We start from the raw sequence: 56,687 nt of genomic DNA, 5'->3' as shown, positions 1-56,687 counted from the left end.
TCGCCGATTGCGCCTTCACCGCGGTGCGCCTCAACTCGACCGGCAATGTCGCCGTCACCGGCAATGTGTGCCGCAACTCCGGCGAGGTCGCGATCTTCTCGGAGTTCGCCTTCACCGGCTCGGTGATCTCCAACAACATCGTCGACGGCGCCGCCGCCGGCATTTCGATCACCAATCTCGATTCCGGGGGCCGCCTCGCCGTCTGCTCGGGCAACATCGTGCGCAACATCCGCGCCCGCTCCGAGGTCAACCCGGACACCAAGCCCTTCGGCATCTACGCCGAAGCGGAAACCAGCATCTCGGGCAACAGCATCGACAACGTCCCCGGCATCGGCATCATGGCCGGCTACGGCACGTTCCTGCGCGACGTGATCATCGCCGACAACGTGCTCTACGCGACGAACACCGGCATCGGCGTCAGCGTCGTCCAGAACCCCGCTCCCGGCCCGGTCACCATCACCGGCAACATCGTCCACGCCCCCCAAGACCACGCCATCGTCGGCATGGAGTGGGACAAGGTCGTCACCGGGGATCTGGTCAAGGATGCCGCGAAGTACCCGCACGTGACGGTGGCGGACAATTCGGTGACGAGCCCCTAGCAGCCACGCTCTCAGTCAGTGCCTTCTCCCCTTGAGGGAGAAGGTGCCCGAAGGGCGGATGAGGGGTCCCGCATCGCTCGCGATGCGCGATCTGAGCGCAGCGAGGAGCGAACCGGCCTAAGCCGCCCGCATCTCACCCACATCGAACCCGCGCACGTTCCGCACCACCTGCCGGGCGAACTTCTCCAGCACTGCGCGCTGCGCCGCGTCCGGGTCGGCGAAGCGCAGCAGCAGGTTGGCGACGAGCGTCTGGCTCGCCAGCATGTTGCCGTCGTCGATCTTCAGCGCGTAGCCCCAACCCTTGTCGCGGATGGCGCCGCACTGCACGCCCTCGGCCCCGCCCTTCTGCATGACGCGGCCGCCGAACGCTTCCATCACCAACGTGTCGAGATGCCCCGTGCCTGCCACCAGCAGCGGATGCCGGGTCGCCGCGTCGAAAATGCGCCGAGCAGCGCTCCCCAGGTCGTCCGGCAGGCCCACGCCCGTCGCCATCTTGGCGAACCCACGCGCAAAGCCCGAAAGCGGCGCTGCCCAGGTCGGGATCGAGCAGCCATCGGTGCCGCAGCGATCCTCGCTCAGCGGCTCGCCAATCACCGTCTCGATCGCCTTGCGCACCGCCACCTGCACCGGATGCCCACGCGTCACGTAGTCATGCGTGTCGACACCCAGCGCGCGCGCCACGCTCAGCATCCCCGAATGCTTGCCGGAGCAATTGTTGTGCAGCTGGCTCGGCTCCAGCCCGGCTGCGCGCAAGGCCTCGCGTGCCTTGCTGTTCGTCGGCTGGTGCGCCCCGCATTCGAGATCGCCGGCGCCAAGCCCGATATGGTTGAGGAAATGCGTCACGCCGAACACGTGAACGTCTTCGCCGTGATGCGAGGCGCAGGACAGCGCCAGCTCCTCTTCGCTCAATCCGAAGCGGTCGATGGCGCCCGACGTCACCATGGCCAGCGCCTGCATCGACTTGATCGCCGAGCGCGGAAAGACCGGCCGCAAAATGTCGCCGGCCTCGGCGATGATGTTGCCGTCGGCATCGGAGATGACGAAGGCGCCACGGTGGCGGTTCTCGACGAAATTGCCGCGCGTCTGCTCGACAAGGATGGGGTTGGCGTCCACGACTGCACTCACAGAAAAAAGGCCCGGAAGGTTCCCTAGGGAACGCGTCCGGGCCGTGAAGTCAATGTTCGGAGGTCAGTCAAAGGCACGTGTGCATGGGAGGTCAGTCGGTAGAAGCCCGCCACGCGCCGTTTGGAGCAACGCGGGCGGGAAATCGGTGGGATCAGATATCCCAGTCGTAGGCCATCTTCAGGAACTTGGCGTTCACCCAGCCCTTGGTGTCCTGCTGCTCGACGAGGCACCAGTCCGAGCCGCCCTGCGGCGCGATGATGCAGCGCTCGACCCAGACACTGGTCTTGGGTTCGAACTCGCCGACCTTCTGGGAGTACGAAGCGGGCCACTTGCGGACGTTGAGCGTGTCCCACTTCTTGACACCCACGATGTGGGCGGGGCTCTCGACGTCATAACCGGCGGCCATGGCGGGCTGGATGGCGAAAGCGGCAGCGCTGGCGATGATCAGACCGGCGAGGGTCGCGACCAGCAGCTTCTCATGGTTCTTGTTCATTTGGGCGTCCTCACGGAGCGGGGTTCAATCTGTTGTCCCGAACATGCCCCACCCGGTTTGAACCCGCTCTGAGCCCGCTATTCAGAAAGCATTCATCGGCAAGGCAATGTCGCGGCCACAAAAAGGACAGGGCGGCTGCCCTGCGGCGCCGCCCCGTCGAAACGATGATCGATGCGTTCAGCGTTCGAAGTGGTGCACGTAGAGGCTGATGGTGTCGTCGCCCATCATCCTGACCGCGAACACGTCGTCGGCGTGGTAGCCCTTCTCGCCGAGCATTTCGACGAGCAGGTCGTTCCGGGCGATCGAGGTGCGGAGGTAGGCCGCGTTGCCATCCGCGCGCATCAGCTCGCCGCCCGGGCAAAGCTCGGTGACCCAGACGCGGTAGCCGTTGTCGATGCCGGTCACGTCGGCCGGGAACACGCGGCTCAGATGACCCAGTTGGTCGCCGCAGGAGTTGGATGATGAGCCGCCATCAGGGCAACTGGCCTGGCCGCACGGGGTGTCGAGCTGAACCTGGACGGCCCCGGCCGGCACGGCAGAGAACGAAGTCAGCACGGCGATGGCGAAGGTGGCGGCGAGAGCGAGCTTTGGCATTTTTGTCTCCTGGGTGCGGCGAGCGCCGCACGGCGTTTAGGGCGCGAAGCATTACTGCTCGTCCGATGGCCAGCAGTTGGGCTCATTGCCTTGAACCGCCTCTGACGACGCCGTTCAGGTTGGCTACAGGAATGACCCGGGCCAAATCAGCAGAGCCAGGGCGGTTCGGCGGTCGGGTTTTGCTTCTTCGCAAAAGAGGAGGGCGGGACCTCGCGGGTCCCGCCCTCAATATTCGATGCGTCGTGGATCAGAGTGCGTGGACGTAGAGCACCGCTGCCTTGCGGCCGACGACCACGCCGACCACGTCATCGGCGCCGTAGCCACCCTGACCGAGCGCCTTGTCCATCTTGTCGTTCTGGGCGATGGCATGGCGCAGGTTCTCGACGCCCAGCTGCTGCTCGATTAGGTTCTTATCGACGCAAACCGGCACGACATCCACGGCGTCCCTGCCGTTGACGCTGGTGATCTGCTTGGCCGTGACCTTGGCCAGGTCGCCGATCTTGGCATCGCAGCGCACGAGGCCCGCGGTATTGCCCGGGATTTCCGGATCGCCGCCCGGCTTGCCCGGCTGGCAGTTCTTCATGCAGCCCTCTTCAGCGATCTCCGGAATGTCCGGGCCGCCGCAGTTCAGCATGCACCCTTCTTCGGCAACGTCCGGTTCGTCGCACTCGACCACGTGGCAGAACGGATCGAAGGGTTCGCCCACTTCGGAATCGCCATCGTCGCAATCGATGGTACAGCCACCGCCGCCGCCAGGGATGGTAGAAGTCGGCTGGGCGTAAGCAGGCATCGCAAAGGCGGCAAGGCCGATGGCAGTCACCATGGCCAGCAGAATGAGTTTCAGGTTCATGATTTTTCTCAACAGGTTTGGTTGCCCGGCGGCACCCTCTGCCGCCGTTCGCCACGCTCTCGGCGCGTCGTTGGGGCGGAACTAGTGCTGGGCGTTTGAACTGCTGGTGAGAGCCGTATTCAGAGATCGTTCATCATCGGACCGCGGCGGAAGTGGCGCAGACTGTCATCGATCAGGGACAGGGACAGGCGCCGGCGGCGCCCGTCCGTGGCTAACGATCAGCGATGATCGTCGAAGCGGTGGACATAGAGGCTGATGGTGTCGTCGCCCATCATCTTCACGGCAAACACGTCGTCCGCGTGGTAGCCCTTCTCGCCGAGCATGTCGACGAGCACATCGTTCTGGGCGATGGAGGTGCGCAGGTAATCCGCATTGCCGTCCGAGCGCATCAGGTCGGAGGTGGGGCAGAACTCGGTGACCCAGACGCGATAGTTATTGTCGACGCCAAGCACTTCGGCGGGGAACACGCGCTTCAGGTGGCCGAGTTGTTCGCCACAGCTTTCGCCGTGTTTGCTATCCTGGCCCGGGCAACGCGGGCCAGCGGTACAGGGCTGCGGTTGGGCGAGGGCGGGGAGAATAGAGGCCGAACTCAGCGTAATGGCCGCAATTGCAGCCAGCATGACCTTGGACATTTCAGTCTCCTGTGGTGGTGCGGCAGCTTCGCCGCGGCAGTTCCTTTCCAGTTCGGGGCGCTGGTGCCCTGTGACGCTTTGAGCGTGATGCCAGATGGCATCGGACCCAACGCCGGCCGGCATCGCGTGCCGGTTCGGCGTCAGGGTTTATTGTAGCACTTCTGGGAGGTTAGCGGTCGAAGTGGTGGACGTAGAGGCTGATGGTGTCGTCACCCATCATCTTCACCGCGAACACGTCGTCGTAGTGGAAACCCTTTTCGCCGAGCATGTCGAGGAGCACGTCGTTCTGGGCGATGGAGGTGCGAAGGTAGGCCGCGTTACCGTCCGAGCGCATCAGTTCGGAGGCGGGGCACAACTCGGTGACCCAGACGCGGTAGTGATTGTCGACGCCAAGCACTTCGGCGGGGAACACGCGCTTCAGGTGGCCGAGCTGGTCGCTGCAGGACGGCTCGTTGTTTTCGTGTCCGCAGCGCTGACGCGGACAGTCTGTGCTCTGTGCAAGAGCGGGGAGGACGGAAGCAGAAGTCAAGGTAGCAACCGCGAGTGCGGCCATGGCAAGCTTGTTCATTTCAGTCTCCTGATGGGGGCGGCGGGGTGCTGGCCCGCACGTCGAGTCCTTTTTCAATGTTGAGGGGTCGCGATGAAGCGAACCGCCTCCTTGACGCTGGAGACGAGGCTGCGCCAACCGGCTTGAACCGGCCGTGACAAGTGCGTTCAGGCTCGTGACAGAATGGGTGCAACCCGTGCTAGGCTCAGGGCAAATCAGTTCGGGAGGATGAGGAAATGGCCAAGGTTCTGGTGACGGGCGGCAGCGGTAAGCTCGGGCGGGCGGTGCTCAAGGACCTGGTGACCAACGGCTACTCCGTCCTCAACATCGACCAGCAGATGCCCAAGGACCCGATCTGCCCTACCGTCCGCATCGACCTCACGGATTTCGGCCAGGTGGCACAGGCGATCATGGGCGGCGTCGATGAGCGCAAGGGCCCGTTCGACGCAGTGGTCCACCTCGCCGCCATCCCGGCGCCCGGCCTCTTCGCCAACAGCCGCACCGTCGCGAACAACGTGCCCACCAGCTACAACGTGTTCGAAGCCTGCCGCCTCGCCGGCATCAAGAACGTCGTCTTCGCCTCGAGCGAAACCGTGCTCGGCCTCCCCTTCGAAACCCCGCCTCCCTACGTGCCGGTCGATGAGGAGTATTTTCCGCGCCCCGAGAGCGCCTATTCGCTCGGCAAGCTCCTCGACGAGACCATGGCGGCGCAGTTCTGCCGCTGGGACCCCGAGCTCAAGATCGTCGGCCTGCGTTTTTCCAACGTCATGGATGTCGAGGACTACAAGGCGTTCCCCGGCTTCGACGCCGACCCGAAGCTGCGCAAGTGGAACCTCTGGGGCTATATCGACGCCCGCGACGGGGCACAGGCCGTGCGCCGCGGCATCGAGGCCGAGTTCAAGGGCTTCGAGCCCTTCATCATCGCCAACCACGATACGGTGATGAGCCGCTCCAACATGTCGCTGATGGCCGAAGTGTTCCCGAACGTGCCGCACAAGCGCGAGCTCAGCCAGAACGGCACGCTGCTCTCGATCGACAAGGCCCGCCGCTTGCTCGACTACAACCCGCAGCACAGCTGGCGGAACCACGTCTGATGATCCTGCTCGGGGGTCACGGCCTGCCCGTTGGCAGCGACGACCCACACGCCTTCGCCCACGCCCACCGCGAGTTCGGCTACGGCGCCGCCTACGTGCCGGAGGTGTCGATCAACGACACGGCCCGGCTCGTCGATATCGAGCAGGCCTTTGCCGAGGCCGATGTCGTCCTCGCCGAGATCGGCATCTGGCGCAACCTCGTCTCCCCCGACGAAGCAGTACGGAAGACCAACCTCGCCTACGCAGTCGAGCGCCTCGCCATCGCCGATGCGGTCGGCGCCGGCTGCGCGGTCAGCTACATTGGCTCGTTCAAGGCCGGCACCGATTATGCCCCGGCCGCCGAGAACATGGGCCGCGAGGCGTTCGACGCCTCAGTCGAGACCGTCCGCTACCTGCTCGACACCGTGAAGCCCACCCGCGCCAAATTCGCGCTCGAGATGATGCAGTATTCCCTGCCCGACAGTGTCGACAGCTATGTCGAGCTGATCCGCGCCATCGACCGGCCGATGTTCGGTGCGCATTTCGATCCGGTGAACCTTATCATGACGCCACGGGTGTATTTCGATAACGCCGCACTGATCCGCGAGTGCTTCGACAAGCTCGGGCAATGGGTGGTCTCGTGCCACGCCAAGGACATCAAGCTCCACCACCAGGCGGCGCTGCATCTCGACGAGGTGCAGATCGGCGAGGGCGTGCTCGACTACCGCACCTATCTCACTGAGCTCGACCGGCTGCCGCGCGAGGTGCCGCTGATGTTCGAACACCTCGAGGGCGAGGCCTACGCCGTGGCCCGCGACCGCATTTTCGCCGTCGGCGACGCGGTCGGCGTACGTTTCGCGGTGCGGCCCTGACATTCACTCCTTGGTGATTTGCCGCATTCCGGCCCACAGTACTGCGTTGCTAGCCTCAACCGACCACGACGACTGGAGCCGCCATTGGGCGCCTATATCCTGAGACGCTTGCTCCTGATGATCCCGACGCTGTTCGGCATCATGGTGGTCTCCTTCGTCATCGTGCAGTTTGCTCCCGGCGGACCGGTGGAGCAGGTCATCGCCCAGATGTCCGGACAGAATGTCAGCGCCACTGAGCGCGTCACCGGCAGCCAGCAGGGCGACTTCTCCGGCCAGCAGACCGCCGAGGCGAAGGATACGTCCGACGTCAACTCGACCTATCGCGGTGCCCGCGGCCTCAGGCCGGAAATCCTCGAGCGGATCAAGAAGCAGTTCGGCTTCGACAAGCCGCCGCTCGAGCGCTTCGTCACCATGATCTGGAACTATGCCCGCTTCGATTTCGGCAACAGCTACTTCCGCGATATCTCGGTCATCGACCTGATCAAGGAGAAGCTGCCCGTTTCCATCACGCTGGGCCTGTGGATGACGCTGCTCGGCTACGGCGTCTCGATTCCGCTCGGCATCGCCAAGGCCCTTCGCGACGGCTCGCGCTTCGACATCTGGACCTCGTCCATCGTCATCGTCGGCTACGCGCTGCCCGGCTTTCTCATCGCCGTGCTGCTGATCGTGCTGTTCGCCGGCGGCAGTTTCTGGAACATCTTTCCGCTGCGAGGGCTGGTATCCGAGAACTTCGCCGACCTCCCCTGGTACCGCCAGATCCTCGATTACTTTTGGCATGTCACCCTGCCGATCACCGCCATGGCGGTCGGTGGCTTCGCTACGGTGACGCTCCTCACCAAGAACTCCTTCCTCGAGGAAATCCGCAAGCAGTACGTCACCACCGCCCGCGCCAAGGGCCTGAACGACCGGCAGGTGCTGTACCGGCACGTGTTCCGCAACGCCATGCTGCTGGTCATCGCCAGCTTCCCGGCGGCGTTCATCTCGGCCTTCTTCGGCGGCTCGCTGCTGATCGAGACGATCTTCTCGCTCGATGGCCTTGGGCTCCTCGGCTTCCAGTCGGTGCTCAACCGCGATTACTCAGTGGTGTTCGCGACGCTCTACGTCTTCTCGTTGATGGGTCTCGTCATCGGGCTGGTCTCGGACCTGATGTACATGTGGATCGATCCGCGCATTGATTTCGAAAGCCGGGAAGTCTGATGCACGCCAGCCTAGCGGGCGCCCGCTCCCCCTTCCTCGTCTTTGCTCCGGCCGATCAGGCTCGTTCGGCGCCAGTGCTCTCGCCGATCAACGAGCGCCGGCTCAAGGTGTTCAACGCCAATCGCCGTGGCGTCTGGTCGCTGTGGATCTTCCTCGTCCTGTTCATCCTCACCATGTTCGCCGAGCTGATCGCCAACGATCGGCCGCTGGTGGTGAGCTACAAGGGCGAGCTGCTGTTCCCGGTGGTCGTCGCCTACCCCGAAACCAAGTTCGGTGGCTTCCTCGCAGAAACGATCTATCGCGACCCCTTCATCGCCGACGAGATCAACGCCAATGGCTGGATGTTCTGGCCGCCGATCCGCTACTCCTACGGCACGGTCGACGAATCCCTCACCGGCGCGGTGCCCTCGAAGCCATCCTGGCTGCAGACCGCCGAGGAGCGCTGCGCGTTCTACCCCGGCGGGGTGGACGACCCCTCCTGCAACATCGGCAACTTCCACTGGCTCGGCACCGACGACCAGGGCCGCGACGTGCTGGCCCGGCTGATCTACGGCTTCCGCATCTCGGTGCTGTTCGGGCTGATCCTGACCGTGCTCTCCTCGGTTGTCGGCATCGGCGCCGGCGCACTGCAGGGCTATCTCGGCGGCTGGGTCGATCTCATCGCGCAGCGCCTGATCGAGATCTGGACCTCGGTGCCCTCGCTTTATCTGCTGCTGATCATTTCCAGCATCATCGCCCCAAGCTTCTGGGTGCTGCTCGGCATCCTGCTGCTGTTCTCGTGGACGGCGCTGGTCGGCATCGTCCGGGCGGAATTCCTGCGCGCCCGCAACTTCGAATATGTCGCCGCCGCCCGCGCGCTCGGCGTTTCCAACCTCAAGATCATGGTCGGGCACCTGTTGCCCAACGCCATGGTCGCCACCCTCACCTTCATGCCGTTCATCCTCGCCGGCTCGGTCACCACCCTGACGGCCCTCGACTTCCTCGGCTTCGGCCTGCCCGTTGGCTCGCCGTCGCTGGGTGAGTTGCTGAGCCAGGGAAAGGACAACCTTTCGGCATGGTGGCTCGGCATCACCGGCTTCTTCACCGTCTCCCTGATCCTTACCCTCCTCGTCTTCATCGGCGAGGCGGTGCGCGATGCGTTCGATCCGCGCAAGACCTTCGCGGGGACACGTTGATGCAAGGGCCGCTGCTCCAGGTTGACGACCTGCACGTCGATTTCCAGACCGAGCACGGGCAGATGCACGCCGTGCGCGGCGTCTCCTTCGACATCCACGTCGGCCAGACCGTAGCGCTGGTCGGCGAGAGCGGCTCCGGCAAATCGGTCACGGCGCTATCGATCCTCCGCCTCCTGCCCTATCCGGCCGCGTCGCACCCAAAGGGCCGCGTCCTGTTCAACGGCGAGGACCTGCTGCACGCCGAAGACAAGGCCATCCGTGCCGTGCGCGGCAACGCCATCTCGATGATCTTCCAGGAGCCGATGAGTTCGCTCAACCCGCTCCACACCGTCGAGCGGCAGGTGAGCGAGGCGTTGATCCTCCATCGCGGCATGCGGAAGGCCGCAGCGCGCGCCCGCACCATCGAGTTGCTGACCGAGGTGGGCATCCCCGACCCGGTCTCGCGCCTCGACGATTTCCCGCACCAGCTCTCCGGCGGCCAGCGTCAGCGCGTCATGATCGCCATGGCGCTCGCCAATGAGCCGAAGCTGTTGATCGCCGACGAGCCGACCACCGCGCTCGACGTCACCGTGCAGGCGCAGATCCTCGAACTGCTGATGTCGCTGCAGCAGAAGCGCGAGATGGCGATCCTGTTCATCACCCACGACCTCGCCATTGTCCGCCGCATGGCCGAGATCACCCACGTGATGACCGAGGGCAAGATCGTCGAGTCGGGCCGCACCGAAACTATCTTCGCCGACCCGCAGCACGCCTACACCAGGAAGCTGCTGGCAGCCGAACCGAAGGGCGATCCCCCGACGCCAGCCGCCGATGCCGAACAGATCGTCGCCGCCGAAAAGCTGCGCGTCTGGTTCCCGATCAAGCGCGGTTTCTTCCGCCGCACCGTCGGCCACATCAAGGCGGTCGACGACGTCGACATCACCATCCGTCGCGGCGAGACGCTCGGCGTCGTCGGCGAATCCGGTTCAGGCAAGACCACGCTCGGCCGCGCCCTGCTCCGCCTCATCGGTTCGGAGGGCCGCATCGTCTATCTGGGCCGCGACATCGAGAAGCTCTCCTGGGGCGCCATGCGGCCGCTCCGCAAGGACCTGCAGATCGTCTTCCAGGATCCGTTCGGCTCGCTCAGCCCCCGCATGTCGGTGGCCGAGATCATTGCCGAGGGCCTCGCGGTCCACGCGCCGCAACTTCGCCCGGCCGAGCGCGACGCCCGCGTCGTCCGCGCCCTCACGGAAGTCGGGCTCGATCCGGAAGCCCGCTTTCGCTACCCGCACGAGTTCTCCGGTGGCCAGCGCCAGCGCATCGCCATCGCCCGCGCCATGGTGCTCGAACCGAAATTCGTCGTCCTCGACGAGCCCACTTCCGCGCTCGACATGAGTGTCCAGGCGCAGGTCGTCGACCTCCTGCGCGAGCTGCAGCATCGGCACGGCCTCACCTACCTGTTCATCTCGCATGACCTCCGCGTCGTACGCGCCCTCGCCAACCAGGTGATGGTGATGCGCAACGGCAAGGTGGTCGAGCACGGCCCGGCCGCCGAAATCTTCGCCGCCCCGAAATCCGACTACACCAAGGCCCTGATGGCCGCCGCCTTCGCCGTCGAAGCCGTGCCGACGCCCGAGGTGGCGCAGTGATTGCCCTGGGGTCCGGCGCAAACAGACCCCCACCCCTGTCCCCTCCCGCTAAGAATGGGGAGGGAGACCCACTCTCTGAGATCGAGGCTAGCGTCTCCCTCCCCCTGTTGAGGGGGAGGGGACAGGGGTGGGGGTCAGCCCGCACCGGCCGGAAGCGACCCACCTCGATTCCCGCCACAATCCCCCCTAAGCTCAGCCAACACGTTCTCCCCCGAATGGAGGCCTTCATGCACAAGCTAGCCGCCCTCACCCTCGCCGCGCTCCTCGCGTTCAGCCCGGCGATCGCCCAGGACAAGGTCTGGCACCACGCCGGCTCGCTGATCGGCGAACCCAAATATCCCGAAGGCTTCCAGAAGTTCGACTACGTGAACACCGATGCGCCAGTCGGCGGCGTCGTGCGGTTGAGCTCAATGGGCGGCTTCGACACCTTCAACCCGATCCTGCCCCAGGGCGAACCCGCCGACGGCATCGGCCTCGTCTTCGAGACACTGACCACCCCGTCGCTCGACGAGAACTCCACCCAGTACGGCAACCTCGCCGAAGCTTTCAGCTACCCCAACGATTTCTCCTCGGTCACCTTCCGGATGAACCCACGCGCCAAATGGGCCGACGGCGAGCCGGTCACCGCCGAGGACGTGGTGTGGACCTTCAACAAGGTCATCGAGCTGAATCCCAGCCAGGCCAACTACTTCGCCAACGTCAAGAAGGCCGAGGTCACCGCGCCGGGCGAAGTCACCTTCACCTTCGACCAGGGCGGCAACCGCGAACTGCCGCATATCATGGGCCAACTGATCGTCCTGCCGCAGCACTGGTGGGAGGGCACCGGCGCCGACGGCAAGCCGCGCGATATCGCCCACTCCACCCTGGAGCCGCCGATGGGCTCGGGCCCCTACAAGCTCGCCAGCTTCTCCCCCGGCGCCTCGATCACCTACGAGCGCGATCCCAACTACTGGGGCCTCAAAGAGCCGTTCAATATCGGCCAGAACAACTTCCAGGAGATCAAGTACGAGTATTTCCGCGACACCACTGCCGAGTTCGAAGGCTTCAAGGGCGACGAATTCGACTGGTGGGACGAGAACCTCGCCCTGCGCTGGCAGAATGATTACAACTTCCCGGCCGTCACCGACGGCAAGGTGATCAAGGAGCTGTTCGAGAACGCCTATCGCGGCTCCGGCATCCTCGTCGGGTTCGTGCCGAACCTGCGCAAACCCCTGTTCCAGAGCGAAGCACTGCGCGAAGCGATGCTCTACGCCTTCGACTTCGAGGAGCTCGACAAGCTCCGCTTCTTCGGCCAGTACGACCGCATCAACAGCTTCTTTTACGGCACCGAATTCGCCTCTTCCGGCCTGCCGCAGGGCGAGGAGCTCGAGATCCTCAATTCGGTCAAGGACCTCGTCCCCGCGACGGTGTTCACCACCGAGTACAAGAACCCGGTCAACGGCGACACCACCAAGCTCCGCAACAGCCTCCGCACGGCCAACGAGATCCTCACCAAGGCGGGCTACACGCTGAGCGGCAACCAGCTGATGACTCCCGACGGCCAGCCGGTGACGTTCGAGATCCTCCTCAACGGCCCAACCATCGAGCCCATCGCCACGGCGTTCCAGACCAACCTCAAGCGCCTCGGCATCAACGCGAGCATCCGCTCTGTGGATTCGCCGCAGTACATCGAGCGCGTGCAGAACCACGACTTCGACATGATCTACACAGGCTGGGCGCAGTCGCTCTCCCCCGGCAACGAGCAACGCGATTTCTGGGGCTCGGCCTCCGCCGCGCAGAACGACAGCCGCAACTATGGCGGCATTTCCGACAAGGGCGTCGACGCCCTGATCGACAAGATCGTCTTCGCCGACGACCGCGAAACCCTCATCGCCGCCACCCGCGCGCTAGACCGCGTCCTGCTCGCCCACCACTACGTGACGCCCACCTACACCCTCCGCAAATCCCGCATCGCCCGCTGGGACCGCTTCAGCCACCCGGCCGAGCTGCCGGAGTTCTCGATCGGCTTCCCGACAGTGTGGTGGTACGACGAAGCGAAGGCGGCAAAGACCGGGGCGGCGAAGAACTAGGGCGGCGCGCCCACCGGCCGTCATCCCGGCGAAAGCCGGGACCCACTGCTCGATGGTTGGATAGGCGCAGGCCCATCCGGTCCATCACAGCAAGGTCGGAGAGGTTGGTGCACGTGGAGCGGTCAGCGCACTGGGTCCCGGCTTTCGCCGGGATGACGTCCTATGGATGATGAGATGAGCTGCCTCACCCCCTCAAATCAAACCACCCAATCCCCTTCACCGCGGCCTCGTCCACGGCGTCCTCATACCCCGCATCCGCATACCGCATCACGCCGAGCCCCGTGTCATTGGTCAGCGCATGGCTCAACCGCGCATCCCCCGCTTCGGTCCCATCCGCTACCAGCGTCACGCCCGCCGAGGTCATGTACCCCGCATACCCGCCGCCGCCCGAGTGGATCACCACCAGGTCCGCCATCGACGAAGCGAGCAGCATCGCATCCAGCAGCGGCCAGTCGGCGATTGCGTCCGAGCCGTCCTTCATGTTCTCGGTCATGATGTTCGGATGCGCCATCGCCCCGGCATCGAGATGATCGCGCGAGAACGCCACTGGCCCCGCCAGTTCACCCGACCGCACCAGCGCATTCACCGCCAGCGCCAGCGCCGTCCGCTCGCCGTGCCCCAGCCACGCAATCCGCGCCGGCAACCCCTCGAACGGCACATACTGCCGCGCCAGCCGGATCCAGTTGGTGACGATCCGGTTGTTCGGGAACATCTCCAGCACCAGCTCGTCGATCCGCGCGATATCCGACGCCTCGCCCGACAGCGCCATCCAGCGAAACGGCCCGATCGCCCGCGCGAACAGCGGCCTGAGATACGCCTCGGTGAAGATCGGGATGTCGAACGCGTTCTCCACCCCCGCTTGCTTCGCCTGCGTGCGGATCAAATTGCCATTGTCGAACACCTCGGCGCCCGCCTGCTGGAACCCCAGCATCGCCCGCACATGGTCGGCAATCGAGGCCCGGCTCGCCGCCATCAGCTGCCCCTGCCCGTCCACCCGCAGCCGCCGCACCTCCTCGAGGCTCATGCCCTTGGGCACGTAGCCGTAGACGAGGTCGTGCGCGCTGGTCTGGTCGGTGACGATGTCGGGAATGATCCCCCGCCGCAAAATCTCCGGGTAGACCTCCGCAGCATTGGCCACCAAGCCAACCGACAGCGCCCGCTTGTCCCGCACCGCCGCCTCGATCAGCGCCAGCGCAGTATCCAGATCCGGCGCGATCTCCTCGAGGTAGCCGATCTCCTTCCGCCGCCGCGCCCGCTCCGGATCGACATCGACATCGAGGATCGCCGCCCCCGCCATGCGCCCGGCGAGCGGCTGCGCCCCGCCCATGCCACCCATCCCGGCGGTCAGGATGAACCGCCCGGCGAGCGAACCGCCAAAGCGCTTCTCGGCGATGCGCATGAAGATCTCATAGGTGCCCTGGATCACCCCCTGGCTGCCGATGTACTGCCACGCCCCGGCAGTCAGCCCGCCCCAGGCGATCAGCCCCTTCTTCTCGAGCTCGTAGAACACCTCGGCCTTGGCCCACTGCCCCACGATGTTGCAGTTCGCCATGATCACCAGCGGCGCCTGCGCATGGGTCTTGAACAGCCCGATCGGCTTACCGGACTGGATGACCAGCGTCTGGTCCTCGTCCATCGTCATCAGCGTCTCGACGATCTTTTTGTGCGCCGCCCAATTCCGCGCCGCCTTCCCCAGCGCCGCATAGACGATCAGCTTTTCCGGGTCCTCGCCAACGCTCAGCACGTTCTCGAGCAGGCGGAGAAGCGCCTCCTGCCGCCAGCCTTTGGCGCGCAGGATCGGACCGGATGGAATGGGGAAATTCGGATGGCGGGGATTGGGTTTTGGCATGGTCTAGCCTTGTAACCCGAGACGGCAGTGCCCGAAAGACACCCCACCCTGTCCCCTCCCCGGGGGGTACTCTTCCCGCACCAGCCTATCAGCGTCGGAGCCCGGCTACTCCCAGCCCTTCCGAGCCTTCTTCTTCCGCTTCACGCCGTCGAGCGCGTATTTCGCCAACTCGATGCCCATCGCCTTCTCCACCGGCGGGTATACCGCCGGATCGAGCACCGAGGACGACAGCGGGATCACCTTCTTGGGCACGTGCAGCACGAACACGAACATCCCCTCGCGCAGCTGCCCGGCGCTCAGCGGCTGCCCCGCCGCATCCAGCGTCGCAATCACGTCGGGGAAAGTCGCGAGCCGGTTGCCCCCGGCATCGTCGATCGCCATGTACTCGTTCATGGTATGGATGGTGACTGCCTTGTCGCCCTCACCCAGCACGAACCGGCCGATATCGAAGGCCTCCTTGGTGTAGACGAGGTCCTTCTTCGTCACCGGCCCCTTCACCAGGATCGTGCCGCCCGTCGCCTTGACGATGGCGTCGATCACCGCCGAGCCGCCCTTTTTCTCCGCCGCGATGATCGCCTCGCCGAGGCTCAGCGCCAGCGAAATCCCGCCCAACGCCGCGTTGCGCCGCACATATTTGGCGCGCAGCGGATTACGGCACGAGGCGATGAACCCGCCCGACATGTCCGCCGCGGTGCGGAGGATCGGCGAGATCTTCGCCGTCGCGCCCTTCACCACCAGCTCGATGTAGCGGTTTTCGTCGCGGTTGCCGCCCACGGCGGTCTGGATCATCTGCTTGGGACTGCCGGCCATGCCGATCGAGCCCATGTCGCCGGTCGGGTGCGCGCGGATATCGCCCACCGCATCCACCACCTTGGTGCCGAGAATGGCGCTCGGCAGCCAGGCGTTCAGCGTCGAGCTCTTGCCGTTCTGCCCGATCATCAGGCCGCTGAGCTTGTCGCCCAACGCCTTCTCCAGCAGCTTCACCGCCTTGACGTAATCGACGCCGCGCATCTCCCACGGCGTGGTCGAAGCCGGCGCGCCGATCGCAGCAGCGGTCGCCACCCAGTCGCGCGGCTCCAGTTCCTCGATGTCCACCAGCTCGGGCTTGCCGACGCTCACTGCCGCATAGCCGAGCATCCGGCCATGATCGGCCCAGCCCCCGCCCCCCGCGGCATAGACGGAGCCGCCCTTCACCGCGGCTTCCACATCCTTCTCGGTCAATACGCGACCCATACTACAAGTCCTTATCGAGCCTCTTCACCGCTTCCAGCAGCACCGCGGCGCCCAGCGCCACATCCGCCGTTTCGGCATATTCCTCCGGCGCATGACTGCGGCCGCCCAAGCACGGGATGAAGATCATCGCCGCCTTGGTCACCCGCGCCATCCATGCCGTGTCGTGCCCGGCGCCCGAGGCCATGCGGCGATGGCGCGCCCCCACGGCCACGGCTGCCGCGTCCAGCGTATCAAGCACGAACGGGTCGCAAGGCGTTGGCAAATTGTCGGAAATGGTCAATGGCGGCTCTATCGCCACCCCGGTCGCGGCTGATGTCGCGTTAACGAGCACAGCCAGTTCGGCAACGAACTTTTCCATGTCCTCCCGCCGCTCGGCCCGCGCATCGATCAGCAGCCGCGCCCTAGATGGCACCACGTTCGCCGCACCCGGTTCGATCGAGAACTCGCCCACCGTCGCCGCGAAATGGAACCGGCCCTTACTGAGCACCGTGCCGAGTTCCTCGATCCCCACCACCAGCCGCGCCGCCGTGGTCAGCGCATCCTGCCGCGAGCCCATCGGCGTCGTCCCGGCATGATCGGCCTGCCCGTTCACCACCACCTCGATCCGGGTGATTCCGGCAATTGCCGCCACCACGCCGATATCGAGATGCCCATCCTCCAGCACCGGCCCCTGCTCGATATGCAGCTCGAGGAACGCCGCGATATCCTCGCGCTTTTCGAGCTTGTTCGGATTGCCGCCAACCTCGGCAATCCCCTCGCGCAGCGTCAGTTCATCGACGCGCCGATCCAGCCACTCCGCCGGCCGCACCCCAGCCATGCCGCGGCTCCCGACGCACGACACCCCAAAGATCGACACCTCCTCGGCGAGGAAGTCGACGATCTCCAGATTATGCTCCAGCACCACGCCCTGGTCGTGCAACGCCCGCGCCACCTCCAGCGCCGCCGACACCCCGGCGATGCCATCAAACCGCCCGCCGTCGGGCACGGTATCGGAGTGCGAGCCGAGCATGATGGTGCGTTTGCCGCCGCGCCCCGGCCGTCGCCCGATCAGGTTGCCGGACGCATCAATCCGCGTCTCCAGACCCGCCGCCTCGAACCGGCGGACGAGCCACTCCCGCCCGCGCAGGAACATCGGGGTAAAGGCGCGCCGCGTGTACGGCCGTCCGGGCTCGGTGATCTCGGCGAGGGTGGCGATGTCCTCGGCGATGCGGGCTTCCTGCGTGGGGAGGTTTCGGGTCACGGTCGCACCCACCGCCCTACCCCAGGCTCAGCTACCAAGGTCCCATCAAACACCTGTTTCCCCCGCAACCAAGTCCCCGCCACCGTCCACGGCAGCGTAATCCCGTTGTACGGGCTCCACCCCACCACGTTGTGCCCCGACCGCGCCGCGTCGTACACGACCGGCCGATCCACCAGCACCGTGATATCCGCATCCTTCCCCGCCTCGAGCGCCCCCTTCTGCCCGAGCCGGAAGTGCCGTGCCGGATTGGCCGCCATCAGCTTCGCCGCCCAGGTCAGCGACACCCCACGCTCCAGCGCCCCTTTCACGAACAGCGGCACCATCGCCTCCAGCCCCGGCACGCCCGAGGCGTTCGCCAGCATGTCCGGATTGGTCTTCCGATCCTCCGACCAGCTCACGTGGTCGGTCGAGACCAGCGTCACATTCCCCGCCGCCACCTGCCGCCACAGCGCTTCCACCTCGGCGCGCGGCCTTATCGGCGGGTTGATCTTGGCCTTGCCGCCCAGACGCCGGACGTCGCTCTCCTCGTCGAGCGTCAGATAGTGGATGCAGCACTCGATGGTCGCCCCAAACCCGCGCGCCCGATAGTCGGCCGCGATGTCGTAGCCGCGGCTCAGCGAGCAGTGCACGACATGCGCGTCGCATCCGGTCTGTGCCCCGGTCTCGTAGATCTGCAGCGTCGCCAGCAATTCGGTCAGCGGCGGCCGGCTCATGCCATGCGCCCGCCAGTCGGTGATCCCCGAGGCCTTGACTGCCGCCATCGCGGCGCGAACGCTCTCGTCGTCCTCGTTGTGCACGCCCGCCGTCAGCCCGGTCTTCGCCACCTCGGCGAACGCCTCGGCCAACAGCGGCGGCGAAATCCGCGGGAAGCGCACTGGATCCGTCCCGAAAGTCGAGAACTTGAACGCCGCGACGCCTGCCGCCGCCTGCTCGGCAATCCGGCTCGCCCCGTCCTCCGGGTTGATCGTGCCGTAGAGCGCGAAATCCACCCGCGCCTGCGGTTCAGCATGCGCCACCTTGATCCTTACCGCCTCGGCCGAGCACACGAGGTTGCCCTCGTCATAGGGCATGTCGACAATCGTCGTGACCCCACCCGCCGCCGCCGAGCGGGTCGACCAGATGAAATCCTCCTGGTTCTTCTGGCTCAGCGAATGGGTCTGCGCGTCGATCGCCCCGGGCAGGATCAGCCCGTTGCCGAAATCGTGCCGCTCATGCGCATGCGGGGCGACGCCCTCGCCCACATGCACGACCTTGCCGTCGCGCACCGCGACATAGCCGCCCTCGATGATCATCGAAGGCAGCACCACCGTGCCGGCGAGGACGAGATCGAAATCGGACATCTGAGTTCCCTACGATTGCTGCCGACGCTGACCGGTGCGAGCCATCAGCATCCGCTCGAGCGCCGAAAGCGCATCATAGATCAGAACCGCCATCACGCCGACCACCAGACCGCCCTGCGCGATGAAGGCGAGATTGTTCGAGAGCAGCCCGGCGATGATCACCTCACCCAGCGTACTCGCGGCCACAGTCGAGCCGATTGTCGCCGTCGCCACCGAAATCACCACCGAGAGCCTGATGCCCGCGAGGATCACCGGCGTCGCCAGCGGCAGTTCGACACCAAGCAGCCTCTGCCGGTCGGTCATCCCCACCCCGCGCGCCGCCTCGGTCACCGCCGGCGGTAACGTCGTCAGCCCGGTCAGCGCATTCTCGAAGATCGGCAGCAGCCCGTAGAGGAATAGCGCCACCAGCGTCGGCGCCGCCCCGAACCCCAGCACCGGCACCGCCAGCGCCAGCACCGCCACCGGCGGGAAGGTCTGGCCGATATTGGCGAGCGAGCGGCTCAGCGGCAGGAACTCCGCCCCGAACGGCCGGGTCACGAGGATGGCCAGCCCCACCGCCAGCAGGGTCGAGGCAATCGTCGCGATCGCAACGATGGTCAGATGGCTCAGCGTCAGGTTGAGCAGCGAGTTCTGCACATAGATCGCCGGCTGCCCGTTCTTGGTCAGCGGCTGGAACACCCAGGCGAAGCTCTCGGGCGTGACGATGAACGCCACCAGCAGCGCGAGGACGACCAGCCGGATGATCAACCCGAGCCTCATTGCGGGCGCTCGGCCTTGTGGGCGATGTCGTCGCGGCGGATGCGGCCGATGCTGGTGCCATCGGCGTCGATCACCGGCAGCATCTCGCGCCCGGTCCACAGCAGCTCCGCGTAGGCGTCGCGCAACGAGGCGTCGGCCGAGATCGGCTCGCCCTGCGCCGGGCCGGCTTCCACCAGGTCGCGGACCCTGCCCAACGACAGCAGCCGGAACGGCCGCTCACCGGTGCCGATCAGCTCGGCGACGAACGGCGTCGCCGGCCGGGCGATGATCTCGTCGGGCGGCGCGTATTGCAGGAGCTTCCCCTTATCCATCACGGCGATCTTGGTGCCGAGGTGGATCGCCTCCTCCATGTCATGCGTCACCAAGACGATCGTGGTGCCGAACCGCTTCTGAATCGCCAGCAAATCCGACTGCGCCTTGGCACGGATGATCGGGTCGAGCGCACCGAACGGTTCGTCCATCAGCAGCAGTTTCGGCTCCGCCGCCAGCGCCCGCGCCACCCCGACGCGCTGCTGCTGGCCGCCCGAAAGCTCGCTCGGCATCCGGTCACGAAATTCCGCGGGCTCGAGTTGGAACAAGCTCAAAAGCTCATCAACCCTTTGCATAGATTTCTGCTTGTCCCAGCCAAGCAGCGTCGGCACCGTGGCGATGTTCTGCCCCACCGTCCGATGCGGAAACAGCCCATGCCCCTGGATCGCATAGCCGATCCGGCGCCGCAGTTCGAACGCCGGAACCGCCCGCGTATCCTCGCCGTCGATCTTCACCATCCCCGAAGTCGGCTCGATCAACCTGTTGATCATCCTCAACAAAGTCGTCTTGCCCGACCCCGACGTGCCGACGATCACCGCAAGCTCACCGTCCGCGACGGTCAGGCTCACGTGGTCGACCACTGTCAGCTCGAGATAGTCCTTGGTGAGGGCCTCGATCTCAATCACGGTGCATATCCTTGGGTGAGACCATTTCCACAACAGAATCAAGCACTACGGCCGCTGCAAAGGCCAGCGCCACGGTCGGCACGGCGCCCAGCAGCACCAGGTCCATCGCCGTCTGCCCGACGCCCTGGAACACGAACACCCCGAACCCGCCGCCGCCGATCAGCGCAGCAATGGTGGCGAGCCCGATGTTCTGCACCAGCACAATCCGGATGCCGGTGAGGATCACCGGAAAGGCCAGCGGAAACTCCACCGTCGTCAACCGCTGCCAGTCCGTCATCCCCATGCCCTTGGCCGCGTCATTGGCGGCCGGCGGCACATTGTCGAGGCCGACCACGGTGTTAGCCACCACCGGCAGCAGCGAATAGGCAAACAGCGCCACCATCGCCGGCGCCGCGCCAATGCCGGAAATGCCGACTGCGGAGGCGCCCGGAATGTTCGCCGCCACCCACGCCAGCGGCGCGATCAGCAGCCCGAACAGCGCGATCGACGGAATGGTCTGGATGGCGTTCAGCACATTCAGCACCGGCGCCCGCCACGCATCGCTGCGGTGGCAAAGGATGCCGATGGGAATACCAGCGACCGTCGCCGCCGCGAGCGAGCCGAGCGCCAGCGCCAGATGCGTCTGCGCCTCGCGCCAGAAGGTGTCGCCGCGGTTGAAATACTCGCGCAGGATCGACAGGTCGTTGAGCGTGCCGGAAACGAGCAGCACCGCGAAGAACACCGCCACCGCCGCCAGCACGCCGATCCGCATCCACGGCTTCAGCTTCAATCGCGCGATGGCGTCAGCCGCCAGCAGCGCGAAGGCAAAGATCAGCAGCCAGAAGCCGCCACCTGGTGAAACGCGGGCAATCTTGTCTCCCGGCGGCGTCAGGAACGTGCCGGCATGGCCGATAGCGATGAACAGCAGCGCCAGCACCACCAAGCTCGTCGCCAACCGCCACAGCGTCGGCGTCCGGAACAACGCGATGCCGATGCCAGCCACCAGCACCAACCCCAGCAACACTGCCTCCCACCCGGGCAGCGCAACGAATATCCCCTTCGATTCCCCCAGCACGATCCGGTTGGCGCGAAACGCCGCGAACGGCAGGAACGACGCGACAGCCGCCAGCCCCGCGATCAGCACGCCGAGCTTATCGACGGCGAACGGCAACCGGCCAGCTTGGGGAACCGCGATGTCTGTCATGGTGTCCGTTCGCTCATCGCGAAAACATTAGGGGTGGGCAGTATTCCTGCCCACCCCCAAAATGCACTGTCTGCGCCAAGGCTTACTTCAGGAAGCCGTTGGTCTTCAGCCAGTCGATGGCGACGTCCTTAGCAGCTTCGCCGCCGACCTGGATGCGGCCGTTGAGCGTCTGCAGCGTCGCGAGGTCGAGCTTGGCGAACACCGGCTTCAGCAGCTCTTCGATCTGCGGGTTAGCCTTAAGCACCGCTTCACGGATGATCGGCGCCGGCTCGTAGACCGGCTGCACGCCCTTGTCGTCGGTCATCACGACCAGACCGGAGGGGGCAATGCCACCGTCGGTGCCGTAGACCATCGCGGCGTTGACGCCGTTGGTCTGCTGCGCGGCCGCAGCAATCGTCGCCGCGGTGTCACCGCCCGAGAGCGTCACCAGCTGGTCGGGCTTCAGCGTGAAGCCGTAGACTTCCTGGAACTTCGGGAGGGCGGCGGGGGACGAAACGAACTCGGCCGAGGCCGCCAGCTTGATGTTTCCACCACCGGCAATGTACTTGCCGAGATCGGAGAACGTCGCGAGCTTGTTGGCGTCGGCCACATCCTTGCGAACCGCCACGGCCCAGGTGTTATTGGCCGTAGCGGGCGACAGCCAGACGATCTTGTTGGCGTCGTAGTCGAGCTTCTTGGCCTCTTCATAGGCCTTCGCGGCGTCGTTCCACAGCGGGTCGTCGGCCTTCTCGAAGAAGAACGCGGCGTTGCCGGTGTATTCGGGGTAGATGTCGATCTCGCCGGCGGTAATTGCCTGGCGGACGACGGGCGTACCGCCGAGCTGGATTTTCTCGGTTACGGCGACGCCATTGGCCTGCAGCACCTGGCTGATGATGTTGCCGAGCAAGCCACCTTCGGTATCGATCTTCGACGACACGACGACCTGGGCGTTGGCCGCGGTCACCGTGAAGGCCAGCGCCGCAACGGCGCCGAGCAGTTTCTTCGAAAGCATGATGGTCTCCTTATTGTTCCGGCCGCCGTGCACGATCCCTAGGGCCGGAATTGGCGCCAAACCTATACGGGCGCCAAGGAAAAGTCATACTCCGGCATGCTACGTGACGGGGCCGAGCGCGAAAAACTCGTCCAGTGCAGGAATGGGTGCGTGGGAAATCAGTTCCGCCATTGCCTGTTCGGAACCGAGATCGCTTTCGATGATTTCCACCTCGGCGGAAAGTGGCCGGTCGATTTCGTAGAACGCCGCGTGCTTGCGCACCTTCTCGTAGATCATCCCCGGCACGCCACTCGGCCGGTCGCCGTGAATGTCCATCGCCTGCGCCGCCAGCAGCCCCTCGAGCGCCGCGAGACGCCTTAGCGCCCGGACCTGCCGCTCCAACCGCTCGACCACCAGCGGCAGGAACGACACCTCGTCCTCGAGCCCTGCGGCCACCACGAGCGATTGCGCCGAGACCGGCATTGCCATCGACAGCGCCCGCGCAAACAGCTCGCCCGCCAGCTTGATGATCGGGCCGAAGCCGGTGGCAATCGCGCCGCGCGGCACCAGGTTGATCGGCAGGTCGCGCCGCGCTCCGTTGCTCAGCAGCACGCACCGGTTGAACGAGTTGCGCGCCGCATGCGCCAGCGCCAGTTGCGCGGTCTGCAGATAGATCGTCACATCGAGCGGCAACGAGCCGCCCGAGGTCAGCACCTGCCCATCGACCACCACCGGGTTGTCGTCGGTGCGGCCGGTAGCGGCCAGAACCGTCCGCCCCGCCACCAGCAGCGTGTCGAACACCGAGCCGAACACCTGCGCCATCATGCGCAGCGACAGCGGATCCTGGATGTGGGTGGCGTTCGGCCAGTCCCAGCCCATGGCGTTGTGATAAAGCCACGCGCCGATCTCGGCCTCGCGCTCGGTCCCCACATGCGCCACAGCCTTCCACGGGTCGCGCGACGCACCCAACGCCCCGGCCGTGGTGAGGCTCGTCGCCAGCAGCATGCGCACCGCCGACGCTGCCGAACGCACCGCCTCGGCCGCGGCCGCAAAGCCAACGGCATTGACGCTGATCGAGGCGAGGCTGTCGCGCGGCGCCATACGGCAAGGTGCCAATCCGGCTTCAGCGAGCGCGGCTTCGGCTGACATCCGGCGGTTCTGGTACACCGCCTCGCCGACGCCGGTCAGCACGGCGCCGATCTGGCCCATCAGCCCAATATCGGCGGTGCCGATCGAGCCGGTACGCCGCACCACCGGCACCACATCCCTGTCGAGCAGCGCCAGATACGCGTCAACGAGCGCGCGAGAGCACCCCACCCGCCCGGTCAGCGCCGTGTTGACGCGGATCGCCATGGCGCTGCGCACCACCGAGTTGGGAAACGGCGCGCCGGTGCCGAAATGGTGGGCGCGCACCAGCCCGAGATTGAAGGTCTCGAGCTGCTCAGGCGTCCACTCGACGTCCTTCATCGCCCCAACGCCGGTATTGGCGCCATACACCGACTCACCGCGCGCGAGCTTGTCGTCGACCACCTTCCGCGCCACGTCGACACGCGCCATGGCGACGGGATCGGCCTCGAGCGAAACCGCACGCGCGCCGATACGCGCCAGGCTCGAAAAGCTCATGGGCTTGCCATTGAGCGAGAGGGTATCGGTTTGGGTCTGAAACTGCTGCATATACAGGGATTAGCGGGTTGCCAGGGGGAGCGCAACACGACCGACCGTGCGTGCGGCCGCTCCCTCCACCGGCTACGCCGGTCCCACTCCCCCGCTTCGCAAGGGAGGATCAAGGCGAGATCGTGCCACAGCGGGATCCTCCACCGTGAAACGGGGGAGGGGGACCACCCAAAGGGTGGTGGAGGGGGCGACCAAGCGCGCTGGATTACTGCGGCAGCGGATACCGCTCCACCTCACGCAGCAGCTCGATGAACCCGTCGACCGCCGTCTCGACGGTGATGCGCCCCTTGTCCGCTGTCGCCAGGTGCGCCTCGCCCGCCGCCCCCAGCGGGTGGATATCGCTGGCGATCCAGGCGTAGCTCAACATGCCGGTCGGCCGCAGGTATTTGTAGCCCTGCTCGTCACGCTGCGCGACCGACGGGAAATCCTGCAGTGCCTCGCGGTTCACCAGTTCGGGCCGGAAATGCATCACCAGCGAGGTCTCGCTGTCGCCGCCATGGATTCCGAAGCGGTTCTCGATGTCGGAATAGATGTCCTTGGGCCAGAAATGGCTCCAGCCGGCCTTCACCGCCAGCATGTTCTGCCGGACCCGCAGCTCGCGCGCCACGATGTCGAGGATCGACACGTTCCCGCCATGGCTGTTGACGAACACCACCTTTTTGATGCCGGTCCGCGCGATCTCCAGCCCGATCTGCGTCCAGGCGTCGATCAGGTTGGTTGCCGTGCCGCTCAGTGTGCCCTTCTGCCAGATGTGCTCGTTGGATTTGCCGATCGCCTGCACCGGCAGGATGCGGATATCGAGATCCGCCGGCGCGCGCTGCACCAACAGGTCGAGATGGCCCTGGTTGATGATCGTGTCGGTGCCCACCGGCAAATGCGGGCCGTGCTGCTCCACCGCCGCCACCGGGAACACCGCGATCGTCTTGTTCGGATCGAGGCCATGGAATTGGTTGGCGGAGAAGTCGTTCCACCAGATCTTGCGATAGCTCATGTGAAGTCTTTCAGTCAGCTGGGGATCGCGGCGATCGCTTCGATCTCGACGACGAATTCCGGCCGCGCGAATCCCGTCACGATCATCAGCGTAGAGGCCGGAAACGGCTCCGGAAACAGCTCGTTGCGCACCTTCATGTACTCGGCCAAGTGCTCGCGGCCGGTAACGAACGCATTGAGCTTCACCACATCGCCAAAGCCCATGCCGGCCTCCGCCAGCACGGCGGCAATGTTGTCGAAACAGACGCGCGTCTGGCCCGCGCAATCGGGGGGAATCGTGCCGTCGGCGGTGATCCCGACCTGGCCGGAACAGAAGACGTAGCGCGAACGCGAACTGACCTCGACACCGAGGCTGTAGCGCGAAAACGCCGGATGAATCGATGAAGGCGAAAGCGGCTTATGCACAGGACCCCCGGTGTGTATGCTCAGCTAAGCGTCAAACGAGGGCGAATGAAAGCCCCAATCTAATCCTTATTGCCTATTCTGGCGGCACTTTGCTGAATGGCGCAATTTTGGGCTTTTCTTTTGCTTTTCGGCGCGGAATGAATGGTTTGGTGTGCCCGCGGGCATGGAAGTTTGCCGACCGGCCGGGCGGGGGACAAGCCCCGGCGGATACCTTAACAGGGAGACTAACGATGATCGACTTCACCAAGCTCATCTCGGCCGGCGTGGTAACGCTAGCATTGGGCATGAGCGGCGCCATCGCGCAGGACAAGGTGAGCTTCGGCACCAACTGGCTGGCCCAGGCGGAGCACGGTGGCTACTACCAGGCCGTGGCCGACGGCACCTATGCCAAGTACAACCTCGACGTCACCATCCGCCAAGGCGGGCCGCAGGGCGCCAACCGGTCGCTGCTGATCGGCGGGCAGATCAACTTCTACATGGGTGGCCCGACCACCGCGATCGACGCGGTCAAGGAAGGCATCCCGACCATCACCATCGCCTCGATCTTCCAGAAGGATCCGCAGGTGCTGCTGGCCCATCCGGATGCGGGCTTCGAGACCTTCGCAGATCTCGCCAAGGCGTCGAAGTACATCCTCTCCAAGGATGGCTTCATCTCGTACTTCAGCTGGATGAAGTCCGCCTACGAGGGCTTCGTCGACGAGAAGTTCGAGCCCTACACCTTCAACCCGGCGCCGTTCATCGCCGACAAGCAGGCGATCCAGCAGGGCTACCTGACCTCGGAGCCCTACGAGATCGAGAAGCAGGCCGGCTGGGCGCCCAAGGTGTTCCTGCTCGCCGATAACGGCTTCCAGCCTTATTCGACGACGATCGAGACCATGAAGCCCTGGTACGACGCCAACAAGGACGTGGCCAAGCGCTTCGTCGAAGCATCGATCATCGGCTGGTACAACTACCTCTACGGCGACAATGCCGCTGCCAACGAGCTGATCAAGAAGGACAATCCCGAGATGACCGATGGTCAGCTCGCGTACGGCCTCGCCAAGATGAAGGAATACGGCATCGTCGTTTCCGGCGACGCGGAGACCGGCGGCATCGGCTGCATGACCGACGCGCGCTGGAAGGATTTCTACGACCAGATGGTCACGGTCGGCCTGTTCGCCGAAGGCATCGACGTCACCCAGGCATATACCACTGAACTGGTCTGCCAGGGCCTTGGCAAAGAGCTGGTGAAGTAAGAAGAACCTACTCGGCGCGGGCAATTCCGCCCGCGCCGTTCGTCCCTAACGTGGGCTGCTGCATTGACTGATCTTTCCCTCGCCGAGCCGAGGACCGCACCGAAATCGACGCACACCGTCGTCTCCATGCGGAACGTCTCGAAAGTCTTCTCCAACGGTACGCTGGCGCTCAAGGACATGTCGCTCGATGTCGAGCGCGGCGAGTTCCTGAGCCTGCTCGGCCCGTCCGGCTGCGGCAAGTCGACGGCGCTCCGGATCATCGCCGGCCTCGGCGGCGCCAGTTCCGGCAGCATCGACTGGCCATCCTCGAAGATCAATTCCAGAGGCCTGCCCGAGGGCGATGTCGGCTTCGTGTTCCAGGAGCCGACGCTGATGCCGTGGCAAACGGTGTTCGGCAACGTCTACCTGCCGCTCCGTCTCGAGGGCGTGAGCAAATCCGCCGCCCGCCCCCGCATCATGGAAACGCTGGCCTCGGTCGGCCTCGCCGATTTCGCCGACGCCTATCCGCGCGAACTGTCGGGCGGCATGAAGATGCGCGTCTCGATCGCCCGCGCGCTGGTCACCAAGCCCAAGCTGCTGCTGATGGACGAGCCGTTCGCCGCGCTCGACGAGATCACCCGGCAGAAGCTCAACGACGATGTCCTGCGCCTCTGGAAGCAGTCGGGCGTCACCGTGATTTTCGTCACCCACTCGGTGTTCGAGAGCGCGTACCTTTCCAACCGCATCGTGGTGATGAAGGCCCGCCCCGGCCAGGTGTTCGCGGATATCCCGCTGAAGACCAGCGGCGAGCGCGACGCCGAATACCGCACCTCCGAAGAGTATCGCGCCACCACCCACGAGGTGTCGCACGCACTGCACGAAGCCATTCACGCCGGTGGAGGGACGCACTGATGAGCAACGTCGTGCAAACCGCCCCCAACACCGACGACGAAGCCGGTACAGACAGCGCCGTCGCCATCCTCCGCCCGCGCACCTCCAACACCGAGCGCGTGCTGCGGGTCGTGGTGCCGGTGGCCATGCTGGTGCTGGCGGTGATCGCCTGGCACCTGATCGTGGTGCTCAACGGCATCCCGAAATACATCCTTCCCACCCCGGGCGACGTGGTGACGTCGCTCTACAATGACTGGCCGACGCTCGCGCCGTCGCTGCTGGTGACGCTCCGCATCACCTTCACCGCGCTGGTGCTTGCCCTGATCGGCGGCGTCGCGATGGCGATCATCCTCGTCCAGAGCAAGTGGGTCGAGCTGGCGCTGTTTCCGTTCGCGGTGATCCTGCAGGTGACCCCGGTCATCGCCATCGCGCCGCTGCTGCTGATCTATGTGCCCGACACCCAGACGGTGCTGCTGATCATCGCGTTCCTCGTGGCGTTCTTCCCGATCCTGAGCAACATGGTCACGGGCCTCAAGAGCGTCGATCATAACCTCCTAAACCTCTACGACCTCTATGGCGCCTCGCGCTGGCAGACGCTGATTTATCTCAAGCTGCCCGCGTCCCTGCCCTACTTCATGGCCGGCCTCAGGATCGCCGGCGGCCTCGCGCTCATCGCGGCTGTTGTCGCCGAGTTCGCTGCCGGCACCGCCGGCCAGGGCTCGGGCCTCGCCTTCCGCCTGCTCGAATCGCAGTACCGGCTCAACATCCCCCGGCTGTTCGCGGCGCTGATCCTCCTCACCGGCACCGGCATCGCCATCTTCGGCCTCACCTCGTTCATCGCCTGGCTGTCCCTGCACCGCTGGCACGAGAGCGCCATCAAGCGGGAGAATTGAGCGTGCACGGCACCCCTGCCCTCGCGACCGGCAATGTCACCCTCCGCAACGCCCGGATCCCGAGCGCTGCCTTGGGCAAGACCGGCAGCGGTGCCGTCGAAAGCGTCGATATCGAGATCGCGGATGGCCGCATCGCCGCCATCCGCCCCACCGGCTCGGCCCCCGTCACCGGTCCCAGCCACGACCTCGATGCCGGCCTGATCCTCCCGGCCTTCGTCGACATCCACACGCATCTCGACAAGGGCCATATCTGGCCGCGCAAGGAGAACCCGGACGGCACCTGGCTCGGCGCCCTGCTGGCCGTCGGCGCCGATCGCGAAAGCAAGTGGGCCGCCGCCGACATGGAACGGCGCATGGATTTCGCGCTGCGCTGCGCCTATGCCCACGGCACCGCCGCCATCCGCACCCATCTCGACAGCGCGCCGCCGCAGCACGAGATCAGCTGGACGCTGTTCGAGCAGATGCGCGAGCGCTGGGCCGGCCGCATCGAGTTGCAGGCCGTCTCCATCACGGGCCCGGACACGCTGGTGAACCCGGCCGAACTCGACGCTGTCGCCCAGCAGGTGAAGGCTTCGGGCGGTATCCTCGGCGGCTCGGTCGCCGAATATGCCCGCTCCAAGGAAGCCATGCTCCGCGTGGTCGAGAAGGCCGGCGAGCTCGGGCTCGATCTCGACCTCCACACCGACGAGACCGGCGACCCCTCGGCCCACGCCCTGCTCCACCTCGCCGAAGCCGTGCTCGAAACCGGCTTCACCGGCAAGGTGATGGCCGGCCATTGCTGCGTCCTCACCGTGCAGGACGAGCGCACCCAGCGCACCACCATCGACAAGGCCGTCGAAGCCGGCATCGCCATCGTCTCGCTGCCGATGTGCAACATCTACCTGCAGGACCGCAGCAACGGTAACGGCGCCGTCCGCACCCCGATCCGCCGCGGCGCCACCCTGCTCAACGAATTCAAGGCTGCTGGCGCCGTCGTCGCCATCGCCTCGGACAACACCCGCGACCCGTTCTACGCCTATGGCGATCTCGACGGCGTCGAGGTGCTGCGCGAGGGCGCCCGCATCCTGCAGTTCGACCACCCGCAGGATCAGGCGTGGGACTGGGTGCGCGCCGTCGGCTCAGCGCCTGCCGCGCATGCCGGCTTCACCTACAAGGCAGTGATCGCGCCCGGCGCGCCCGCCGACCTGGTGCTGTTCCGCGCCCGCAGCTGGACCGAGCTCAACGCCCGCCCGCAACATGACCGCATCGTGCTTCGTGCCGGCAAGGCCATCGACACGAGCCTTCCCGACTATCGCGAACTCGACGACCTGATGGAGTAAACCATGGATATCACTGGCTTTCGCGCCGCTCTCGGCGACATTCCGGTCGAAGACAACCCGCGCATCGTGCAGCAGAAGAGCCGCGACCATTACTGGTATTCGCCGCGCCTGAAGCAGCAGCTCGAAGGCGTCACCGCTGAGATCGTGGTCTCGCCGCGCTCTGTCGACGAGGTCGTCACCGTGCTGCGCGAAGCCTTCAAGTACGACGTGCCGATCACCCCGCGCGGCGCCGGCACCGGCAATTACGGCCAGGCCATGCCGCTGTCGGGTGGCGCCATGCTCAACCTGATGAACCTCAACAAGGTCATCAAGATCGAGCAGGACCGGGTGCGCGCCGAAGCTGGCGTCATCCTCGAGCAGCTCGACGAGCAGACCATCCACGCCGTCAACGGCGAGCTCCGCTTCCACCCCTCGACCTATCGTATGGCCTCGCTGGGCGGCTTCATCGCCGGCGGCTCGGGCGGCGTCGGCTCGATCCGCTGGGGCGGCTTGCGCAATTTCGGCAACATCCTCGGCCTCAAGGTCGTCACCTGCGAAGCCGAACCGCGTGTGCTCGACCTGCGCGGCCCCGACATCCTCAAGGTCGCCCACGCCTACGGCACCAACGGCATCATCGTCGAAGCCGAGATGCCGCTGACCGCGCATTACGACTGGGTCGACATGATGGTGGGCTTCGACACCATCCAGGAAGCCTGCGCCTTCGCCGAGCAGGTGGCGCTGCAGGATGGGCTGTTGTGCAAGGAAATCTCGCCGGTCGCCGCGCCCATCGCGCACGACTATTTCAACCGCCACCGCCCCTACATCCGCAGCCGCGAGCAATCGGTCGTGCTGCTGATGGCGGCTCCTGCAGCCGTCCCCGCACTGGTCGATTTCGTCGCCTTCCACGAAGGCGACCTGCTCTATCGCGCCGACACCCTGACGCCCGAGGAAAAGGCCAAGCTGCCCCCGATCTACGAGCTGGCCTGGAACCACACGACGCTCCGCGGCCTCAAGATCGACCCGACCATCACCTACCTGCAGACCCAGTACCCCGACCTCGACCATGTAAAGAAGATCATCGACATCTTCGGCGAAGAGCTGCCGATGCATATCGAGATGACCCGCTTCGACGGTCGCGTCGTGTTCTCCGGCCTCCCCATCGTTCGCTACACCTCGGAAGAGCGGCTCGAGGAGATCATCCGGATCCACGAAGAGAACGGCTGCCTGGTCTTCAACCCGCACCGCTACACCCTCGAAGAGGGCGGCATGAAGCGGACCGACCGGGCGCAGCTGCAGTTCAAGAAGGAAGCCGATCCCAAGGGCATCCTCAACCCCGGCAAGATGATCGCCTGGGACGATCCGGATTTCGATTTCGAATCCGGCCGTACCTGGCTGTTCACCGGCCTCTACACGCTCGGCGGCGCCGCCGAATGAGGGTGCTGGTCGTCCACGCCCATCCGGTCGAGACCAGCTACAACCGCGCGCTGTTCAACGCGACCTGCGAAACCCTTCGGGCGAAGGGCGACGAGGTTGATGCGCTGAACCTCTATGACGACAACTTCATCGCGGCGATGAGCCGCGACGAACGGCTCGGCTACCACGACGTGCCGGGGAACCTGACGCCGCTGACCAAGCCCTACGTCGACCGCCTCCGCGCCTGCGACAAGATCGTTTTCGTCCACCCGGTGTGGAACTATGGCTATCCGGCGATCCTCAAGGGCTTCTTCGACCGCATCTTCCTGCCGGGCGTCTCGTTCGTCCTCGAAGGCGGCGACGCCAACGACAAGGGCAAGCTCATCCCGGCGATGAAGAACATCAAGAAGGTCGCCTACATCACCACCTATGGCGGCGATCGCCTCCGCACCATGATCATGGGCGACCCGCCCCGCCGCCTCGCCATGCGCTGGGCCTGGGTCACCTTCGGCACGCTGATGCCGCCAAAATACCTGGCGCTCTACGACATGAACAACCAGACCGAAGCAGGGCTGAAGGGCTTCATCGACAAGGTGAAGCGCGAGATGGCGAGGTTCTGACAGGATGCCCCGCTCGATTGCTTTGATGCTGTCGATCGTGGTGGGTGTGGCACTCTTCCCTGCCCCATCGCAGGCAACGACATTGGTCTGCGAGATAGGAGCGGCCATCGGCAAGCCAAGGCTCTCTCTCACGTACACCTGCAGATCGAGGACAAACAACCGTTTGTCACGGCCGTATCTGGCAAGACTTCTCGCAAGATGACGATCGTGAAGCGCATTGAAACAAGCGAGATGCGCGCACTGGTTCTGGACAGCGGTGATCCCACCGTTCAGGCGACGCTGGTTCTCGATCCCGCCCCGAGAATGGAGATCGACCTCGGCGGCGGCTACTCGCAAACCGACATCTGCAAGGCGTCCTGACGATTTCGTCAGACACCGTTCATCTCAGTGGCAAACCAGCGGCGCAGCAGGGCAGCTAACCTGCCCCATCCGCGCTCCCGCCCACCCCGGATGTCATCCCAGCGAAAGCTGGGACCCAGTTCGCCACAGCGCAAGCGAAGCCGTGGATCCCGGCAAGCGAAGCCGTGGACCCCGGCTTTCGCTGGGATGACACCGAGTTTTGAGGGGGCGCTTTTTGGTCGAAGCCCGACTTATCCCCCTACCCGTCAACCATGCGAGAATTGCTCGCTGATGGTCAGCCAAGGGGACGAACTACATGCCAAACCGAACTGAACGTATCCGCTCGAAACCGTTCAGCCGAACTTCCACCCGCGCTTGAACTGGTAGAACACGTGCATGCCGATCTTGGTGTTCTTCTTCATGCGCGGCGCCCAGTGCGGGTAGACGTAGGTGGCGTGGTAGTGGGTCGAGTAGCCGACCTCGGCCAGGTATTCCTTGCCCGAGATCACGTCCTTGGCGATTGCCATGGCCTGCTTCCAGGATTTCTGGTCGGTCACCTTCTCGGGGATGCCGTCGCAGGCAAAGGAGAACTGGCAGGCGTTGCGCTTGCTCTGGTTCTGGAACACTACGCCGCAGATCGTGTCGGGATAGAGCTTGTGGTAAACGCGGTTCATCACCACCTGGCCCACCGCCACCTGGCCGCGATAGCTCTCACCGCGTGACTCGAAATAGATCGCAGTGGCCATGCACCAGACTTCCTTGTCGGAAACCTTCTTGCCCTGCTTGCTCATCACCGAGCCGTCGAACACCGTCGCCGGCAGGTCGGCCCGCGCATAGGCGAGCTTCTCCGACATCGTGTGGGGCACCGGCACATCGCTGCCGGTCCCGGCAAGGCCTTCGATAGCATCGAGCGCGGGGGTCGTCAGCGCGGGGTCAATGGCCGCAACGGCTACCGGCATCTCGGCTGGGGCCTTGGCCTCCACCTGGCTCTTGGTCCAGGTGGCAAGGTCGGCCTTGGCCGTCTCGACGGTCGCCGGAGCCGTGCCCTTGGGGTTGCGTGCGGCCGCGATCTTGGCGCGGATATCGGCGAAGCTGGCGGTCAGTTCCGCCAGTTGGACCACCGGGCGGGCCCGATCCTGCTTCAGCGCACGATTGGCGCCGACGAAGCTCTGCGAAAGGAAGATGTTGTCGATCGAGCCGGTGATGACCACATCCGTGCCGGAACGACTGAGGCTCGGCCGCGTTAGGCTAGCCTCATAGGCCGAACTCGACCCCATGTCGGGGGCGTGAGCGGCGCCGGTCAAGCCGGCGACGGCGAAAATTGCGAGCGCGAAACCTGCGCATGCCTTGAGTGCGGCGAGCTCATTGCGAGCACGGCGCATCGGGGTGGTCCGGTATGGGGCCATCAGAACGCTTTACTATCCACGCGAACGCAACAAACGACGCGCCGGCATTTCAGATAAACTGTGACGCAAATGCCGGCCTTCGCGATAATGCGGGTTTAGGGTTAGCCGACCGTAAACAGGGGAAATTTGGCGTCAGGACGGGCCGGAGATGGCCACGAAGGGGCTATATCCGGGCGAAATGGGGCAGCTGGGCTGACTTAATTACCGTCCGCCTACTGCGCCAGCGTCAGCCTCGCCACCGGCACCCGATATGGCGAGCAGCTCACGTAATCCACATCCAGCCGGGCGAAAAACCACAGCGAGGCCGGGTCGCCTGCATGCTCGCCGCAGATGCCGATCTTCAAGTTCGGGTTCGCCCGCTTACCGCGCTCGATCGCGATGGTGATCATCTCGCCGACGCCCTTCTGGTCGAGCGTGACGAACGGATCAAGGTCGTAGAGGCCCTTCCGCTGATAAGCCGAAAGGAACGCCGGCGCATCGTCGCGGCTGATGCCGTAGGTGGTTTGCGTCAGGTCATTGGTGCCGAACGAGAAGAAGTCGACATGTTCGGCGATGTCCCCTGCCCGCAGCGCCGCGCGCGGCAGTTCGATCATAGTGCCGAAGGCGAAGCGCTCCCGGGCCGCCGGCGGCAGCCCGGCCTGCTCGACGATGGCGTAGGTCTGGCGCTTAACCTCCACCACCTCGCTGACAGTGGAAACGAACGGCACCATCACCTCGAGCGTCACCGGCTCCGACTGCTTGGCCGAAGCGGCACGCACGCCGGCGCACAGCGCCTCGATCTGCATCTTCAGGATCTCGGGATAGGTGATGGCGAGCCGCACGCCGCGGTGCCCCAACATGGGGTTGGTCTCGGCAATACGGTCGAGCCGCATACGAAGCGCACGCACCTCGAGGCCGAGCGACTGCGCCGTCTCCTCGATATCCTCGTCGGTGCGCGGCAGGAACTCGTGCAGCGGCGGATCGAACAGCCGTACCGTCACCGGCCGACCCTTCATGGCGAGAAAGATCGAGGAATAATCCGCGGTCTGGAAATCGACCAACCCGGTCAGGGCCTTGGCGCGATCATCGGCATCTTCCGACAGGATCAGCCGCCGCAGCGCCACCATGCGCTCGCGCGAAAAAAACATGTGCTCCGAGCGCGCCAGGCCGATCCCCTCGGCGCCAAAGCTCAGCGCCGTATTCACCGCCTCCACCGTCTCGGCATTGGCCCGCACCTTCACCCGGCGCGAGGCGTCGGACCAGCCCAGGAGCTTCCCCATCGCGCCGCCAATATGCGGCTGCGCCAGTGGCAGGGCGCCCAGATAGACCGAGCCGTCGGTGCCGTCGACCGTGATGCGGTCACCCTGACGGAATTCCTTGTTGCCGATGCGGCAGGTCATCTCCGCTTGGTTGACGCTCAGTGTCCGCACGCCGGCAACACAGGGTTTGCCGGTGATACGCGCCACCACGCCCGCATGACTGGTCATGCCGCCCCGGGCGGTCAAGATGCCGGTCGCCGCCTTCATCCCTTCGATGTCGGTCGGGCCGGTCTCGGTGACGACGAGGATGCAATGCCGGCCGCGCGCCTTCATGCGCGCCGCATCCTCGGAGTTGAAGACGATGACGCCACTGGCGGCGCCCGGGGAGACACCAAGTCCGGTGGCGAGCACCGTGGCGCTTTCAGGCGAGCGGAGCCGGGGATGCAGCATCTGCTGCAGGCGCGCCGGGTCGATATGGGTCACTGCCTCGCGCTGCGTCCAGCGTCCACGCGCCACACGATCAACGGCGGCTTCGAGTTCGGCTGCTGCCGAAGCCGGGGCGGCACGAGCCGAAAGCAGGCGGACCATGTCACCCTCGACTGACACCAGGCAGCTCAGATGCTGCCCAGCCGCCGCATCCAGCAGATCGACGAACGCCGTTGCAGAAGGCGGCAAGGGACCGAACGGCGTACCATTGACTGGCGCCGGGCCAAGCACTCCCGTCTGCGCATCGCGAGTGAGGAACTGCCGAACGTCCCCGTCAGCCATCGCCTGGACAATGACGATCTGCCGCTCCGGGCGCGGATCGAATGTGGCGTAGGACGCAAAGGCATCCGAGATGGCCTTTGCCAACGGCCGTGCCGGGTCGACGGACTCGGCCTCGTTGGCAGGCGGGCTCAGCCCCGGCCGTGCCGGCATCAGGCCCGAACTGTGCGCCGCGCTCGAGGTGCGCACCACCAGCGCAGGCGGCCGGCCATCGCGGCCAACCAGCCGGAACAGCGTCGCGACCCAGTGGATGCGCAGCCGGTCGTCCTTCGCCTTGCGCTCTTCCTGCAGGGCGTTCCAGGCGGCGCGACTGATAACGATGGTCGGGGCAACGGGCAACCCGGCTTCGGCAGCGCGGCTCAGCCACAAAGCCTTGCCGACCAGCAACCCGTCCTGGATCGAGGAAAGGTTCGCCTTGCCCGTGGCGGGCGCGATCGCGAACATCTCCATTGCCAGGGTCACCGGGGACACCTTCCGCCAAGTTGCGAAACATATTGCCGTTCAGGCCGTTGCACCGCAACTGATCACTTGTGATCGGCTTGACGCACCGTTGCCCGTGCCCTTGGGTCGCGGCATTGCTACCTTGACTTGCCCGGGCATTGAACGCATCTGCTCTCCTATGCAAACAAGGCCGCACTTGGACATTACGCTGTGTGCGCCGCGCGGTTTCTGCGCCGGCGTCGATCGCGCCATCCAGATCGTCGAACTGGCGCTCGAGCGCTACGGCGCGCCGGTCTATGTGCGCCACGCCATCGTCCACAACAAATACGTCGTCGACGGCCTGCGCCAGAAGGGCGCGGTGTTCGTCGAGGAGCTCGACGAGATCCCGGATACCGGCGCTCCCGTCGTGTTTTCCGCCCACGGGGTGCCCAAGTCCGTGCCGGCCGGCGCCAAGGCGCGCAACATGTTCTTTCTCGATGCGACCTGCCCGCTGGTGTCGAAGGTCCATATCGAGGCCAACCGGCACCACAATGAGGGCCGCGAGATCGTCCTCATCGGGCATGCAGGCCATGTCGAGGTGATCGGCACGATGGGCCAGTTGCCCGATGAAGCCATCACGCTCATCCAGACGGTCGAGGAAGCTGAGAGCTTCGTGCCCCGGGACCCGGCCAAGCTCGCCTACGTGACGCAGACGACGCTCAGCGTCGACGACACCTCCGCTATCGTCGAGGTGCTGCGCCGGCGCTTTCCGACCATCGCGCTGCCGCACAAGGAAGACATCTGCTACGCCACCACCAACCGCCAGGAAGCGGTGAAGCGGGTGGCGCCGAATGTCGACGCCATGATCGTGGTCGGCGCGCCGGAATCGTCGAACTCGGTTCGCCTGGTCGAAGTTGCGCAACGCAATGGTTGCCCCAATGCCTCGCTGGTCGAGCGCGCCGACAAGATCGACTGGAGCAAGTTCGAGGGCATCAAGACGCTGGGCATCACCGCCGGCGCCTCTGCCCCCGAGACGCTGGTCGATGAGGTCATCGAGGCCTTCGCGCAGCGCTTCGACATCGCGGTCAGCGCCAGCGGCGAGCAGCGCGAGAGCATCGTCTTCAACCTGCCCCGCGAACTCAGAGCCCAGCCCGCCGCATGACTGACCTGACCCTCTTGGAAACGGAGCGGCTGGTCCTCTCCGGCTGGCGTGCCGACCAGATCGAAGATCTCTACCGCCTGCATGGCGATCCGACGGTGGCGCGCTATCTCACCGGGCACGGACAGCCGTGGAGCAAGGCGGACATGGACAAGGCGCTCGCCCACTGGATCGCGCTGTTCGAGCGTCAGAAGATGGGCAAGCTCCGGGTGACGCGGAAGGCCGATGGCGTGCTCGTGGGGCGCTGTGGCTTCGGCATCTACGGCGCCGACGAGATCCCGGAGATCGGCTACTCGCTCTATCCGGAATTCTGGGGCCAGGGCTACGTGTACGAGGCGGCGAGCGCTCTCAAGGACTGGTATTGGCGCGACACCGACCGCGACCATTTCCTCGGCATGGCGGACGCGCGCAACGAGCCCTCGCTGAAGGTGCTGCGCAAGCTCGGCGGCGTGTACACCCATACGGGAGACAGCTACGGCCATCCCGATGTCGAGTTCTACCGCTACGATCGGCCGCCCGCATGAACTCTGTTATCATCCACACCGATGGCGCCTGCTCAGGCAACCCCGGTCCCGGCGGTTGGGGCGCCGTGCTGCAGTATGGCGACACGGTGAAAGAGCTGAAGGGCGGCGCGCCGCTGACCACCAACAACCAGATGGAACTCACCGCCGCCATCGAAGCACTGACCGCGCTGAAGCGGCCGTGCGAGATCGAGCTCCACACCGACAGCAATTACGTCAAGGACGGGCTGACCAAGTGGATCCACGGCTGGAAGAAGAACGGCTGGCGCACCGCTGACAAGAAGCCGGTCAAGAACGTCGAACTCTGGCAGTCCCTCGACGCCGCCACCCAGCGCCACAAGATCAACTGGCACTGGGTCAAGGGCCACAATGGCGACGAAATGAACGAACGCGCCGACCAACTCGCCAACGAGGGCATGGAGCCGTTCAAGGGCAAGAAGCGGAAACCGGAAGGGCTGATGCCGCCGGTTTAGGCCGGCCGGGCGGCCAGTTCGTAGCGGACCGGGTCGCCAAGCATGCGTTCAAATGAGACCAGTAGCGCCCGCCGAATGTCTTCCAACACTTCCGGATCGATCGTCCTGAGGCTTTGTCGGATGGCATCGCGCCAGGCCGGGCCACGATCCCACGCCGTCATGTAGGCGTCGGCGAGGGCGTCGGTCTGGCGGGTCTGGACCATGGCCTGCATGATCTCCGTTGCCTGTTGCACATCCTTGCGGCTCTTTGCGAGGCCGTCGTTGTCCGTGAGCCGGCGCGTGGCGACGATCAGCTTGTGGATGGCATAACGCTCGGGGGCAGGCACCAGCACAGGCACGCCGGCACCATGTAGAAGCACGGCGCGAACTGGCTCATAGATCAGAAAGTCGAGGAAGCGGAGCGGTTGCGCTGCGGTTGCACCCAATGCCGGCATGGCGGCAGGCCGATCGGTGTGATCGTCCGAGCCGGTGTTGGGAGTGAGGAACTCGACCTTGTAACCCGAGCGGGTGCTGTACTGTGTGGTGTAGCGTCCGTCATTGCGATGCGGAATCTCCCGGAAGGTGGGATCCACCTCGCGCAACACGTCGAGGATGGACGGCATGCTATCGTCGACCGCATTGGCGATCGAATGGAACTGGGCGAAGTCGGCATCGCCGGTCTGCATGATCGCGCCGGGCATGCGGACACCCAGCAGCGCCGAGTAGCACTGAAACGCCACCGTACCGATCAGCACACCGCGAAGCCGGAAGAAACCAGCGCGAGAGAGCGCTTCGACGATGTTGCCGGCGAGCGGCTGGGGGCGAGGCAGGTAGGCTTCGCGCACAAGCGTTGAAACAAGGCGCGAGCGGACGCGGTAGTCTTCCTTGAGGTCCTTGAACTGCTCGACGCGCCGGGTGATCTCCTCATCGTCGGAGGGGCCGACGTAGGTACGACGCTTGGCCTGGACGTCGCCGGGTTGCTTGGGCCCGTCGTAGTACCAGAATTTCCTGCCCTTGACCTCAACAGCTACGAAGCGTCCATCGAGTTCGAACTCGGACGTGAAGGCGGCATCGAGGCTGCGTTGAGCGAGTTCCGAGTAGAGGGTCTGGTAGGTCAGATCGAGCTGTTTCATCGTGTTATACCATTTTCGCGAAAATGGTATAACACAGGTTCCGGTCCGGTTATACCATTTTCGCGAAAGTGGTATAACTGCCGGCGAAGCTGGGCGTCATGAGCAATCGGAGAGCTGCTTATGACCTGCGCGTTGCCTCCCCTGCCTCGCGGTCGCATACTCCCATAATGCGCCCGCTCCACCTCGCCGCCGCCCTAGCACTGCTCGCCACCCCCGCGCTGGCGCAGTTCCCACCGCCTGGCGTCTACTCCTGTGTCAGCGAGAATGGCGCCAATCTTGGCGAACTCACGCTGTTCGTGGCGGGCGACTATTCGTTCAAGAACGTCGACGGCAACAGCGCGAGTGGGCAGGTGGCATCGGCCGGCAACGACGTGAACCCGCTGTCGGGACCGCTCAAGGACATGCAACTCGTCGGCGTGTTCGGCACCGACGACACGGGCAAGACGAAGTTCCGGTTCACCGGCTCGGATGGCCTCGAGGTGACGTGCAGCTAAGGCTGCCGCAGGCCGTCAGTCGGCGGCTCCGCCACCCGCCGTCTGCAGCCAAGCCTCACCGCAGGCCTTGGCGAGATCGCGGATCCTGAGGATGTAGCTCTGGCGCTCGGTGACCGAAATGGCGCCGCGGGCGTCGAGCAGGTTGAAGTTATGGCTGGCCTTGATGACCTGCTCATAGGCCGGCACGGCGAGCGTCTGGCGATTGCCGACGGCACCCTTCTTCAGCAACGCCTTGCACTCGTCCTCGGCATCCTTGAAGTGGCGGAACAGCATGTCGACGTCGGCGGCCTCGAAATTGTACTTCGAGAACTCCTGCTCGTTCTGCAGGAACACGTCGGCATAGGTAACCTTGTCCTCGCCGCTGCCGCCGTTGAAGTTGAGCTCCATGATGGAATCGACGTTCTGGAGATAACAGGCGAGGCGCTCGAGCCCGTAGGTGATCTCGCCTGGTACGGGCTTGGTCTCGAACCCGGCGACCTGCTGGAAATAGGTGAACTGGCTCACTTCCATGCCGTCGCACCAGCATTCCCAGCCGAGCCCCCAGGCGCCCAGCGTCGGGCTCTCCCAGTCATCCTCGACGAAGCGGATGTCATGCAGGCTCGAATCGAGGCCGATCTCGGCCAGCGACTGCAGGTAGAGTTCCTGGATGTTGTCGGGCGATGGCTTCAGGATCACCTGGAACTGATAGTAGTGCTGCAGCCGGTTCGGGTTCTCGCCGTAGCGGCCGTCCTTGGGGCGGCGCGAGGGCTGCACATAGGCCGCCTTCCAGGGCTTGGGGCCAAGCGCGCGCAGCGTCGTCGCGGTGTGGAAAGTACCGGCGCCCATCTGCATGTCGTAAGGCTGCAGGATCACGCAACCCTGCTCCGCCCAGAAGCGCTGCAGCGTCAGGATCAGCCCCTGGAACGAGTTCCTGGGGTCCATGTGGGCGGGTAGGGAGGTCATCGGCGGGCGGTCCGGCTCTGGAATTGCGCGCGGAACCTAGTGGGGCCAAGGCACCGGGTCAATTCCGCTGTTCATTCGCCATGGTGCTGCATGGCTGGAAACCGCTCCGGGTGCCTCGCGATATCGACGACTTCCCAGGCCGCAAGCGCAATCATGATGCAGGTGGCGGCGGCAGACAGCAGCAGCGGCGACAACCCGCCGGCCAGCGGATAGAGCGCGAGCATCAGGCCCAGACCGATGAGGCGCGGGATCGACCAGTACTTGAACACGGCCAGCTTGAACAAGACGGCGCCGACGAGGAACAGTGCCGGTCCACCGATCAGCACCAGTATCGCGGATGTATCGAGGTGCCCATCCGGATGGGCCAGCACCATTTCGTCCCCGACTGCCGAAACGACGATGCCGGCGATCAGCAGAATGGGGACGTAGGTGTAAGCAAAGCGGGCGATGCCACCGGGATCGTCCGAGCGCCCTATGGCCGCCGCTGCGGCTCCGGCATGCTGGCCGAAGTAAATCCACCACATGGCGATCGACTGCAGCAGCGACACGGTCATCGCCAGGATCAGCGCCGGCGTCCACTCGAGTTCGGTGAAGGCCGTACCGGTCACCAGCACCGACTCGCCCAGCGCGATCATCACGAACAGCCCGCTGCGCTCGGCCATCAGGCCGCCATCGATCGTCCACTCATGCGTGTCGGAGTGACCCAGCCCCGGCACCCAGAAGTTCACGACAGGCGAGATCGCGTCGAGCAGCACGGCGATGAGCCACAGGTAGAGGCGCAGATCGCCCTCGGCGAAACCGCCGGCGAGCCAGAATACCGCCGAAGCACCATACCAAATGGCAATGCGCACGAAGTTCTGCCTCAGCGACGCGTCCCGTCGGACCGCCCAGAGCATGAAGGCCGTGCGGCCGAGTTGGAACACCACGAAGGCCAACGCGAAGGCAAGCCCGCGCTCGCCAAAGGCCTCGGGCAGCGCGCTCGAGATCACGAGCCCCACACCCATGAGGATGAACAGCAGCAGCCGCACAAGCGGCTTTTGCGGGTCGAGCCAGTTGGTGATCCACGCAGTGTCGATCCAGGCCCACCAGATGGTGAGAAGCAGCATTCCTGCCCTGAGGGCGCCGCTCCAGGTGAGGTCTTCGAGCAGTGCGTGCGATATCTGGGTGACCGCGATGACGAAAACGAGGTCGAAGAACAACTCGACCGATGTCACCTCGGCGTGGTGCCCCGCCCGCCGGCTGCGCAGCAAACTGTCGACCATTTCCCGACTCCAGTTTGCCGGAAGGCTAGCCGGGGGCCATCGTCCTGTCTTCGGGAATCTAGCGCCCGTCATCCTCGGGCGGGCGGAACTTGCCGTCCTTGTCGCGCTTCAGCGTGATGACGTCGGGCCGCTTGCGCTCCTGCAGGTCACGCTCGTGTTTCGCCTTGTCGATTTCCTTGAACTGTCCGGTCCAGTCGCGCCAGATTTTCCGCACACCCCAGAGGATGGCGAGGATAATCGCCACGAAGATAAGGACGCGGAGAAGGGTGCCGGTCATGGCTAGAGCCCCAGCCGCGCCCACACGGAGCGGTCCTCAATGTTGGCGGCAACGTCGCCGGCCAGCGCCGCCAAGCCGAAGCCCGGGAGACTGAAGAGCCTGCGCTTGGGCCCGATCGGCAGCAACTCGACCTTGTCGCCGTAGCGGGTCTGCAGCACTTCATGCAGGTCGCCGAGGCCATCGACCAGGCCCAGTTCCAGCCCGCGGATGCCGCTCCAGAACTCGCCGGTGGACAGCAGGTCATCCGATGCCTTCAGCCGGTCGCCACGACGCATCTTCACCCAGTCGATGAACACCTGATGGATGTCGGTCTCCATCTGCTTGATGCGCTCCACGTCCTCCGGCTTCTCGGGAAGGAAAGGATCGAGCGTCGACTTGTTGCGGCCCGAGGTATGCACCCGGCGATCAACCCCAACCTTCTTCAGCGTCTCGACAAAGCCGAAGCCGGCGAAGATCACGCCGACAGAGCCCACGATGGACGAGGGATCGGCGATGATCTCATCACCGGCAGTAGCAATGAAGTACCCGCCCGAAGCCGCGGCGTCCTCGACGAATACCAGCACAGGCTTTTCGTGCTGATCGGCAAGGTCACGGATGCGCTTCGAGATCAGCCGCGATTGCACCGCCGAGCCGCCCGGAGAATTGATGATGATGGCAACCGCCGGCGCGGATTTTACCGCGAAGGCGCGCTTCAGCAGCGGCGCCACAGTCTCGATGTTCAGACGGCCGGGCCGCTGGTCGGCAGCGATGACGCCGTGCAGGCGAACCACCGGCACCACCGGACCGCCCTGCCCCATCTTGCGCTTCATCCAGGACCGGAGACCCATGCGATACCCTCGTTTTCGACCGGGCAGATGTATGTGCCTCGGCGCGAGATTACCAGATGAGCCGCCCGGTCCCGCGGAAGATCGCGTCGAACTCGGGGCGGAAGGCTCGGCCCGTGGGTTCGTGCAAGGCGCGAGCCGCCATCAGCGTGAACGGCGCACGTGAGCCCTTGATGCCGCGCACCAGCACCCGGCTGGCCGGCTCGCCCTCGCGTGGCAGCAGCGGCAGCACGCTGACGGCGCCGAAGCGCCGGGTGAAGGCGGTCAGCAGCAGCGGCAATGCCTCTGCGACATGAATGAAGATCACCTCACCGCCCGGCGCGGCATGGGTGGCAGCGGTCTTCACCCAGCGATCGAGAACGTCGTCGTCCATGTGCCGTGCGTCGGCGCGCTGAGTGGACGGCGCCGAGCCCCGGCCTGGATCGAAGAAGGGCGGGTTGGCGATGACGGTGGTGAAATGATCACTGGCCAGCCCCGCAGCGGCACGAACCCGGCCCAGCGCCGTCAAATCGAGCTGCAGCACCTTGCTGCGCTGGGCCATGCCGTTGGTGCCGAGGTTCAGCGTCGCAAGCGCCGCCATTGCCGGATCAGCCTCGACTAGCGTCCCCGTGAGGTCCACGAGCTCGGCCATCGCAACCAGCGCCGCGGTGCCGGCGCCGGCCCCGAGATCAAGCAGGCTGCGCGAGCCGGCGCCCACCGACGCACCGAGCAGCACGGAGTCCAGCCCAGCGCGAAAGCCCCGCTCAGGCTGCGACACGGTGAGGCGGCCACCCAAAAAGGCGTCGCGCGTCAGCGTTTGTTGTTTTACAAGATCGGTAGCTTCGTCTAGGGACATCGCACCATCGCGACAGTTCGCATGCGCCCGACTATAGGGTGCCGGATGCGTAGCTCAAACCGGGGATTTCATGGCTCTATCGGCGGCAGCGGCAAACGAGGCGACGACGAACGCCGGCGCGCTTGACCGGCTGGTCGACGCTACCCGTACAGGCATGGATCTCGTCAATGCGATGATCCTCGAAAAGGCCAGCTCGCATGTCCAGCTGGTTCCGGAAGTGGCGCGCTATCTCATCGATGCGGGCGGCAAGCGGCTCAGGCCAATGCTGACCGTCGCGGCCTCGATGCTGTTCGGCCGTGCCAATGGCAGCGAAGTGAATTTCGCCGCCGCCGTCGAGTTCATGCACAATGCCACCCTGCTGCACGACGATGTGGTCGACGAGAGCGAGATGCGGCGCGGCCGGGCGGCAGCGCGGATGAAATGGGGTAACCAGGCGAGCGTCCTGGTGGGCGATTTCCTGCTCGGCCAAGCCTTCATGATGATGGTCGACACCGGCAATGTCGAAGCGCTGAGGGTGATCTCGCAGGCCGCGACGATCATCGCCGAGGGCGAAGTGCTGCAGCTGGCCAAGACGCGCGATCTCAGCACCAGCGCCGCCGACTATGACGAGGTGATCGGCGCGAAGACGGCCACGCTGTTCGAGGCGGCGACGGAAGTGGGTGCGATGGCCGGCGGCGCCGACGCGGCCGGTCGCGAGGCGCTCCGCAACTACGGCCGCGAACTGGGCTTCGCGTTCCAGCTGGTCGACGACGTGCTCGACTATCGCGGCGAAAGCGGCACCCTGGGCAAGAACACCGGCGACGATTTGCGCGAAGGCAAGATGACCCTGCCGGTTATTCTGGCGCTGCAAACGGCGACACCGGCTGAGCGCGACGTGCTGGTCGCGGCACTGGGCGTCGTGGACGCCGGGGAAACCCAGCTCAAGCAAGTCGTCGCGATCTTCAATCGTTACGACACCCTTGGCCGCACCATCGAGCAAGCCGGCACTCACGCCCGCCGGGCCCGTGAGTCGTTGAAGCAGTTGCCCCCCAGCGAGATGAAATCGCTCCTCGGCGAGATCGCCGAATTTACTGTTGCGCGGGCGTATTAACACTTATACGGCCGCGGCGTTTTCCTCTGCCGCGGCGGCTTTGTGGCAAGCGTGCAACATTTGGCCACAGTTCTTTCCGCATCCCACCACAATTAATTAGACTCCCAACAATCGGCCCCGTATCGAGTGGTCCATTGAATTGGGAGATTTTCTATGTGGACGAAGACCAAGATTGCATTCGCCAGCGTGCTGCTGTTGAGCGCGGCCGGCGCCGCCAACGCTGCTGATCTGATCATCGACGAACCGGCCGTTGCGGTGCCCGTGGCCTCTGGCGACTGGAATGGCGCATATGTCGGCGGCCATCTCGGCTGGGTCAGCGGCAACGTTGACTGGGAAGTTGTTCCGCAGCCCGGCCCGGCTGACAGCTATGGTATCGACGGTTGGCTGCTCGGCGCCCAGGCCGGTTACAACTGGCAGATGGACACCTTCGTGCTCGGCATCGAAGGCGACGTGTCGGTCGGTGACGTAACGAGCGACCTAGCCGAAACCGGCTTCATCGAGCGTCAGGTCAATTGGGAAGCCTCGCTGCGTGCTCGCGCCGGCGTTTCGCTCGATACGATCTTGCTCTACGCCACTGCTGGCCTTGCAGCCCTCAACAGCACCAGCGAGATCTTCGGCACCTTCGACGACACGCAGACTCACGTCGGCTGGACGGTGGGTGTCGGTGCGGAAGCCATGGTGACCGACAACGTGTCGATCCGGGCCGAGTACCGCTACAGCGACTATGGCACGCAGTCCTACGAGTTCTTCCCCACTCCGATCGTGTCGGACTCGCACATCACGGCGCACAGCCTGACCGCGGGCGTGAACTTCCACTTCTGATCGTACCGATCAGCATCATTTCGCAGCGGCCCCTTCGGGGGCCGTTGTCGTTTTCAGCTGATCACCGGAGCCGCTGCGACCCAGTACTGTGGGTATTTCGCGCGCATGTCGTGGGCGGCCTGATGGGCCTGGGCGGCGGAGCCGAAGAGGCCGAACACCGTGCCGCCGGAGCCGGACATGCGGGCCAGCGCGCAGCCGTCCAGCACGCGCATCTGCCGCAGCAGGTCACCGATCGCCGGTACCAGCGCGACGGCCGGAGCCTCGAGGTCGTTGCGAGTCTCGGCCAGCCACAGGCCGAGCTGCGCCGGACGGGTGAGCGGTTGCGGCAGGGTGGGCATTGGTGGGTTGGCGCGCTGTTCCAGCCGGCGGAACACGTCGGCGGTGACCACCGGGATCAGCGGATTGACCAGCACCAGGTGAGTGGGGGGAAAACCGCGCAGCGGGTGGAGAATTTCGCCGACGCCACGCACTTCGCAGGGCCGCGACAGCAGGCAGGCTGGCACATCGGCGCCGAGCGTCAGTGCAACCGCCCGCAGGTCGGCGAGCGAGAACTCGCCCTCCGCGATGCCCGCAAGCAGGCGCAGCATCGCTGCGGCGTCGGCCGAACCGCCGCCAATGCCTGCGGCGACCGGCAGGTTCTTGGTCAACGAGATATCCAGCCCGTTGGGCAGGCTCTCCGGCCAGCGGGCCCGGAACGCGTTCACTGCCCGCATCACGAGGTTGGAGTCGCCTCCGCCCGCCGCTGCGGCGAAGGGACCGGTGACGCGCAGGCGATCGGCCTTGGCGGGATGCGCCGAGACCTCGTCGGCGACGTCGACGAACACCACGAGGCTCTCGAGCTCGTGGTAGCCATCGGCGCGCCGGCCGGTGACATGCAGGGCGAGATTGACCTTTGCGGGGGCCGCCTCAGAAACGGCGGCCACGGCGGTGCCCTGCGCCATGTTACTGGGCGGGCGCGGCCTGGCCTTCCGCTACAGGGCTTGCATCGGGCGCGGGGCTAACGGCATCGAGACCGCCCGCGAGCTTCTTGGCCACCCGCTCCTTCACCGCGCCGGTGGTGTCGACGGCCGCGGCGATGTTCCACTGGAACCGAGCCTCGAGCTGGCGCCCGGCCCGCCAGTAGGCATCGCCGAGGTGGTCGTTGATCTCGGGATCGGTGGAACGGAGCTGCACGGCGAGTTCGAGCTGCTGCACCGCGTCCTCGAAGCGGCCAAGCCGGAAATAGGCCCAGCCAAGGCTGTCGATGATGTAGCCGTCATTCGGCGCCGCCGCGACTGCCTTCTGGATCATGTCGAGCGCCGGCATCAGGTTGATGCCCTGGTCGACCCAGCTGTAGCCGAGATAGTTCAGCACCTGGGGCTGGTCGGGGTTGAGCTCGAGCGCGCGCTTGAAATCACCCTCGGCCTTCTCCCACCGCTTGTCGCGCTCGTAGGCAATGCCGCGCACATAGTAGAAGCGCCAGTCGCCCGGAGCGTCGCCACCAGCAACCGCAAGCGCCTTGGTGTAGGTGTCGGCCGCCTCGGCATATTTCTCGGCGGCGCGCTGCATGTCGCCGAGCACCGAAAGCGCCTCGAGATCCTTGGGGTTGGTGGCGACGATGTTGCCGAGCTTGCGGATCGCTTCGTCGCGATTGCCCATGGCGTTGAGGTTTTCCGCCACCCGCACCACGGCCATCGGCTTCATCGGCGAGTCGGCCGGCAACTTGTCGTAGATGGCGTTGGCAGCGTCATGCTGGCCGGCGCCATCGAGCAGCTGGCCATAGACCAGGTCGATCACGTCGGACTTGGGATCGAGATACATCCCGAGCTGCAGGAACACTGCCGAGACATCGGGGCTGCCCTCGCGGGCCAGCGCCACGCCGACCGAATGGAACATCTCGGCTGCACCCGACTGCACGTCGGCCGCAAACACGCCGGGGCGCTGCTTCAGGTCGAGCTTGGCCTTCACGGCAGCGACGAGCGGATGGTCGAGCCCCTGGGCCTCGAACTTGGCGATCACTTCCTCGGCCTCGTCAAAGCGGCCGGCATTGCCCAACATGCGCGCATAGGCCTCGACGATACGGGCGACGAACGGGTCGGTCTCGTATGCCTTGGCGGCGTATTCCAGCGCTTCCTTGCTCTTGCCTTCGACGTCGGCCATCAGCGCGCGGTGGAAGACGAGGAAATCCTCGAGCCCGCCCTGCCCGATCTCGTCGAGCACCTTGTTGGCCTCATCCGGCTTGCCGTCGCCGAGCAGCGCCCAGGCTCGCAACAGCCCGCCGGTGATCCCGGCAAAGGTATCGCCGCCGACATTCTCGAGTTCCTTGGCCGCGGCGCCATAGCGGCGCTGCTTGACCGCCTCGGTGCCGAGGACGAGGCTCGCCAGGTCGTTCGGCGCGCTCAGCTCGAGCATGTGCTTGGCAACGCGCGCCGCGTCGGACACCTGCCCGTTCGCGGCATAGGCGATGAAGCTGCGCTCGATGATGATCGGATTGTCCCAGTCGCCCTCTGCGGCGGCGCGGAAATAGCGCGCTGCGTCATCGGTGCGTAGATCCGAAAGCGCCTGCCGGCCGGCTAGGTAGCTGCCGGTGACGCTGTTATCCCGCAGCGGGAACGCGGTCGATTCGAGCGCCATGGCACCACCGATGGTGAGCATGGCGGCGAGCAGAACGCCGGAAGCGAGACGGGCTTTTTGGGTCACGAGGCTCGAAAACTCCGAGGAGGGCAGGAAAGCGCTGACTAGCCCAAGAAACATGGGCGATTTTGCGACTGCGCCGCAAGGGGCAGGCACGATGACGTGACGGCGTCCGGCCGCCTACATTCCGGAATAGTTGGGTCCCGACCCGCCTTCGGGCGGCACCCAAGTAATGTTCTGTGCCGGGTCCTTAATATCACAAGTCTTGCAGTGCACGCAGTTCGCCGCGTGGATGCGGAACACTGGCGCCCCGCCTTCCTCGGCCACTTCATAGACCCCCGCGGGGCAGTAGAGCGGCGCCGGCTCGCCGTAGCGCCGCAGGTTCTCGCGCACCGGCAGATCGGGGTCGGCGAGCTTGAGGTGCACCGGCTGGTCTTCGTCATGGCTGAGGTTGGCGAGATAGACCGAGGCGGCGCGATCGAAGGTCGTCACGCCGTCCGGGCGCGCATAGGTCCGCGGCGTCACTGCCGAAATCGGCTTCAGCCCCTGGTAGTCAGCCTTACCGTGCTTCAGCGTGCCAAAGAGCGAGAAGCGGAACAGCGCCTCGCACCACATGTCGAAGCCGCCCAGTAATACGCCGAGATACGTGCCGAAGCGGCCCCAGAACGGCTTCACATTACGCACCGGTTCCAGTTCAGCGCCGATACCGGTTGCCAACACGCTGTCGTTCAGCCCCTCGAGCATATCGTGCGCCCTGCCCTCCCCGATCGCCGCAGCGACCCGGTCGGCGGTGGCCACGCCCGAGCGGATGGCGTTGTGGATGGCCTTCAGCGCCGGCACGTTCATGAAGCCCGCGGCGCAACCGATCAGCGCACCGCCCGGAAAAGCGAGGTCCGGCACCGACTGCAGCCCGCCCGAGGTCAATGCGCGTGCGCCATAGCTCAGCCGTCGCGCGCCCTGCAGTACTCGGGCAATCGCTGGATGGCTCTTGAACCGCTGGAACTCGCCGAATGGCGACAGCGTCGGGTCCTCGTAGCCGAGGTGGACAACAAAGCCGAGATAGAGCTTGGTGCCCGCCGCATGGTAGGCGAACCCGCCACCGGAAGTGGCATTGTCGAGCGGGAAACCAAGATAGTGATCGACGCGCCCCGCCTTATGATGCTCGGGGGCGATCTCCCAGACTTCCTTGATGCCGAGCCCGTAGAGCTGCGGATCGCGCCCATCGGCAAGGCCGAAATGGCCAATCAAATGCTTGGCCAGCGAGCCGCGGGCCCCTTCGCCGATCAGCGTGTATTTGGCCCTGAGCCCAATGCCCGCGGCATAGGTCCCCTTGGGATTGCCGGCGTGATCGACGCCGAGATCACCGGTGATGATGCCTTCGACCCGGCCGCCCTCGCCAGTCAGCACATCCACTGCCGCGGTCATCGGGAAGATGTCGACACCGAGGCCCTGTGCCTGCTCGCCGAGCCATTTCACCAGATCGCCGAGGCTGACGATCACCGCATCGGGGACCTTCATCTGCGGCGGGATCATCAGGCCCGGCAGCGGGATATCGACGCTGCCGGTGAGGAAGTGGAAGGTATCGCGCGTGACATCGGGACCAACCGGCGCCCCCATGTCGCGCCAGCCGGGCAGCAGCGCATCGAGTCCTACCGGGTTCATCACTGCGCCGGAAATGATGTGTCCGCCCAGTTCAGCCGACTTTTCCACTACTGTGACCGACAGGTGCGGCGCCACCTGCTTCAGCCGGATGGCCGCGCTCAGCCCCGCGGGACCAGCGCCGACGATGACCACGTCGGTCTCGAGGATCTCGCGGTTGCCGGCGTCGGCCAAGGGTCACATCCATTCGAAGATGGCGGGGGAAAGCGGGCTGTGACATAACAGAACAAATGTCCGAAAATCGACCGCTAAATGACGCCGAAGCCCGCGCGGCGCTCGACTGGTATCGCGCCGTCGGCGTCGATTTCGCCGTGGGCGAGGAGCCGGTCGATCGTTTCGCCGCTTCCGCCGCGCCGTCGCGCGCCCGTCCGGCACCAGTTGCCGACGTTGCTCAAGCCGCGACGCCGGTGCCCGCACAGGCTCCGATAGCGATCTCGCTGACGTCGGATCCGACCGAAACGACTGCTCTCGCGGCCGGCGCCACGACGCTCGACGAGCTCCGCGCGGTGATGAACGCCTATGACGGGTGCCTCCTTAAGAAGCGCGCCACCCAACTGGTGTTCGCCGACGGCAATCCCGAAGCCGAGATCATGCTGGTGGGCGAAGGCCCGGGCGAACAGGAGGACTTGCAAGGCAAGCCCTTCGTCGGCCGCGCCGGGCAACTGCTCGACCGCATGCTGGCAGCCATCGGGCTAGACCGCACTAAGGTCTACATCGCCAACATGGTGCCCTGGCGCCCGCCCGGCAATCGGGATCCCTCGCCCGAAGAAATGGCGCTCTGCACTCCGTTCCTGCTGCGCCAGGTCGAGTTGGTGGCGCCGAAGTTCCTCGTGACCCTCGGCAACGTCCCGACCAAGTCGCTGTTCCAGACCCAGAACGGCATCACCCGCATGCGCGGCCAGTGGCGCGACCTGACGATCAACAGCCACCAGACGAAGGCGCTTGCCACCCTGCACCCGGCCTACCTGCTGCGCACGCCGGCCTCGAAGGCATTGGCTTGGCGGGACATGCTGAGTTTGAAGCAGGCGATGGATGCGGCGCGGGCCGCTGCCGGCTAGTCCGCGCGGTCGCCACAACCACCAGCCGTTATCCCCTACGACCAAAGCACCAACCGGCATTGCTATTTTGACGGCGACTTAACGCTCTCGCGCAGAGAATAATCGCGGCGCTTGAGTATCCTGCCCGAATTTGGTCCGACTCCACGGGCAAGCGCCTCAGGACCAAGAACCGCAGAAAGCGCCATGTCCTCCGCCCTCAAGATCTATGCCCTGTTCATTGGCTCGGCACTCCTGATGTTCGGAGGCGGCCTGCAGGGCCTCTTGCTCTCTGTGCGCGGCGCCGAGGAGGGCTTTTCGCTGACCGCGCTGGGCCTCATCGGCACCGGTTGGTCGGTGGGGTTCGTCGCCGGCTCGATCACCGTGCCGCTGCTGGTGAAACGGGTCGGGCACATTCGTGCCTACTCGATCATGGCGGCGATCGGCACGGTCACCATTCTCCTTAACCTGCTCTGGGTTCAGGACATCGGCTGGATCGTGCTGCGCGCCTTCTCCGGCTTCTGCTTTGCCGGCGCGGCAATGATCGTCGAGAGCTGGCTCAACGAAGTCGCCGACAACCGCAGCCGCGGCACCATCTTCTCGGTCTACACCACGATCAACATGGCAGCTTCGACGGTCGGCCAGCTGGCCATGGCGGTCACCGGCACATTCGGCCACATCCCGTTCGTGGTCGGCGCCATCGCCTTCATCTGCGCGCTTCTGCCGTCCGCGCTCACCTCGACGCCGCAGCCGCGGCCGATCTCGTCGGCTCGGCTTGACGTGGTGCTGCTCTACAAGACCTCGCCCCTGGCCGTGATCGCGGCCTTCGCCTGCGGCATGGCCAACGGCACGTTCGGCACGCTCGCCCCGGTCTATGGCTTCGAGCAGAAGCTCGACGCCTCGACCATCGCCTACCTGTTCGCCGTCACCGCCGTCGTCGGCGCCGTGGCGCAGACGCCGTTCGGCCGGCTGTCGGACAAGATCGACCGCCGGCTGGTGATCGTCGGTCTCAGCGGCTTCTCGGCTGTCGTCGGGCTGCTCACCGTGCTGATCAACCCCAGCAGCGGGGTGCTGATGTTCATCCTGTTCGGGATGTACGGATTCGGCGCCTACCCGCTCTATGCCATCGCCGTGGCGCATGCGAACGACTTCGCCAAGGAGGGGGAGTTCGGCCGCGTCGCCGGCGGCATGCTGCTGATCCTCGGCATCGGCCTCGCCATCGGTCCGATCATCGCCAGCTGGGTGATGAACACGATCGCGCCGGTGGGACTGTTCATCGTCACCGCCACGTTCCATGGGGCGCTGGCCGTCACGGCGTTCCTCAGGATGAAGGTGCGGCCGGTACGCGACGCGACGGGACGGGTCCGGTTCCGCGCCATGAGCGCCGAGAAAGGCGTGTCGCCGGGCACGGTGACGCTCGATCCGCGCGGTGACGAAAGCCAAGCGCCTCGCCCGACTGCAGCTCCTGTGGCACCTGCGGGCGAAGCCGAGATCATCGTGCCTGATCCGATCGAGCCGGTGGTGCTTGCGCCCGAGCATCCCAAGCCCGATGCTCCAGGCGACACGACGAAGTCGGACAAGCCGAAGCCGGAGTAGAGAGATGTTCAAGAGCGAGCTCGACCAGAGCAAGCCGTTCACCCCGCTGTCGATCGCGGTGCTCGCCGTTTCCGATACGCGCACGCTCGAAACCGATACCGGTGGAGCGCTGCTGAAATCGCTGATGGAAGCCGACGGGCACAAGTGCTTCGAGCGCGCCGTGGTGCGCGACGACATCCATCAGATCCGCGCCAAGGTGATGGAGTGGGTGGTGAACCCGGCCATCGATGCGATCATCACCACCGGTGGCACTGGGTTCTCCGGCCGCGATGTGACGCCCGAGGCGCTGGAGCCGCTGTTCCAGAAGCGGATGGAGGGGTTCTCGGTGCTGTTCCACCAGTACTCTTCGACCACCGTCGGCACCTCGAGCCTCCAGTCGCGCGCCACCGGCGGCCTGATCGGCGAGACGTTCGTCTTCGTCCTCCCCGGCTCGCGCGGCGCCTGTCGCGATGCGTGGGAGGGGATCCTGCGGGCCCAGCTCGACAACCGGCACAAGCCCTGCAACTTCGTCGAGCTGATGCCGCGGCTGGCCGAGCGCTAGGAACGGCGCTTCGGCCCCGGCGTTGTCCTTCGAAGGAGAACTCCGATGATCCGCAAGCTCAAGTCCGGCGAATACCGGCTCTATTCCAAGAAAACCGACCCCAAGACCGGCAAGCGTCGGAACCTGGGCACCTTCGACACGCGCGAAGGCGCCGAAAAGCACGAGCGCGAAGTGCAGTACTTCAAGCGCCACTGACAACCGACCCTCAGCGCGCTATCTTCCGGCATGCCCAGCAAGGACCAGAAAATCACCGTCGCCCTGACGCGCAAGCAGACGGCGCCGCGCAACGTCGCCGCCAAGGCACTGCGCGAAGGGCAATTCCAGCCCAAAGTGGAGCCCGATCCGAAGGGCTACAAGCGCAAGAAGAAGCACAAACAGGACCCGCTGCTCGAAACCGAAGAGCCAGGCGAATAACTGCGTTGCAGTTAATTCAGTTGATTTGCTGAATTCCAGTTTATCACCAAGTTTAGCTCGCGCCGCGAACTCCTTCCAAAAACACGTTCATTTCCCATTCAGCCGGCGCAATTCAATTGCGATGCCCTACCGTCCGGTGCCACTTTGCGGCACTCAGGGCGTCACATCGGGAGGGCTCCATGACTGGGCTGATCATTCTGGCGATCGTCGTCGCCGCAGTTGGCTACGCGATCTTCATCTACAACGACCTGGTGTCGAAGCGGCAGCTCAAGGAAGAGGGCTGGTCGGGCATCGATGTTCAGCTGAAGCGCCGCACCGACATGATCCCCAACCTGATGGAGACGGTGAAGGGCTATATGGGCCATGAGCGCGAGACGCTCGAGGCCGTCACCAACGCCCGCGCCGCGGCCACCGCCGGCGCCAATGCCGGCCCGGCAGAGCGCAGCCAGCTCGAGGGGGCGCTGTCAGGTGCTCTCGGCAAGCTGCTCGCCATCGCCGAGGCCTATCCAGACCTCAAGGCCAACACCACCTTCCTCGAATTCCAGAGCGCGCTGCAGAACGTCGAAGACGAAATCCAGCTGGCCCGCCGCTACTACAACGGCTCGGTGCGCAACCTGAACACCGCCGTCGAGAGCTTCCCCTCCAACGTCGTCGCCAATGCCTTCAAGTTCGAGAAGGCGGAGTATTTCGAGCTGGAGAACGAGGCCGACCGGGCCGTGCCGTCGGTGAAGTTCTAAGCGCCGGTTGTTCAAAATGGAGAAGCTGGTGGCTGTGGACCCCCACCCCTGTCCCCTCCCCCTGCCGGGGAGGGAGACGAAGGAGCCGCTTGCTCCGACGTTGCGGCAGCCGCCGCCAATTCGGAGGGTTTCCTTCCCCAGTAGGGGGAGGAAACAGGGGTGGCGGTCCACAGCCACCGGGTTCGCGGCCGCTCTATTGGCGCTGTTTTTCGCCCTCCTCCTCGCCCTTCCGGCCACCGCCCGCGAAGCCATCACCTCATTCGCCTCCGCCGTCACCCTCCTCGCCGATGGCTCGGTCGACGTCATCGAGACCATCGAGGTGAACGCCGAAGGCTATGAGATCAAGCGCGGCATCTATCGCGACATCCCGTTGATCCTGATCAACCCGGACAACTCGCGCCTCCGCTCCAACCTCGCCGTGCAATCGGTCACTCGCGACGGCCGGGCCGAGCCCTACTCGCTCGAAAGCATCGGGGCCGGCTTCAAGCGCATCCGTATCGGTGATGCCGATGTGTTCCTCAGCAACGGCCGGCACAAATACACCATCCGCTACACCATGACCCGGATGGGCCGCATCTTCGCCGATCATGACGAGCTGTTCTGGAATGCCACCGGCAATTACTGGAACTTCCCGATCGAGGAGGCTGTCGCCTCGATCACCCTGCCCAAGGGCGCGGTGATCGACCGGCTGGTCGGCTACACCGGCCCGCCCGGATCGATGGAGCAAGCAGTCACCATCACTCGCACCTCGGACAACACTGCGATCTTCCGGGTAAACCGACCGTTGGCCTCGGGCGAAGGCGTCAGCGTGGCGGCGTCGTTTCAAAAGGGCATCCTCACCGAGCCGGAGGGACTAGACGCGCTGCTGTTCTGGCTGAGCGACCACCGCGACATCGTGGTGCCCGTGATCGCTGTCGGCCTGGTGCTGCTCTACAACCTCCTCGCCTGGAGCGCCGTCGGCCGCGACCCCAAGAAGGGCACCATCGTCCCGCTGTTCCACCCGCCCAAGGACTTCTCGCCGGGGCTCGCCGAGTATGTCGACGGCATGGGCTGGGCGAAGGGTGGCTGGACTGCCTTCACCGCCTCGATCTTCGACCTCGGGGTCAGGGGCCTGGTAAAGATCGACAACCCGGGCAAGACGCTGACCGTCACCACTACCGGGAAGGAGCCGCCGGACGATCTCGGGGCGGCCGAGCGGCTGCTCTTCAACTACTTCAACTCGCAGGGCAAGGTAACGGTCAACACCACGACAGGGCCGAAGCTCAACGAGACCCGCGGCCAGTTCGTCTCGGCCATCGAGACCGAGAACCGGCAGGTCTACTACAAGAACAACACCGGCTACGTGGTGCTGGGCGTCGCGCTGTCGGTGGCGATCCTCCTCGCCATGGTGCTGTTCGACATGCTGGACCCGATCACCCTGGTGTTCGCGGGCGCCGGCGCGCTGTTTCTGGGCATCCTCGCCGGCATCCTCAGGGGCCTGTGGCGCAGCCCGATCCTGTCGAAAATCATCTTCGCGGTGTGGGCAGTGATCTTCGGCGGGAATGTCCTCGGCGCGGCCGGCAGCTTCTTCGGCGACTTCCGCATCGGCGAGTTCCGCCCCGACATGGCGCTGATCGGCGCCGCCTCGATCATCTTCATCAACGTGGTGTTCGCCGTGCTGATGCGGGCGCCGACGGTGCAGGGCCGCAAGGTCATGGATCAACTCGACGGCTTCAAGATGTACATGAACACCGCTGAGAAGAATCGCCTCAACATGACCAACGAGCCGCCGATGACGGTGGAGCGGTTCGAGCGCATCCTGCCCTACGCCATCGCGCTGGGCGTCGAAAAGCCATGGTCGGAGCACTTCGAGGGCGAACTAGCGCGCAACGCGGTGGCGGACGCGCGCAGCGGCAGCTATTCGCCCGGCTTCTATTCCGGCCGCGACTGGTCGAGCGGCTCGGGCAGCTTCGCGAACACCGTTTCCTCGGTCGCCAGCGGCATGAGCGCCGCGATGGTCGCTGCGCAGCCGAGTTCGTCATCGGGCTCTGGCTTCTCCAGCGGCGGCGGCGGAGGCGGCGGTTCCGGTGGTGGCGGAGGCGGTGGCGGCGGGGGTGGATGGTAGCCTGTAGGCAGCGCGCAGGTTGGTGACGCACCATCTGAACACACATCCGCCCTGCAGTGGTCGGAGCTCGATCTTGCCACAACCACCGCCCGGCACCTCCCCCTCTGACGGGGGGATGGGTGGGGGTGAGCGGAGCCACAATCACGAGGCTGGGCAAGGCGTTGCGAGAATCTTGCGCCGATCTATCCCCCCACTCCCCACCCATGCGATTCTGTGCCCATCCGCTGCACCGAAGCGAGATCATGACGA

At 65.3% G+C, this 56,687-nt stretch carries 55 protein-coding genes (1 of these 55 running past the window's edge); 27 read left to right on the top strand and 28 right to left on the bottom strand.

Annotated features, from left to right (window positions below; genetic code table 11):
* Positions 1 to 599, top strand: partial view of a TIGR03808 family TAT-translocated repetitive protein gene (locus tag AC1DYL_RS12700; RefSeq protein ID WP_477173409.1) — the final stretch only. Its footprint begins 730 nt before the window's first position; only the last 599 of its 1,329 coding nucleotides appear in the window; the start codon falls outside the window, past its left edge; its stop codon occupies positions 597 to 599.
* A gap of 117 nt (positions 600 to 716) precedes the next feature.
* Here AC1DYL_RS12700 and AC1DYL_RS12695 read toward each other — a convergent pair whose 3' ends face one another.
* The 6 genes from AC1DYL_RS12695 to AC1DYL_RS12670 all read right to left on the bottom strand — a co-directional run bounded on the left by AC1DYL_RS12695 (position 717) and on the right by AC1DYL_RS12670 (position 4,861).
* Positions 717 to 1,712 carry an asparaginase gene (locus AC1DYL_RS12695; RefSeq protein ID WP_477173408.1) on the bottom strand — a complete coding sequence of 332 codons (996 nt, stop codon included), beginning with the start codon at positions 1,710 to 1,712 and terminating at the stop codon, positions 717 to 719.
* 163 nt (positions 1,713 to 1,875) lie between these two features.
* Complete coding sequence (locus AC1DYL_RS12690) at positions 1,876 to 2,217, bottom strand: SH3 domain-containing protein (protein ID WP_477150120.1); 342 nt, start codon at positions 2,215 to 2,217, stop codon at positions 1,876 to 1,878.
* Between the two features lie 177 nt (positions 2,218 to 2,394).
* Positions 2,395 to 2,811: a hypothetical protein gene (locus AC1DYL_RS12685; protein ID WP_477173407.1), complete on the bottom strand. Its 417-nt coding sequence runs from the start codon at positions 2,809 to 2,811 to the stop codon at positions 2,395 to 2,397.
* A 247-nt stretch (positions 2,812 to 3,058) separates the two neighbouring features.
* Positions 3,059 to 3,661, bottom strand: a complete 603-nt coding sequence (locus tag AC1DYL_RS12680) for a hypothetical protein (RefSeq protein WP_477173406.1) — start codon at positions 3,659 to 3,661, stop codon at positions 3,059 to 3,061.
* A gap of 218 nt (positions 3,662 to 3,879) precedes the next feature.
* Positions 3,880 to 4,293: a hypothetical protein gene (locus tag AC1DYL_RS12675; RefSeq protein ID WP_477173405.1), complete on the bottom strand. Its 414-nt coding sequence runs from the start codon at positions 4,291 to 4,293 to the stop codon at positions 3,880 to 3,882.
* A gap of 169 nt (positions 4,294 to 4,462) precedes the next feature.
* Positions 4,463 to 4,861, bottom strand: coding sequence for a hypothetical protein (locus tag AC1DYL_RS12670; RefSeq protein ID WP_477173404.1), 399 nt, complete (start codon positions 4,859 to 4,861; stop codon positions 4,463 to 4,465).
* Between the two features lie 215 nt (positions 4,862 to 5,076).
* Here AC1DYL_RS12670 and AC1DYL_RS12665 point away from each other — a divergent pair, with 215 nt between their 5' ends.
* From AC1DYL_RS12665 to AC1DYL_RS12640, 6 genes are all read left to right on the top strand, one after another.
* On the top strand, positions 5,077 to 5,934 hold the full coding sequence (locus tag AC1DYL_RS12665) for an NAD-dependent epimerase/dehydratase family protein (RefSeq protein ID WP_477150115.1): 858 nt from the start codon (positions 5,077 to 5,079) through the stop codon (positions 5,932 to 5,934).
* Positions 5,934 to 6,785 (top strand): sugar phosphate isomerase/epimerase family protein, encoded by an 852-nt coding sequence (locus tag AC1DYL_RS12660; protein ID WP_477173403.1) that lies wholly within the window; start codon positions 5,934 to 5,936, stop codon positions 6,783 to 6,785. The genes AC1DYL_RS12665 and AC1DYL_RS12660 overlap by 1 nt, the downstream gene beginning before the upstream one ends.
* An 84-nt stretch (positions 6,786 to 6,869) precedes the next feature.
* Positions 6,870 to 7,982 (top strand): microcin C ABC transporter permease YejB, encoded by a 1,113-nt coding sequence (locus AC1DYL_RS12655; RefSeq protein WP_477173402.1) that lies wholly within the window; start codon positions 6,870 to 6,872, stop codon positions 7,980 to 7,982.
* A complete protein-coding gene (locus AC1DYL_RS12650) occupies positions 7,982 to 9,157 on the top strand; it encodes an ABC transporter permease (protein ID WP_477173401.1) in 1,176 nt (391 codons plus the stop codon). The genes AC1DYL_RS12655 and AC1DYL_RS12650 overlap by 1 nt, the downstream gene beginning before the upstream one ends.
* Positions 9,154 to 10,785, top strand: coding sequence for an ABC transporter ATP-binding protein (locus AC1DYL_RS12645; protein WP_477173400.1), 1,632 nt, complete (start codon positions 9,154 to 9,156; stop codon positions 10,783 to 10,785). Before AC1DYL_RS12650 ends, AC1DYL_RS12645 begins: the two co-directional genes overlap by 4 nt.
* Positions 10,786 to 11,012: 227 nt before the next feature.
* Positions 11,013 to 12,854: an extracellular solute-binding protein gene (locus AC1DYL_RS12640; protein WP_477173399.1), complete on the top strand. Its 1,842-nt coding sequence runs from the start codon at positions 11,013 to 11,015 to the stop codon at positions 12,852 to 12,854.
* Between the two features lie 184 nt (positions 12,855 to 13,038).
* Here the strand turns inward: AC1DYL_RS12640 and AC1DYL_RS12635 are convergent, their stop codons facing one another.
* The 11 genes from AC1DYL_RS12635 to AC1DYL_RS12585 all read right to left on the bottom strand — a co-directional run bounded on the left by AC1DYL_RS12635 (position 13,039) and on the right by AC1DYL_RS12585 (position 25,432).
* Positions 13,039 to 14,703: a urocanate hydratase gene (locus AC1DYL_RS12635; protein WP_477173398.1), complete on the bottom strand. Its 1,665-nt coding sequence runs from the start codon at positions 14,701 to 14,703 to the stop codon at positions 13,039 to 13,041.
* 105 nt (positions 14,704 to 14,808) lie between these two features.
* Positions 14,809 to 15,936: a DUF917 domain-containing protein gene (locus AC1DYL_RS12630; protein WP_477173397.1), complete on the bottom strand. Its 1,128-nt coding sequence runs from the start codon at positions 15,934 to 15,936 to the stop codon at positions 14,809 to 14,811.
* A 1-nt stretch (position 15,937) separates the two neighbouring features.
* Entirely contained in the window at positions 15,938 to 17,176 is a 1,239-nt protein-coding gene (locus tag AC1DYL_RS12625; protein ID WP_477173396.1) for a Zn-dependent hydrolase, read from the bottom strand.
* Entirely contained in the window at positions 17,173 to 18,516 is a 1,344-nt protein-coding gene (locus AC1DYL_RS12620; RefSeq protein ID WP_477173395.1) for a dihydroorotase, read from the bottom strand. Before AC1DYL_RS12620 ends, AC1DYL_RS12625 begins: the two co-directional genes overlap by 4 nt.
* A 9-nt stretch (positions 18,517 to 18,525) precedes the next feature.
* Entirely contained in the window at positions 18,526 to 19,275 is a 750-nt protein-coding gene (locus tag AC1DYL_RS12615; RefSeq protein ID WP_477173394.1) for an ABC transporter permease, read from the bottom strand.
* A complete protein-coding gene (locus AC1DYL_RS12610) occupies positions 19,272 to 20,210 on the bottom strand; it encodes an ABC transporter ATP-binding protein (RefSeq protein ID WP_477173393.1) in 939 nt (312 codons plus the stop codon). The genes AC1DYL_RS12615 and AC1DYL_RS12610 overlap by 4 nt, the downstream gene beginning before the upstream one ends.
* Positions 20,203 to 21,393: an ABC transporter permease gene (locus AC1DYL_RS12605; RefSeq protein WP_477173392.1), complete on the bottom strand. Its 1,191-nt coding sequence runs from the start codon at positions 21,391 to 21,393 to the stop codon at positions 20,203 to 20,205. Before AC1DYL_RS12605 ends, AC1DYL_RS12610 begins: the two co-directional genes overlap by 8 nt.
* 82 nt (positions 21,394 to 21,475) lie before the next feature.
* Positions 21,476 to 22,384 (bottom strand): glycine betaine ABC transporter substrate-binding protein OsmF, encoded by a 909-nt coding sequence (gene osmF / locus AC1DYL_RS12600; protein ID WP_477173391.1) that lies wholly within the window; start codon positions 22,382 to 22,384, stop codon positions 21,476 to 21,478.
* 99 nt (positions 22,385 to 22,483) lie between these two features.
* On the bottom strand, positions 22,484 to 23,986 hold the full coding sequence (locus AC1DYL_RS12595) for an aromatic amino acid lyase (RefSeq protein ID WP_477173390.1): 1,503 nt from the start codon (positions 23,984 to 23,986) through the stop codon (positions 22,484 to 22,486).
* 256 nt (positions 23,987 to 24,242) lie between these two features.
* Positions 24,243 to 25,028 carry a creatininase family protein gene (locus AC1DYL_RS12590; RefSeq protein ID WP_477173389.1) on the bottom strand — a complete coding sequence of 262 codons (786 nt, stop codon included), beginning with the start codon at positions 25,026 to 25,028 and terminating at the stop codon, positions 24,243 to 24,245.
* A gap of 14 nt (positions 25,029 to 25,042) precedes the next feature.
* The gene (locus AC1DYL_RS12585; protein WP_477173388.1) at positions 25,043 to 25,432 is read right to left on the bottom strand and encodes a RidA family protein; all 390 of its coding nucleotides are present in this window, start codon (positions 25,430 to 25,432) and stop codon (positions 25,043 to 25,045) included.
* Between the two features lie 230 nt (positions 25,433 to 25,662).
* Between AC1DYL_RS12585 and AC1DYL_RS12580 the strand changes: the two genes are divergently transcribed.
* The 7 genes from AC1DYL_RS12580 to AC1DYL_RS12550 all read left to right on the top strand — a co-directional run bounded on the left by AC1DYL_RS12580 (position 25,663) and on the right by AC1DYL_RS12550 (position 32,121).
* On the top strand, positions 25,663 to 26,667 hold the full coding sequence (locus AC1DYL_RS12580; RefSeq protein WP_477173387.1) for an ABC transporter substrate-binding protein: 1,005 nt from the start codon (positions 25,663 to 25,665) through the stop codon (positions 26,665 to 26,667).
* A 126-nt stretch (positions 26,668 to 26,793) separates the two neighbouring features.
* The gene (locus tag AC1DYL_RS12575; RefSeq protein WP_477173743.1) at positions 26,794 to 27,558 is read left to right on the top strand and encodes an ABC transporter ATP-binding protein; all 765 of its coding nucleotides are present in this window, start codon (positions 26,794 to 26,796) and stop codon (positions 27,556 to 27,558) included.
* Complete coding sequence (locus AC1DYL_RS12570; protein ID WP_477173386.1) at positions 27,558 to 28,430, top strand: ABC transporter permease; 873 nt, start codon at positions 27,558 to 27,560, stop codon at positions 28,428 to 28,430. The genes AC1DYL_RS12575 and AC1DYL_RS12570 overlap by 1 nt, the downstream gene beginning before the upstream one ends.
* A gap of 2 nt (positions 28,431 to 28,432) precedes the next feature.
* Entirely contained in the window at positions 28,433 to 29,749 is a 1,317-nt protein-coding gene (locus AC1DYL_RS12565) for a cytosine deaminase (RefSeq protein ID WP_477173385.1), read from the top strand.
* Positions 29,750 to 29,752: 3 nt separating this feature from the next.
* A complete protein-coding gene (locus AC1DYL_RS12560; protein WP_477150095.1) occupies positions 29,753 to 31,162 on the top strand; it encodes an FAD-binding oxidoreductase in 1,410 nt (469 codons plus the stop codon).
* The gene (locus AC1DYL_RS12555) at positions 31,159 to 31,761 is read left to right on the top strand and encodes an NAD(P)H-dependent oxidoreductase (protein WP_477173384.1); all 603 of its coding nucleotides are present in this window, start codon (positions 31,159 to 31,161) and stop codon (positions 31,759 to 31,761) included. Before AC1DYL_RS12560 ends, AC1DYL_RS12555 begins: the two co-directional genes overlap by 4 nt.
* Positions 31,762 to 31,959: 198 nt before the next feature.
* Positions 31,960 to 32,121 carry a hypothetical protein gene (locus AC1DYL_RS12550; RefSeq protein WP_477173383.1) on the top strand — a complete coding sequence of 54 codons (162 nt, stop codon included), beginning with the start codon at positions 31,960 to 31,962 and terminating at the stop codon, positions 32,119 to 32,121.
* Positions 32,122 to 32,453: 332 nt separating this feature from the next.
* On the opposite strand, the gene AC1DYL_RS12545 is transcribed toward AC1DYL_RS12550, so the two are convergent.
* Both AC1DYL_RS12545 and AC1DYL_RS12540 read right to left on the bottom strand, forming a co-directional pair.
* Entirely contained in the window at positions 32,454 to 33,482 is a 1,029-nt protein-coding gene (locus AC1DYL_RS12545; protein WP_477173382.1) for a cell wall hydrolase, read from the bottom strand.
* A gap of 236 nt (positions 33,483 to 33,718) precedes the next feature.
* Positions 33,719 to 35,971, bottom strand: a complete 2,253-nt coding sequence (locus AC1DYL_RS12540) for a putative PEP-binding protein (protein ID WP_477173381.1) — start codon at positions 35,969 to 35,971, stop codon at positions 33,719 to 33,721.
* 157 nt (positions 35,972 to 36,128) lie between these two features.
* Here AC1DYL_RS12540 and ispH point away from each other — a divergent pair, with 157 nt between their 5' ends.
* Genes ispH through rnhA form a run of 3 tightly spaced genes read left to right on the top strand, consistent with a single transcriptional unit; the run spans position 36,129 to position 38,082 of the window.
* The gene (gene ispH, locus AC1DYL_RS12535; protein WP_477157190.1) at positions 36,129 to 37,091 is read left to right on the top strand and encodes a 4-hydroxy-3-methylbut-2-enyl diphosphate reductase; all 963 of its coding nucleotides are present in this window, start codon (positions 36,129 to 36,131) and stop codon (positions 37,089 to 37,091) included.
* Positions 37,088 to 37,612, top strand: coding sequence for a GNAT family N-acetyltransferase (locus AC1DYL_RS12530; protein ID WP_477173380.1), 525 nt, complete (start codon positions 37,088 to 37,090; stop codon positions 37,610 to 37,612). Before ispH ends, AC1DYL_RS12530 begins: the two co-directional genes overlap by 4 nt.
* Entirely contained in the window at positions 37,609 to 38,082 is a 474-nt protein-coding gene (rnhA, locus tag AC1DYL_RS12525) for a ribonuclease HI (RefSeq protein ID WP_477173379.1), read from the top strand. Before AC1DYL_RS12530 ends, rnhA begins: the two co-directional genes overlap by 4 nt.
* Here rnhA and AC1DYL_RS12520 read toward each other — a convergent pair.
* A complete protein-coding gene (locus AC1DYL_RS12520) occupies positions 38,079 to 39,194 on the bottom strand; it encodes a nucleotidyltransferase family protein (protein ID WP_477173378.1) in 1,116 nt (371 codons plus the stop codon). The two genes, rnhA and AC1DYL_RS12520, sit on opposite strands and share 4 nt — an antisense overlap.
* A gap of 167 nt (positions 39,195 to 39,361) precedes the next feature.
* Between AC1DYL_RS12520 and AC1DYL_RS12515 the strand changes: the two genes are divergently transcribed.
* Positions 39,362 to 39,688, top strand: coding sequence for a hypothetical protein (locus AC1DYL_RS12515; protein WP_477150087.1), 327 nt, complete (start codon positions 39,362 to 39,364; stop codon positions 39,686 to 39,688).
* Between the two features lie 15 nt (positions 39,689 to 39,703).
* Here AC1DYL_RS12515 and AC1DYL_RS12510 read toward each other — a convergent pair whose 3' ends face one another.
* From AC1DYL_RS12510 to AC1DYL_RS12490, 5 genes are all read right to left on the bottom strand, one after another.
* A complete protein-coding gene (locus tag AC1DYL_RS12510) occupies positions 39,704 to 40,630 on the bottom strand; it encodes a glycine--tRNA ligase subunit alpha (protein ID WP_477150086.1) in 927 nt (308 codons plus the stop codon).
* A 71-nt stretch (positions 40,631 to 40,701) separates the two neighbouring features.
* Positions 40,702 to 41,892: a low temperature requirement protein A gene (locus AC1DYL_RS12505; protein WP_477173377.1), complete on the bottom strand. Its 1,191-nt coding sequence runs from the start codon at positions 41,890 to 41,892 to the stop codon at positions 40,702 to 40,704.
* Between the two features lie 58 nt (positions 41,893 to 41,950).
* Complete coding sequence (locus AC1DYL_RS12500) at positions 41,951 to 42,169, bottom strand: hypothetical protein (protein WP_477157186.1); 219 nt, start codon at positions 42,167 to 42,169, stop codon at positions 41,951 to 41,953.
* Between the two features lie 2 nt (positions 42,170 to 42,171).
* Entirely contained in the window at positions 42,172 to 42,996 is an 825-nt protein-coding gene (locus AC1DYL_RS12495) for a S49 family peptidase (protein ID WP_477173376.1), read from the bottom strand.
* 49 nt (positions 42,997 to 43,045) lie between these two features.
* Positions 43,046 to 43,828, bottom strand: a complete 783-nt coding sequence (locus AC1DYL_RS12490; RefSeq protein WP_477173375.1) for a tRNA1(Val) (adenine(37)-N6)-methyltransferase — start codon at positions 43,826 to 43,828, stop codon at positions 43,046 to 43,048.
* A 70-nt stretch (positions 43,829 to 43,898) separates the two neighbouring features.
* Between AC1DYL_RS12490 and AC1DYL_RS12485 the strand changes: the two genes are divergently transcribed.
* Together AC1DYL_RS12485 and AC1DYL_RS12480 are read left to right on the top strand one after the other, a co-directional pair.
* Positions 43,899 to 44,918 carry a polyprenyl synthetase family protein gene (locus AC1DYL_RS12485; protein WP_477173374.1) on the top strand — a complete coding sequence of 340 codons (1,020 nt, stop codon included), beginning with the start codon at positions 43,899 to 43,901 and terminating at the stop codon, positions 44,916 to 44,918.
* Positions 44,919 to 45,071: 153 nt separating this feature from the next.
* The gene (locus AC1DYL_RS12480; RefSeq protein ID WP_477173373.1) at positions 45,072 to 45,740 is read left to right on the top strand and encodes an outer membrane protein; all 669 of its coding nucleotides are present in this window, start codon (positions 45,072 to 45,074) and stop codon (positions 45,738 to 45,740) included.
* A 53-nt stretch (positions 45,741 to 45,793) separates the two neighbouring features.
* On the opposite strand, the gene AC1DYL_RS12475 is transcribed toward AC1DYL_RS12480, so the two are convergent.
* The 3 genes from AC1DYL_RS12475 to AC1DYL_RS12465 all read right to left on the bottom strand — a co-directional run bounded on the left by AC1DYL_RS12475 (position 45,794) and on the right by AC1DYL_RS12465 (position 50,186).
* Positions 45,794 to 46,663 (bottom strand): 4-(cytidine 5'-diphospho)-2-C-methyl-D-erythritol kinase, encoded by an 870-nt coding sequence (locus tag AC1DYL_RS12475; protein ID WP_477173372.1) that lies wholly within the window; start codon positions 46,661 to 46,663, stop codon positions 45,794 to 45,796.
* Positions 46,664 to 46,682: 19 nt separating this feature from the next.
* Complete coding sequence (locus AC1DYL_RS12470; RefSeq protein WP_477150078.1) at positions 46,683 to 48,419, bottom strand: tetratricopeptide repeat protein; 1,737 nt, start codon at positions 48,417 to 48,419, stop codon at positions 46,683 to 46,685.
* 114 nt (positions 48,420 to 48,533) lie between these two features.
* Complete coding sequence (locus tag AC1DYL_RS12465; RefSeq protein WP_477173371.1) at positions 48,534 to 50,186, bottom strand: electron transfer flavoprotein-ubiquinone oxidoreductase; 1,653 nt, start codon at positions 50,184 to 50,186, stop codon at positions 48,534 to 48,536.
* Positions 50,187 to 50,242: 56 nt separating this feature from the next.
* Here AC1DYL_RS12465 and AC1DYL_RS12460 point away from each other — a divergent pair, with 56 nt between their 5' ends.
* The 7 genes from AC1DYL_RS12460 to AC1DYL_RS12430 all read left to right on the top strand — a co-directional run bounded on the left by AC1DYL_RS12460 (position 50,243) and on the right by AC1DYL_RS12430 (position 56,438).
* Entirely contained in the window at positions 50,243 to 51,070 is an 828-nt protein-coding gene (locus AC1DYL_RS12460) for a uracil-DNA glycosylase (protein WP_477173370.1), read from the top strand.
* Between the two features lie 183 nt (positions 51,071 to 51,253).
* Positions 51,254 to 52,642, top strand: coding sequence for an MFS transporter (locus tag AC1DYL_RS12455; RefSeq protein ID WP_477173369.1), 1,389 nt, complete (start codon positions 51,254 to 51,256; stop codon positions 52,640 to 52,642).
* A 4-nt stretch (positions 52,643 to 52,646) separates the two neighbouring features.
* Positions 52,647 to 53,183: a molybdenum cofactor biosynthesis protein B gene (gene moaB / locus AC1DYL_RS12450; RefSeq protein WP_477150074.1), complete on the top strand. Its 537-nt coding sequence runs from the start codon at positions 52,647 to 52,649 to the stop codon at positions 53,181 to 53,183.
* Positions 53,184 to 53,228: 45 nt separating this feature from the next.
* Positions 53,229 to 53,378, top strand: coding sequence for a hypothetical protein (locus tag AC1DYL_RS12445; protein ID WP_477157177.1), 150 nt, complete (start codon positions 53,229 to 53,231; stop codon positions 53,376 to 53,378).
* 30 nt (positions 53,379 to 53,408) lie between these two features.
* Positions 53,409 to 53,597 carry a DUF7230 family protein gene (locus tag AC1DYL_RS12440; protein WP_477173368.1) on the top strand — a complete coding sequence of 63 codons (189 nt, stop codon included), beginning with the start codon at positions 53,409 to 53,411 and terminating at the stop codon, positions 53,595 to 53,597.
* A gap of 179 nt (positions 53,598 to 53,776) precedes the next feature.
* Entirely contained in the window at positions 53,777 to 54,334 is a 558-nt protein-coding gene (locus AC1DYL_RS12435) for a LemA family protein (RefSeq protein ID WP_477150071.1), read from the top strand.
* Positions 54,335 to 54,530: 196 nt separating this feature from the next.
* A complete protein-coding gene (locus tag AC1DYL_RS12430) occupies positions 54,531 to 56,438 on the top strand; it encodes a DUF2207 domain-containing protein (RefSeq protein WP_477173367.1) in 1,908 nt (635 codons plus the stop codon).
* Positions 56,439 to 56,687 lie beyond the last annotated feature (249 nt).

It is taken from the genome of Devosia sp. P1_H9 (assembly GCF_056405135.1).
This window is presented reverse-complemented; position numbering and strand designations above follow the sequence as displayed.

Coding starts and splice junctions, on each gene's coding strand:
- AC1DYL_RS12690 (WP_477150120.1), bottom strand. CDS start 2,217: ATGAACAAGAACCATGAGAAGCTGCTGGTCGCGACCCTCGCCGGTCTG.
- AC1DYL_RS12685 (WP_477173407.1), bottom strand. CDS start 2,811: ATGCCAAAGCTCGCTCTCGCCGCCACCTTCGCCATCGCCGTGCTGACT.
- AC1DYL_RS12680 (WP_477173406.1), bottom strand. CDS start 3,661: ATGAACCTGAAACTCATTCTGCTGGCCATGGTGACTGCCATCGGCCTT.
- AC1DYL_RS12675 (WP_477173405.1), bottom strand. CDS start 4,293: ATGTCCAAGGTCATGCTGGCTGCAATTGCGGCCATTACGCTGAGTTCG.
- AC1DYL_RS12670 (WP_477173404.1), bottom strand. CDS start 4,861: ATGAACAAGCTTGCCATGGCCGCACTCGCGGTTGCTACCTTGACTTCT.
- AC1DYL_RS12665 (WP_477150115.1), top strand. CDS start 5,077: ATGGCCAAGGTTCTGGTGACGGGCGGCAGCGGTAAGCTCGGGCGGGCG.
- AC1DYL_RS12660 (WP_477173403.1), top strand. CDS start 5,934: ATGATCCTGCTCGGGGGTCACGGCCTGCCCGTTGGCAGCGACGACCCA.
- AC1DYL_RS12650 (WP_477173401.1), top strand. CDS start 7,982: ATGCACGCCAGCCTAGCGGGCGCCCGCTCCCCCTTCCTCGTCTTTGCT.
- AC1DYL_RS12640 (WP_477173399.1), top strand. CDS start 11,013: ATGCACAAGCTAGCCGCCCTCACCCTCGCCGCGCTCCTCGCGTTCAGC.
- AC1DYL_RS12635 (WP_477173398.1), bottom strand. CDS start 14,703: ATGCCAAAACCCAATCCCCGCCATCCGAATTTCCCCATTCCATCCGGT.
- AC1DYL_RS12630 (WP_477173397.1), bottom strand. CDS start 15,936: ATGGGTCGCGTATTGACCGAGAAGGATGTGGAAGCCGCGGTGAAGGGC.
- AC1DYL_RS12620 (WP_477173395.1), bottom strand. CDS start 18,516: ATGTCCGATTTCGATCTCGTCCTCGCCGGCACGGTGGTGCTGCCTTCG.
- AC1DYL_RS12615 (WP_477173394.1), bottom strand. CDS start 19,275: ATGAGGCTCGGGTTGATCATCCGGCTGGTCGTCCTCGCGCTGCTGGTG.
- AC1DYL_RS12605 (WP_477173392.1), bottom strand. CDS start 21,393: ATGACAGACATCGCGGTTCCCCAAGCTGGCCGGTTGCCGTTCGCCGTC.
- osmF (WP_477173391.1), bottom strand. CDS start 22,384: ATGCTTTCGAAGAAACTGCTCGGCGCCGTTGCGGCGCTGGCCTTCACG.
- AC1DYL_RS12595 (WP_477173390.1), bottom strand. CDS start 23,986: ATGAGCTTTTCGAGCCTGGCGCGTATCGGCGCGCGTGCGGTTTCGCTC.
- AC1DYL_RS12590 (WP_477173389.1), bottom strand. CDS start 25,028: ATGAGCTATCGCAAGATCTGGTGGAACGACTTCTCCGCCAACCAATTC.
- AC1DYL_RS12580 (WP_477173387.1), top strand. CDS start 25,663: ATGATCGACTTCACCAAGCTCATCTCGGCCGGCGTGGTAACGCTAGCA.
- AC1DYL_RS12575 (WP_477173743.1), top strand. CDS start 26,794: ATGCGGAACGTCTCGAAAGTCTTCTCCAACGGTACGCTGGCGCTCAAG.
- AC1DYL_RS12570 (WP_477173386.1), top strand. CDS start 27,558: ATGAGCAACGTCGTGCAAACCGCCCCCAACACCGACGACGAAGCCGGT.
- AC1DYL_RS12560 (WP_477150095.1), top strand. CDS start 29,753: ATGGATATCACTGGCTTTCGCGCCGCTCTCGGCGACATTCCGGTCGAA.
- AC1DYL_RS12555 (WP_477173384.1), top strand. CDS start 31,159: ATGAGGGTGCTGGTCGTCCACGCCCATCCGGTCGAGACCAGCTACAAC.
- AC1DYL_RS12550 (WP_477173383.1), top strand. CDS start 31,960: ATGACGATCGTGAAGCGCATTGAAACAAGCGAGATGCGCGCACTGGTT.
- AC1DYL_RS12545 (WP_477173382.1), bottom strand. CDS start 33,482: ATGCGCCGTGCTCGCAATGAGCTCGCCGCACTCAAGGCATGCGCAGGT.
- ispH (WP_477157190.1), top strand. CDS start 36,129: ATGCAAACAAGGCCGCACTTGGACATTACGCTGTGTGCGCCGCGCGGT.
- AC1DYL_RS12530 (WP_477173380.1), top strand. CDS start 37,088: ATGACTGACCTGACCCTCTTGGAAACGGAGCGGCTGGTCCTCTCCGGC.
- rnhA (WP_477173379.1), top strand. CDS start 37,609: ATGAACTCTGTTATCATCCACACCGATGGCGCCTGCTCAGGCAACCCC.
- AC1DYL_RS12520 (WP_477173378.1), bottom strand. CDS start 39,194: ATGAAACAGCTCGATCTGACCTACCAGACCCTCTACTCGGAACTCGCT.
- AC1DYL_RS12515 (WP_477150087.1), top strand. CDS start 39,362: ATGCGCCCGCTCCACCTCGCCGCCGCCCTAGCACTGCTCGCCACCCCC.
- AC1DYL_RS12510 (WP_477150086.1), bottom strand. CDS start 40,630: ATGACCTCCCTACCCGCCCACATGGACCCCAGGAACTCGTTCCAGGGG.
- AC1DYL_RS12505 (WP_477173377.1), bottom strand. CDS start 41,892: ATGGTCGACAGTTTGCTGCGCAGCCGGCGGGCGGGGCACCACGCCGAG.
- AC1DYL_RS12500 (WP_477157186.1), bottom strand. CDS start 42,169: ATGACCGGCACCCTTCTCCGCGTCCTTATCTTCGTGGCGATTATCCTC.
- AC1DYL_RS12495 (WP_477173376.1), bottom strand. CDS start 42,996: ATGGGTCTCCGGTCCTGGATGAAGCGCAAGATGGGGCAGGGCGGTCCG.
- AC1DYL_RS12490 (WP_477173375.1), bottom strand. CDS start 43,828: ATGTCCCTAGACGAAGCTACCGATCTTGTAAAACAACAAACGCTGACG.
- AC1DYL_RS12485 (WP_477173374.1), top strand. CDS start 43,899: ATGGCTCTATCGGCGGCAGCGGCAAACGAGGCGACGACGAACGCCGGC.
- AC1DYL_RS12480 (WP_477173373.1), top strand. CDS start 45,072: ATGTGGACGAAGACCAAGATTGCATTCGCCAGCGTGCTGCTGTTGAGC.
- AC1DYL_RS12460 (WP_477173370.1), top strand. CDS start 50,243: ATGTCCGAAAATCGACCGCTAAATGACGCCGAAGCCCGCGCGGCGCTC.
- AC1DYL_RS12455 (WP_477173369.1), top strand. CDS start 51,254: ATGTCCTCCGCCCTCAAGATCTATGCCCTGTTCATTGGCTCGGCACTC.
- moaB (WP_477150074.1), top strand. CDS start 52,647: ATGTTCAAGAGCGAGCTCGACCAGAGCAAGCCGTTCACCCCGCTGTCG.
- AC1DYL_RS12445 (WP_477157177.1), top strand. CDS start 53,229: ATGATCCGCAAGCTCAAGTCCGGCGAATACCGGCTCTATTCCAAGAAA.
- AC1DYL_RS12440 (WP_477173368.1), top strand. CDS start 53,409: ATGCCCAGCAAGGACCAGAAAATCACCGTCGCCCTGACGCGCAAGCAG.
- AC1DYL_RS12435 (WP_477150071.1), top strand. CDS start 53,777: ATGACTGGGCTGATCATTCTGGCGATCGTCGTCGCCGCAGTTGGCTAC.